This window comes from Staphylococcus sp. HMSC034G07 (assembly GCF_001835975.1).
GTDB classification, from domain to species: Bacteria; Bacillota; Bacilli; order Staphylococcales; family Staphylococcaceae; genus Staphylococcus; species Staphylococcus ureilyticus.
In genome coordinates this window covers 113749-171419 of the sequence record NZ_KV826608.1, presented here as the reverse complement: position 1 = coordinate 171419, position 57671 = coordinate 113749, and the positions used below count along the sequence as shown (strand labels likewise).

Genomic DNA, 57671 nt, shown 5'->3' with positions numbered 1-57671 from the left:
AAATATAGAAGGATATATTCGCAAAGTAGATGACTATGTACAATTGTTTTATTTATATGAATGAAATGGATTAAATAGAATTAGTTTGAAGGATATTGCGGAGTTAAAATAAAAAGGGCATAGTTTAATGCCCATATAAAAATATGTTAAATAGGATTATCAATCATATAATTCAAGATAACTATCCGTAAATTCTTCTGATGAAATTTCTCCATTGTCTCTTTGTTGTTGTAATTCTGCAGCTTTATTCTGAATTTCATCGTACTCTTCACGAGAATATCCTTGATTTTCCATCTCTTCATAATTTGCTTCTTCTTGGTCTTTTTGTTGTTCAGGTGTTAAACAACCACCAACTGTACAATAAGTACCATCTTTTTTATATTCACCAAACATTGCGTCACCAGCAGGTACATTTGATTGCTCTTTATTAGCCACTTGTGAGTTTTGTTGTTGTTCAGATTCAGATTGTTCTGCTTTCTCTTGCGACTGAATAGGTTGTTGTGTCATCTGTTGCTTTTGTGTATTCACTTGTTCTTGTGATTGAACAGGTTGTTCATTAATTTCATTTTGTTTTGTTACTTCATCATTAGAACTATCATTTGATTTGTCTTTGCTATCTTCAGATTGTTTAATATCATTCTTTTCATCATTTGATTTCTTATTACTTGATGATTTTGTTTCCTTACTATCATCTGACTTACTTTCTTCTTTATTGCCACATGCTGCTAATACTAAGAAATTTGCTAATAATAAAAATAAAATCTTTTTCATTTAATGCTCTCCCTTAAAAATAAATTATTAACTTAATTGTACTATACCTAAAAAAATAGTGATAACAAAAGGTTATAGTTAAATTTAATATTTGTGAATATGCTTATGGTTATTTAATAAAGCGAAAAGTATACGTAAATTCATTGCCCGATGTATTACAGAGTAAATGTCAGAAATATATATTAAGTAACTTAATGTATGATGGGATATGTAACGAAAGTTATTAATCTAAAGAAGAATAGCAGATTTAAAAATTGTAATCATTTTAGATAGTGAAAAACAATATGTAAATAATTAATGATAGGACATTATATTTTTTGAATAACATTATTGTTGAATGAAAGTGAAAGAATGTTACAATATACTTTGTTAAATTTTAAAACAGTATAAGGAGTAGTAATGAGGATAGAATGGATTTAATTGGAATTTTTACTATGTTATTGATATTACTTATAGGGATCGTTGTTACTGTTGTATTTTGGCTAGTAATCTTTAAAATATTGCATTGGGCTTTGGGTGATACTGGGTGTATTGTGGTTATGGTAATAATTGGTGGACCAACCATTGGATTAATATTATATGTTATATATAAATATTTTGGATATTAATATTTAATTATGTATTTTATGTTAAAAACATCTCTACTAAGTTATATGTACTAGGAATATAGATAAGAGTTTATTGTGAAATTAAAAGTTTGTTTATTTCAGCATTGGTAACTATAATTTTTTTGAGTGGATGTGATTTTATTAGTCTGGATGATGTGAGGAATTCAAATGAATCCAATGAAGACCATAAAAAGTCGAATGAAAATTATAAAAGTAATTCAAAACATAACAAACAAAATGTCGATGATAAGTCACATGATTAAGGTGGAAAATTAACTATCAATCAAGCGAAAACAATTGCTAATGAAAAGTTATAAACGGAAAATCAAGTATTTTTAATAAGAGTGATTAATACATCACAAAGGCAAAAGTGACGAAAATCACTATTACATAGAAACACCTTTTTATGGTCAAAATGAGGCATCTTAAGCATAAGTAATTGTGGACAAAAATAAAGGAACGACTCTTGAAAATACATAAGAAAAACGTACAATTGGGAAGTCTATAAAAAAAGAGCAACATTCTGAAAATACAACCGAAGAAAAAAGTGCTGAGCCAGCTACTCAAGAACGATTTAAAGAAACAGATTAATAACATTATTAAGTATTTAAGTAATTAACTCTTGCATGCGGGAACGAATACATTAAGAGTGCACAAATTTCTTTTGTTTTTGCAATTTTAATATTTTACACTACAGCATCAAGACAATGTAAACGTTGATATAGCAATAGTTATAAAAATGTATAGTTAATCGCTTTAACGAACTCCCAGCGTCTTCATAGCCGAGCCTTCACCCATTGCGGTTGAGGGCTTTTGTTTTATTAAAAATCTATATGATATGTGCTTGTGCATTATTTTTGAAAGCAATTAAGTTATTGTAAAAATGTATTTCGATTTAGGAATGTATCTAATTTGCAATGCTAAGTAATTAGTTGGATAATTAATTTATAATACTTACACAGGGTGAATATAGATGGACGAAATTTTTGTTTTTAAAATAAAAACGAGCGATGGAAATATGTTTCGTGAGTATGTAGAAAATATTTGGGAAATTAGTGAAGCATTGGCTTTAAAAAGGTTTGAAAAAGCAATTAAGAAACATGAATACTTTTACTTAAAAGACAGTGGTAGATATATCAATGTGAGTAATATTATTTCAATAGACGTAGAACTTTTGAACTAAAAAGATTAAATTATATAAAATAGAATACTTAAATAAGATTATCAATGTGAAATATAAAAAATATTGATATCATGAGTTGTTTTTCATTGGCTTATGCATACAGTTAGACTATAAACTTTCTGTCATAATCAAGTTATAATATCATGAAAATTAGTAATTCAATGTACCTAACTAATTAAAGTGTATATTTGAGAATTTAATATAATAATGTCCAAAAGGAGCTATAAAATTGAAAAAGGTAATAATGTTAATTAGCGTGTATATTGTTGGGAAATTAGCTTCTGCAGTGACAAATTTTGTTAATGATATAAGAAAAGGCAATAAAAGTAGTTTAAACCGAACTCCCAATTTTTTAAAAGAGAAGATGGTTTAGCTGATAAAAACATTCTTTTTTTAGGTTCTTCAATTACATATGGTGCGGCTTCTCATGGGATTTCATTTGTTGAATTTTTAAATATAGAATCTCATATGAACACAACGAAAGAAGCACTTTCGGGTACAAGTTTGGCAGGAACAGAAAAAAATTCATATGTCCAAAGAATAAAAAAAGAAAAGTTAAGTAAAAACAAATTTGATTTGTTGATTTGTCAGTTATCAACGAATGATGGTAGGTTAAATAAATATGTAGGTGAAATAAAAAAAGAATATGATCATAATGCTTTTGATGTAGAAACAACAATTGGCGCAATGGAATATATTATTAGTTACGCTAAATTAACCTTGGATACGCCTATATTATTTTATACTTGTATTAGAAAAGCAGATCCTTATTATGAATTTTTGGTATATAATTTATATAAACTAAAAGAAAAATGGGATATTGAAATTTTAGATGTTTGGGGCAATCAATGGGCAAATGAACAAATAAAATATGATAATACACTTTTTGCTGATGATGCACACCCAACTTTAAAAGGCTATCGCTATATTTATACACCACTTTTTAAAGAAAAGATAAAAATATATTGAGCAAAGAAATATAAAAATGAACTACTTTTTACGAATCAGAAAAGCTAGCAGGTCATTTTGGATTTAATGCAGAAGGATAGGCAAATGAATGCCTATCCTTTTTAATTATCCAGTATTTACTTTTTAGGAAAAATGAACAAAGTAAAAATACTTAAGACAATAGAAATCATAGCAAGATAAACTGGTGCATTTATAATTTGAGAGTAAAAATAACCAGCAATAATTGGTGCTATTAAAGTACCTAAAGAGGTAAAAGTAGAGTTTATTGAACCTGCTAAACCTTGTTTGTTTTGAACTAATTTTGATAGATACACTGTTATAGTAGGGCGTATGATATCAAATCCAATAAATATAATCCAACTTATTAATATGAGGGATATTACAGAATTTAAGAATAACAAGCTAAATAATATGACGATCGAATACATAGAACTAATAGTGATGATCGAAAGTTCACTCAAATACTTTGAAATTTTAGGATATAGAAAATATTGAGTGAAAGCGCCTAGCAAAGATCCACCTATAATCGCGGCAGCTATATTAATAGATGTAAACGCAGCTTTATCGACTAAGTATAATGGATAAAGCTCTTCTATAGCAGCTAGTCCAAATGCTAATAAGAATATAATTATAGAAGGTAATAAATATAGTTTTAAGTCTTTGAATTTTATTTTGAAATTTTTATTTTTTGGTACATCTTCATTTTTAATATGTGGAATACTTAACTTTAAATTTATATACTTATATACAGGGAAAAATTTTTTTACATAAATCGTTTATATGTATATCGTTTTGGCTATATTTAAGCATGTCTAAAATTGAAAGGTGTATTGAAATGGAAAAATTAAATCAAGTCATGCTATATGTAGATGATCAGTCAAAAGCTGTTGATTTTTGGAAAAATACCATGGGGTTTGCAGTTTTATCAGAAGAAGCATTAGCGGAGGGATATAAAGCAGTAGAAATTGCTCCCAATAATGAAGTTGAAACATCTATCTCTATTATGGAAAAAGAATTTATAAAAAAATATAGCCCAGGTGTTAATCTGGGAACACCATCACTGATGTTTAAAGCTTCTAATTTTGATGAGCTTTATACAAAATTAAAAGACATGGGTTTAACTGGACATGATATTATTGAAATGTCAGGAACGCGTGTATTTAATTTTCAAGATGGACAAGGTAATTATTTTGCAGTAAGTGAATAGCATTTAGTATTTCTTAAAATAAATAGCTGTGATCAAAAGGACTGAAATCAAGGCGATGAAATTCGTTGGTTTCAGTCTTTTTTAGTAATTGTAAGCATATTTATTATACCTTATAGGGGTATATGTTATAATCGTTTATGTTAAGAGAATAACGATACACTTTGTAAGGAGGATATAATATGACAAGTTCCAATAATCATGAAGCACATGATAGTCATGAGCATCAGATGCACGAAGGACATCATACACATCATCATGAAGAACATGAAATGCATGAACACCATGGACATCATCATGGTAATTTTAAGCGTAAATTTTTTATATCATTATTATTTGCCATACCAATCATCATTTTATCACCAATGATGGGAATAAAATTACCGTTTCAGTTCTCATTTAATGGTTCTGATTGGATTGTATTAGTACTTGCCACAGTTTTGTTTTTCTATGGTGGCAAACCTTTTTTAACTGGTGCAAAAGATGAACTTGCGTCTAAAAAGCCTGGTATGATGACACTTGTTGCGTTAGGTATTTCTGTAGCATATGTTTATAGTTTATATGCATTTTATATGAATCATTTTAGCAATGTACCAGGACATGTAATGGACTTTTTCTGGGAATTAGCAACATTAATATTAATTATGTTATTAGGACATTGGATAGAAATGAATGCAGTTGGTAATGCAGGCAATGCTTTAAAGAAAATGGCAGAACTTCTACCTAACAAAGCAATAAAAGTCATAGATTCAGAACAAAAAGAAGAAGTTTCTATTTCAGAAATCGAAGTGGATGATATCGTAGAAGTGAAAGCTGGAGAAAGCATACCGGCAGATGGTGTGATTATTCAAGGTAGTACTTCTGTAGATGAATCATTAGTCACAGGAGAATCTAAGCAAGTGGTTAAAAATGTACAAGATGAAGTGATTGGTGGTTCAATAAATGGTTCAGGTACGGTAAATGTCAAAGTAACTGCTACAGGTGAAAATGGCTATTTATCCCAAGTGATGGGGTTAGTCAATCAAGCACAAAATGACAAATCAGACGCTGAATTATTATCAGATAAAGTAGCAGGCTATCTATTTTATTTTGCAGTGAGTATTGGTTTAATATCATTTATCGTGTGGATGATTATCCATAATAATTTAGATTTTGCTTTGGAACGATTAGTGACAGTATTGGTTATTGCTTGTCCGCATGCATTGGGATTAGCAATACCACTTGTTACAGCACGTTCAACTTCTATTGGTGCACATCATGGCTTAATCATAAAAAATAGATCTTCTGTTGAATTAGCTCAGCATATTGACTATATTATGATGGACAAAACAGGGACTTTAACTGAAGGTGATTTTTCAGTTAATCATTATGAAAGCTATACACCTCAAAGTGATAATGAAGCAATCTTATCTTTATTTGCCTCATTGGAAAGTAATTCTAACCATCCACTTGCTTTAGGCATCGTGACGTTTGCAAAAAATAAAGGTATCACAATCAAAAATCCTCAAGAAGTAACAAATATACCAGGTGTTGGTTTACAAGGTATAATAGAAAATCAAAAATATAAAATTACCAATGTTAGTTATTTAGAAAAAAATAATTTGAAATATGATATAGAACAGTTTGAAAAACTTGCTAAACAAGGTAATTCAGTTAGCTTTTTAATTCATAATGAAGCAGTCATAGGAGTGATTGCACAAGGTGATAAAATTAAAAAAAGTTCGAGAAAAATGGTTTCGGATTTATTATCAAGAAATATTACACCAGTGATGTTAACAGGTGATAATAATGAAGTGGCAAATACGGTCGCTAAAGAACTAGGTATTAATGATGTTCATGCTCAACTATTACCTGAAGATAAAGAAAAGATTATTCAAGACTATCAAGCTGAGGGACATAAAGTAATGATGGTTGGTGATGGAATCAATGATGCACCTAGTTTAATTCGAGCGGATATAGGTATGGCTATTGGTGCAGGTACGGATGTTGCTGTTGAATCAGGAGATGTGATTCTTGTTAAAAGTGCACCATCAGACATTATTCATTTCCTTACACTTTCTAAAAATACTATGAGAAAAATGGTTCAAAACTTATGGTGGGGCGCTGGATATAACATTATTGCTGTACCGCTCGCAGCTGGCGTTTTAGCATTTATTGGCTTAATCTTATCACCTGCTGTCGGAGCAATTTTGATGTCTTTAAGTACGGTTATTGTTGCCATTAATGCGATGACATTGAAATTGAAATAGCACTATAAAAATTTTGAATAAATGTGCGAATATAGTGACTTTGATAAAGTGGAACGACACTATCTTTTTAAAGGTAACGTGTTTGTTCCACTTTTTTTTAATTCGTAAACGAAAAATGAATTATGCTAAACTAGTGTTAATTTAAAGAGAGGGGGATGACATGTCGTTAACACTAGAACCAATGACGCAACGAACTTTTGATAAAGTTTATGAAAAGAGCATACATGAATATGCACATGAACATATAAAAAGCGGTGTTTGGGAAACAGAAGGAGCTATTGAAAGGGCACGTTCAGATTTTGAAAAATTACTGCCCCACGGATTAGCTACTGATAATCAATATTTATTTACTGTTGTTTATTTGAATGAAACGATTGGATATTGCTGGCTGCATTTTGCGGAAAATAAAAAGATAAATAAGTGTTTTATTTATGATGTACATATTTTTGACAATTATAGAGGGAAAGGATTAGGTGAGAAAACTATGCTTTGTATCGAAGATTATTGTGAAAAAAATAATATACATCGTATCGGTTTACATGTGTTCGGTCATAATAGGCGGGCAGTGTCCTTGTATCATAAGTTAGGGTTTCAAACTACTAATTATAGAATGGAAAAAGTGATAGAGAATGATGATTAACATAAAACATTAATTTAAAAATAAGAGAATAATCTTGCAACTGGAATTTAAAAATTGGTAATCAAAGAAAATGAAAACCGTAGTATTTTAGAATGAATTAATGATTGATTGATTTTTAATAGAATGGTGATTGACTTTATCCATAGGGGAAACGTGAACTTGAATTGATTCTCAAAGTTTGCCAAAAAGGTTAATCGTTCAACAGCATATCATTTTTTATAAAACAGAAGAAACGTCAATTTCTATTTCATCTCAATAGAAATTGACGTTTATGTACTCATTAAAAGTTAAAAAAGACTAAAATTTTATCAATAGCTCTGATATACGAATGACCAGTATTAGTATATTTAGGACCAGCCAATTAATTGCGCAATTACCAATGTAGCAATAGAAATAAGTCCCCATATAATAAATAGTGGAAAGAAAAACTTGATCCACTTGGTATAAGACACGCCACCAATAGCTAATGCAGCCATGAAATAACCGCTTGTGGGGTAGAATACATGTGTGAAACCATCGCCTAATTGGAAAGCCAAAACGGCTGTTTGGCGAGTAATACCTAGCATATCGGCTAAAGGTGCCATGATAGGCATAGTGACAAGTGCTTGACCACTCCCCGATGAGATGATGAAGTTAATTAATACCTGAACGATATACATACCAATGACTGCGACAGTCGGTGTGGCCCCCTCAATAACAGAACCAAATCCATAGACAATACTATCCATAATTTTACCATCTTCAAGAACTACCACGAAAGAACGGGCAAGCCCAACAATGATAGCGCCCATCAAAACATCTTTAAATCCGTCGTTAAATGATTCGCAAATTTCACGTGTAGTCAACCCGGTAACTAATCCAACGACAATGCCCATAATGATAAATAAGCCGGACATTTCAACCATAAACCAACCTTGTGTAGTCACGCCATAAACAAGTATGACGAAAAAGGTTAATACTATAGCAATACCGATTTTTTGACGTTGAGTGGCAACCAATGGTTTGTGCTTCGTAATATCTTTATATGTCTGTCTTTTTTCTGTGTCTTCTTGATAAACTAAACTGATATTTGGATTTTGTTTTACTTTTTGAGCGTATCTCATTATAAATAATATTGTTACAAAGAGCACAATGATAAAGAGTGTGAGTCGTAAGCCAATACCAGAAAAAACAGGTACACCGGACAATTTTTGAGCCAATCCAGTGTTGATTGGATTTAATACACCAACTGTAAAACCGACTACAGTACCACATAACGCAATTGCAGTAGCCGTTATAGAATCATAGCCTAAGGCAATAATTAACGGAATGATAACTGGTATGTATACAAGCGAAAGTTCAGCTGTACCAATTAAAGTAGCAATAATTGCAAATACAGAGGTCAATACTGGAATGATAAAGATACTATGATTTAAAAATTTACGCGCGAGTTTATCAACACCAATTTCAATAATGCCAGTTCGTCTTAATACCATAAACATACCACCAATAATAAGTGTGAAGAATACGATTTCACCTGCTGCTATGAGTCCTTTAGGAATAATGGATATAAAGTCTATTATATTGACTGGTGTAGCTTTTATGTAATGAAATGAATCTGCATCAACCATTTCTCTGCCTTCAGGTCCTTTAATTCGATTAAACTCTCCGGAAGGAATGAGGTAAGTGGAAATGGTAGCGATGGCACCAAATATAAATAATATGACATAAATATGAGGCATTTCGAACTTTTTTCTGTTTTTATTTGTTGTTTTCCCTTTGTTTTTTAAAAATTTCATTGATACACCCCTTTGAGTTAACATAAATTTTGAACTAATATCATTATTTTATATAAAATAGAATCTTAATATTCTGAAAAATTATTTTAAACTTAATTATAACAAAATTTTTATAAAAGAATTAAATAAATATGATTTTAGTTGAAGAGTGTAGTATGAATTAATGAGAATAAAAAAATCTAGTAAATGAACTTTGCAGATCATTTGCTAGACTTTGTTAGAAATATTGTATCTATTTGATAGTTAAAGACAGTTAAAAGAGCTGTCCTCTTAATAATCATAGGTATATATTACTTTGTTCGGTCAACATTAATACACAATATATTCAAATAACGATGAACATTTTGTGATGTTGTATCCTTTGGTAGAGCGTGGGAAAACGTATGTCCGTTATCCGTTTTAACAGTATAGATTATATCATAGTTACTAATTTTGAAATCAATAATTTTCATAAATATCCCCTTAACAATGGTCATTGTTTTAAAATTATGAAATTGCAAATGAAACTGTGAAATAGGTTGAAGTACAAAACTGACCATTTATATAATTGTACTATACATAAATCTTTTAAGTAATAAAAAGTATAACATATTTATGAAATTAACTTAAATAATACAAATAAAAAACACATTCAAATTTAAGAATATGTTTAATCATTAAGTAAATTTAATATTTCGTCGTACTTTTGTGCACTCAAAGTGCCCAAAGGACTTTGATTAATTTCAAATATTAAAAAATCATCATTTGAATTGAAAGCACTCTTTATATTTTCACAAATGCTATTTTGATCCAAGTCACTTTTTAATAACCACAGTCCTTTATAAATGTACAATGGTTTACCTACAAGATTTAACTTTGATGGTAACTTTTCATATCCATAAGAAATAGAATTTAAATTATAGGATAATATATATTTCGCCATTCATATCGCCCTCCAATATAATCATATCATTAACTAAGATTTAAAGGTTGAAAGATGGTCGAGGTCAATCACCATTTACGAATTTATGGAATATTATAGGCAGATTAAGTTTGTTTTTAATTTGAAAGGGGGACTTTAATAGTATAAATAAATTTATTTTTAATACTATGAGGTGAAGTGAAAATGAATTATATAAAATATGTATTGTCCAAAGATAACACGAAACTTTATACAAAAATAAATGAAGTTGAAAAGGCTAAAGCAAATATTATCATTGTCCACGGATTAGCTGAACATCTTGATCGTTATGATGAAATAACTAGTTATTTGAATGAAAATGAATTCAATGTCATTAGATATGATCAACGCGGACACGGCCGTTCGGAAGGAAAGCAGACATTTTATAGTAATAAGGATGAAATCGTAGAAGATTTATCTGCAGTGATTGATAAAGTTAAAGAAAATTATGAAGGTAAAATTTATTTAATTGGTCATAGTATGGGTGGATATACTGTAACTTTATTCGGTACACAACATCCGAATGAAGTAAGTGGCATCATAACATCAGGAGCTTTAACGAGATATAATAAAAAATTATTTGGTGAAGTAGACAAACAGATAGATATGAATAGTTATTTTGATAACGTGCTTAGTGAAGGACTATGCTCTGATCAAGAAGTTGTTGAAAAATATGCTTTAGATGATTTAAACGCTAAACAAATTTCAATGGGACTAGTATCAACACTCATTGAGGGAATAAAGTATTTAAAAGAAAATGCCTCTAAATTTATTGATTCTACATTAATATTACATGGCAAAGAGGATGGTTTGGTGAGTTATAAAGATTCACTACAATTATTTGATGAAATAGGTTCAGAACACAAATCAATTCATATATATGATGGTTTACAACATGAAATATTTAATGAATCTTCTTTTAATAAGAGTATTTTTAAAGAAATTGTTGATTGGTTGGATAATGAAATGCAGTAATCATAAGTTTTTAAAGTATATTTACAAATTTATAGTTTATTAAGTCCTCAAATATTTCAAAATGTTTGTTTCAGTAATTTGGAAGATTTATAATAAGAAAATAATTAATACAAAATAATAGAAGGAGACAAATATGTTTATTAAAACTTTGCATATGGAATACGAAGAAAGCTTTGAAGAATTTGATGGACGAGTGAACCAATTTTTACATGAAGTGGATGATAAACAACACTGGGAACTCGTATCAGTGACACCTTCTGTTACGAACACTGTGGAAGGCGTAGATTATTTTATTACAATTGTTTATAAAAAGTAATGAATAACACTACAAAAAAGAGCCTGAAAATGTTTCAGGCTCAAACTACATACAGACTCTGAACAGTTAGAAAATGGCTGTCATTGCATGACTTTCATTAACAATAAACATACATTAACTATCTGTGACTTTGCATGTCGACTAGACGATTTAATAAATGATAGTTGTCTAGTTTATCTATAAATAGTGATACATGATAACAATCTAATCAATAATTATATAAATTCAATATTCGTACTAAATTCATATAATTATTGATTAAATGTTTTTTGAGATACGTTGAAATAATCAGCTAGTATTTTAGTGTCATTCTCTGATGGTTCTCTATATCCATGTTCCCAATCCCAAATTTGACATATTCTGTAATTTTTCTCATAACTTTTGTTTAAATTAATCGCTAATTTAGACAAACTTAAATGCTTTTTTTCGCGTAATTCAGTTAAAGCTTCCAAAATTTAAACCTCCCATAATTAAATACATAAGACTTACATTAGTTATTTTAGTACAGATAAAAGGTATGTTCAAATTACTAATAATTTAGTATTCATTGGCATTGTCATTACTAACAACTTTAATATTTTTAATTTAACTATGAATCATTGGTTGAATATTTAAAGTGTCAGGGGACAAGAATTGGGTATAAAAAGAAGACATTAAAAATATTTATAAATAAAGGAGGAAATAAATTGAAAATAATTGCTACGAGTATTTTTGTAGATGATCAAGAAAAGGCAAAACAATTTTATACAGAAAAGCTCGGTTTTGAACTTGTACATGATATGGAGATTGGTGGCGGGTTTAAATGGTTAACTGTAAAAGAAAACAATTCTGACAACCCGGTAGAAATTGTTCTTGAACCTAATGAGAATCCTATAGCAAAAACATATCAAAACGATTTATTTAATGCAGGTATTCCTGTCACAATGTTTGGCGTTTCTAATTTAGAACAAACATATCAGTCACTGTCAGATCTAGATGTGAAATTCCATACAGTACCAAAAGAGGTTGAAGGAATTAAATTAGCAATCATTGATGACACTTGTGGTAACTTAATTCAATTGATTGAGCAATAATTATATATTTACGAATAGTTTCCGTAATTTTTTGTTAAGCACTAAATTTAATTTATGTTGATATAAATTAAACTTGGTGCTTGTTATTTATTACATCAAAGTATTTTATAAAATGTGATTTCAGTATCAATCATTGTTAAAAAAGCATTATATAATATATAAAGACTCAGTTATGATGCCTAACCAAGCAGTAAAATAACGATGATACTTACGATGTAACCCCTTTGTCCATCGTAAACATCATCGTTCAAAATTTGATTATTTATTTTTTCATTTTATCAATATCCTCTGCAACTATTGTTAATAATTCTTCAGTTTCTGCATCGGTCAATTCGTCAGAACCTTTAATTCTAATAACAGAACCTTTATCGGTTTTAACATGGTAAATTGGTTCTTCGTCTTTATAAACTTTCCGTAATACTTTCATCTCATCACCCTTTTTTTCTATAAAACAATTCACTACAATATAAAATAATGCATAAATAGAAACATTACTTTTATAAGACGAATAAATTATTATTTTATAATTGAAATGATTAATACTTTAACTATAGGATAACTTTTTATTAAATTCTTTTCCACTGGTATGATTCAATTAATTTAATTAACTTGTTGAATCTTATTCAAAACAATGCATTTTTAACTGTTAATTATAATTCATGATAATTTTTTGGAAAAATTAGTTTTTTGTGTTTTTATTTTATAAAGAAGGGTATAACTAACCAAGCACAAAAAGTCCTCCAAACTTTAGTGTGGAATATATTTTCGAGATTGACGTCGCTTTTCGAAGCGGCGTTTTTGTTTTATACTGCATATAGTATAACTATTTATAAAAAGGGATGTATATTGTGAGATTATTGAGTATATTGTCATTTTTATGTAGCCTAGCGATAACGATTGTTGTTATATATGGCGTTATAATGATGGCTGGTGATTTAATGGGGCTAACAACGTTTAATAATCAATTATTAATTGTAGGTTTAGCATTTGTATTATTGAGTGGTTTGTTTGGAAAAAGTAAGCCAAGGCTATCAATGTTAGTGCTATTTATTGGATTTATCATTGTGCTTGTTAATTAATAAATAATAAAAGGAGTGAAAAGGAATCCATATTTTAATGATGGTTTCCTATTTTCACTCCTTTTTGTATGCATACATTTATTCAAAAATCACTAAGCTTTAAAAGATTCAACATTGCCTTGGAGTTTTTGATCCATGTCGTTAGCTATTTTTATTAGTGAAAGTTTGTTATCTTTTGAAGTTAATTCATTATCAACAGTAACTTTAATAATTAAGCCTAAATCCGTTTTAATGTGGAAAGTTGTACGGTTATTTTCAGATACGCTTCTTAAAATTTGCATCTTAATCACCCCGTTTTCAAATTAAAAAATTAGCGTTTGGCTAAAATGAGACAGAATTCATGAACTATTTAATGAGAGTGGTGTAAAATGTTAATTATATATTAGTTTAATATATTTAAGAGTAAATGAATAATAATTAGCCTCTGATAAATAGTAATATAATTATTTAATGTATTTAGGTATCATTTTGATGTAGATAAGTTCGCCTAATAATTCACATAATGTTTGCGTAATAATGACAGTAGTTGCAATGGTTACCCAATGGTTTGGTAAACCTAAAGCTAAAGGTAAGACAACAAGTGCATTTCTTGTACTTGAACTAAAAGCTATCGTTCTTTTAGTTTCTTGTGTTACTTTAAATAATTTTCCACATAAAGTACCTATAAAAGGGGATACGATTAAAAAGCAAATATAAATAGGTATTACTGAAAAGACAATATTTAAGTTATAAATAATTTTATTTATTTGTGAACCTACAATTGAAAATAAAACCAGTGCCATGAAAATTTCGGGAAGCCAAGATGTTAACTTTAATATTTGATTTATGCTTTCAGATTTTTCACTGGTATATTGTAATAAAAGTGCTGATAATAAAGGGAAAATTATGAACATTAAAAATGACTTTAAGAATGGCAAAATATCTATTTGTGAAAAAATATCAATGTTTAGAAACAACGTAAAATATAAAGGTAATAATAAAATTTGGCCTATAAACAGCAGTGGTGTAGCAAACAACATGAGTTGTTCATTTCCTTTTCCTAAAGCATTAAAAACGATTACGTAGTCAATACAAGGCGTTAGTAAAACAAGGTACACCCCTATGATGATAGGAACATTTGAAACATCAAACAATTGAATTAAACCAAAAACAAATAATGGTATAGCTATAAAATTTGATGTTAATAATGCCAAAATAGATTTTATATTAAGTAAGTTGTGTTTGATGTTAAAAAATGGAATTTGTGAAAACATACTAAACATAAGGATACACAAGCTAGCAGAAATAATAGTTTCTAATATATTGGCAAAAGCATTGGATATTAAGCCAACGATTATTCCACTAAAAAGTGCAATAAAATAAATATAAATTTGGTGTTTTTCAATTTTGGATTTTATGTATTGCATAATAACCTCTCGTATATTAATTTTTGTTCTTGGATTTGGTACATACACAGTCAGTGATACAGAATAGTTGAAACAAAAAAAGTGGAGAGAAATCATGTATGACATTTGATTTCTAGTCCCACTTCTTATATGAACAGTTAGTTTAGATTTTATTTTTTGTTTTTATCTTGAACGCTCACTTTATTTTCGATTTTATCATCGTTTGTGTTATCAATACTTAAAAGTAATGCACGAATCACTAAAACGCCAGATATAAGTAATAACAGATTTTTTAATAGTTTCATCTTTTCACCTACCTGTATGAATTTATATGTTTGTTTCAAAGTAATTATATTTATATATATCATACACTAATCATCGACTAATTGAATAAAAATACGGTGAAGTGAGCTTCTTTCATGTTTGGTTTGTTTAAAGGTCGAAGATATAAAGTGTTAAATTTTCTTCATCGACAGTTACTTTCAATTCATCACTATTATTTTCAATCGTAGTATTAACAACATTGCCTTGCTCAATCGTAAAATAAATTTGGCTTAAAATGCCCATCGCGTATTCATTAATTGGACTCACAAGAGAAATAGATGTTGTATCTTCTTGAATCATAAAATTTTTTTGACTTTGATTTATTATTTGCCATTTAGGTAAATAAGTTAACTTCATATTTTTCTCTCCTTATGATTGTGCTTTTTTAAGATTTTTCTACAGTAGAATCTTAAATTTTGAATTAATTGAACTCGAAAGGGAATAAGTTTAATAAATATATTGATATGAGGTGATAGCATGATTGTTTTATTATCTATTATATTAGCATTAATTTTTGCTTTTTTAGCAACGATGCCATTTTTATTTATAAATACGAGGTTGCATGAAAATGTCAATCACTCTAAGGAAGAAATACGCCATGAAAAAATCAGAGCGATTAAACGTTTTATATATTTCTTTATATTAATTATTATTCTCTTAATGGTTTTTCATTTTATTACAAACTGAATCGATACGTTCGATACTTAAACATAGGTATAAGCATACCTGATTCGTTTTTTAAATGAGTTAAGGTTTTAGGAAGAAAAATGAACTTTAAATATTATATGAGCGAAAGCTTATACTAAAGCACCACTTATTTAATTTGTTTTAAGTGGTACCTCAAGAAGTTTATAATATCGTTTGGTTTAAGTTAAGCATGTTTGATCGCTACACTTTGCACGTATATTGAAAGTTTTAAAATGAACTAACCGAAAATGATAGTGAAGAGTATACCTACAACACCAAAAATAATTAAAATAACAGTCAGTCCGAGTAAAGATTCTTTTGTTTGTTGTGTACCTTTTAACTTATAGATTATTAAGGAAATAATTCCACAAACTAAAAATATGAGTGAAAGCCAAAATATAATCATGAAATGTAAACTCAAAGTCTTGTCCCTCCTTTGCATTTCATCTTAATTGTACAATTTGATGATTTTATTCAATAACTTAAAAATTAATTGTTTTTAGATTAGTAAGCTAGTTTGAGTCTTATTTTATCATTTATTCATAAGATGCCATAGTATAAGGTATTCTAATGCGTTTAGTTTGAAAAGTGTCTGCGCATTAGAAAAGAATAAGCGTATAGCATTAAAATTTTAGATTTTATTTAGTATAACATTGTATAATAGTAGTGAATCGAATAAGTAAGGAGATAGAAAATAATGAATGAAGTCAATAAAGTGATTTATATTGTTTTAGCAGTGTTTTTAGGAAGTTTTGGAATTCATAAGTTTTATGCTAGAAAAACCGGAATGGGTCTCTTGTTCCTTGTATTTTGTTGGACAGGTATCCCGCAAATTTTAGCTATCATTGGTGCAATTATTACGGTATTCAAACCTGCAGATCAAAATGGTAATGTTTTAGTTTAAAATTATTGTATAAAAAACAGCCTAAGCGAAACAATTTCGCCTAGGTTGTTTTTATATTGTAAAAGAATAATGACTACAATAAAATTTAAGTGAAAAGATATAAAATTTTTATTGCTTTAGTAATGAAACCCATAAACTTTACAATATTTACAATTTTAGTTAAATACTATGGTAACAACAATTAAACTCATCATTTTTAATTTTAAAAATGAACAGTGATAGACAAATAAATATTATTTGTTATGATTATGAAAAGGCTTTAAATAGTAAGACATGTAACGATTAAAATTTAAGTAATCGAGGTAATGCTTATGACATTTTATGATTTTATTATTGACTTTGTTAATGACGACACGCCACTTGGTCAACTTGCCTATTTTATAAATAAAGATAACAATTTCCCTAAACATGCAACTGGTTATCAGGAATTATATGCATACTTTAAAACGAATTATAATTACAATGAAGTAATGACATCTGCAAAAAGGGCATTAAGTTTATATCTGAATAATTTAAGTGTCAATTAAAATAAAGATTCAGTGTTCGTAATACCAATTTCTTATTTTTAAAGCATGTTTAATGTCTTCCGTTCTAAAGTTAATTTCATTATTTCTTATTGAAAAAGGTTCAATAATATTTTGAGCCATCCATGTATTAATAAGTTCTGTAGGTAAACCATCCAATTCCATGTCACTTTTACTTAGAACAAAACATTCCCAATCGAGAGAAATTTTTGAAGGATTAATATATTTGCACTCATGAATCTAATCCATAAAAACACTCCTTAACATTGTAAATCCGACGTTAAGTTTTACCCAAGTACCTATAAAATAAAACGACAATTTTATGTTATTTGTCTACTTATTGATGAAAAAATAATAAATGATTGAAATTTGTTATTATGCAGTGTTTTAAAGCTTATATTTATCATCGTTAATATATAAATATAAGCACAGTACGAAAAACGTATCATCGACTAATTAACTTGGTGAGGCAAATTATTCATCTCGTATACAAATAAAGCACTCATCCAAACTAAAAAATTGGATGAGTGCTTTTTATATTTAAAAGCTAACGATTTTGTTTACTTTACATATATTCTAGTTGCAAGTTGTGAATTACATTTTACCACGGTATAATTCCTAAAATACAAGCAATTAAAATCATGAATAGACTAGAGCCAACTGCCCATTTTATTACAATACGCTGATTTTGACCGTATTCTATATCTAGCATACCTACAAGTAAATAACCAGCAGCATACAATGGACTTAATACATGTAAGGGTTGACCAAGAACTGAAGCTCTGGCCATATCAACTTTAGAAATGCCAAATTGTTGTGCAGATTCAGCTAAAATAGGTAATACACCATAATAGAAAGGATCATTTGCCATAAAGTATGTAAATGGTCCGCTCAGAATTGCAGTGATTAGTGCAAAGTGGTTACCCATAGCATCTGGTATAATTTGTACTAAGGTATTAGCCATTTCGTTAACCATTTTTGTCCCATTCATTACGCCTGTAAATATACCTGAAGCGAAAACAAGACTAATTACAGAAAGTACGTCGCCAGCATGTTTTTTCACAACAGAATTTTGGATACTTAAATTAGGATAGTTTAGTAAAATTGCAAAGCCAAACCATAGCATAAACATAACTGGTATTGGCATTAAGCCGATAACCAGACAGATGATTAATGAAATTGTAAGTATCGCATTTGGAATAAGCATTTTAGGTCTTTTTAATAAAGATTCTTCTTTTGTATCAGTAGGTTTTATATCGTTTAAATCAATATTTGTATTTGATGTGAGATATCTTTTTGAACGTTTTCCAAGTATGTAAGCAACTCCAAAAGCAAATAATATACCAGCAATCATTGCAGGAATGATTGGTACAAAGACTTCCTCAGTAGTTACTTGCAAAGATGAAATCGCACGTGCAGTGGGTCCGCCCCAAGGTAACATGTTCATAACCCCGATAGATAAAAGTGCTAATGTAGATAAAGTATACAGACTCATACCAATTTTTTTATAAAGCGGCATCATTGCAGTTACAGTTATGATAAAAGTAGTGGTACCATCACCATCAAGTGCTACCATTGATGCTAATATTACGGTCCCTATTGCTATTTTTACTGGATCCCCTTTAACGACTTTTATAATTTGATTAATGACTGGTTCAAATAATCCTGCATCTATCATAACGCCAAAATAAAGTATGGCAAAAGTCAGCATAATTCCAGTTGGTGCAACAGTTTCTATGCCATCTAGCATAAACTTACCTAAACCTGAGTAGAAACCACCGATTAAAGCAAAAATGGTTGGTATAACAATTAATGCAGTCAAAGCTGACATTTTACGAGTCATAATTAATACCATAAAGATGATAATCATAATAAAACCGAGAATTGCTAAGTTCATATATTCAATTTTCCCCCTTTGTTTTAATCATTATATACTTTTCAGAAAATTTTTAAAATAAAATTTTTTTCTTTTTTAAAAAATGTATATAGAAAAAACACTTCATAACTAAAATGTATAGTTATGAAGTGTTTTGATAATTAAATATTATAAAAAATATGTATTCATAAAATTAAATGAAAAAGTTTATTACATACGAATTCCAAAATGGATAACTTAATAATGCTAATGAAAATAACGATACCAACATTGCAAATATATTAGCAATACGATCCCCACGTAAACATGCATATAAATTAATGAGTAGTACGCCTAAAATGAATAATAGACCAGCTAATAATTGCATATCTTCTTCTAAAATTTTATTAACAGCTAATAATGGGGTAGTTAATGTAATTAATGACAAGAACAGTGATAATAATGTCGTTGCATATTTCAAATTGTTCAGTCCTCTCTAAGAAATACTTTTATTAATCTAATGTTTTAAATGATAGCTTAATAAAATAATATTTGCTTAACAATTTAATTGCAAGTCATTTTTAAATATGTCATAACATTTATTAAAAAGGTTATTAACAAAAATGCTAAATGATCATAGGTAGTGGAACGTATATTGATTGAATGAGGTGGTTTCAATAACTATGTCATATGTTATTCGAATAATGCCATATCTTCTCCGTTGAAATAATAAATCAACCAGTGTTCGTCAACATAACCCACTTCATATTTCCGAGCAAATTTTTCTATTGCAAGTAATTCAAAATTTAAATTGCTAAAAAAGACTTTGCCACTAATATTATTTGATATAAGTGAAGTCATTAGAATTTCAATTTGTTTTTTTTGACAGATTTGGAATACATATTCCATTAATTGTTTAGCAAGATATTCTCTAGATTCATGGTTTTCGCCCATAACACACATATTCTCAATAACTGCTTTGTGTGCCAAGCTATAACTCTGATTAAATATAAGTGTTACAGCACCTATCAAAACGCTATCTTGAAAGGCTCCAATGACAATTGATTTATTTGAATTGGTAGAAAGTAAATCTTGTAAATTTAGTTCGGCCAAGCAGCGATCATTTTGCAATTTCCATGCAAATACGTCAAGATCTTCATGAATGCCACGTTTTAATAATGTTCTATAGTTGGATATATCATCGATTGATAAGTAACGTATATTTGTCATTGAGTGCCTCCTAAATTTTATAAACCATTTATATAATAGTTTAATTAATTTTAACGCCGTATTAAATTTGATTTTAAGGGAAAAAGTAAAATTGAGCAACACTATATTTAATTTTATTCAAAAACATGGAATCATGTTTATTTCGAAAGCCAAAAAAATATAAAATTATTAAGTGTTTAATTGTATTTTATTTAATTTTTAAATGACGCGAATGGATAGGATAGTTATGGTATAATATGGTGAGTGATATATTATGAGCGGAGGCACGATAAGTGGAATCTTTAATGACTATTATAGTTTCGCTAATTTTGCTTATCTTGATTTCTTTTGCCATATTAATGATTTACATATGGATTAATTATAAAGATGAAGACAATTAAAAAAAGAGGAAATGATCAAAAGACATCACGACATAAGCATAAGCAGTACTAATTTAAAAATAAAAGCCCCCAAAATTCTAATCGAATTTTGGGGGCTTTTATTGTTACTATTCTACTACTTGTACATTTAAATCTACGTCAATATTACCGCGTGTCGCTTTTGAATATGGGCAAAATTCGTGTGCATCTTGTAGATATTTTTCAGCATCTTCTTGTGATAAAACATTTTTAACTTTTGCATCTATTGAAACACTTAATTTAGGGCTTTCTGCATCTGGGTCATCTTCTAAACGTACAGTTAAAGTGACTTCAGGTTCAGCGCCTCTGACTTTGTTTTGTTTAAGAATTAAATCAAATGCACCATTAAAGCATGATGCATAACCTGCTGCAAATAATTGTTCAGGATTAGTACCTTTTTCAGCATCAGCTTGTGCTGGAGGAATGACTGCTACATCAATTGCTTTATCATCTGTTTGCACGTGACCGTTACGACCACCTGTATTCGTTGCTTTTGTTTCATAATTTACTGCCATTATATTACCTCCTAAATTACTTATATAACAACAATACCCTTAAAATTAAATTTAAATCATATAAAAGGTGAATGGATTTTTGTTATTTGTTTAAATGTACGCTTTAAAGATTGTGTAAGTTCTTAAGATTGTTATACAATAATTTTAATGTTGATTGAAAAGGAAGTTTTTAAAATGTCTGAAGTAAAAATTGCGGTAACGATAGAGCCAGAAAATAAAATTTCACAAACTTTTTTACATGAATTAGTAAAATATCAAACTTCTATCGATATAATAGAATTGAGAGTTGATCATTGGGCAACACCAGAGATAAATGATATAGCTAATGTCATTGATAAATTATATGAATTAAATTTAAATAAAAAACTTTTAGTTACGTATCGGACACAATCACAAGGGGGTAAAGGTGATTTGACGTTTGATTCGTACATTAAATTACTTGAAAGCATAATTGAAATAGATCACATAGATATGATTGATGTAGAATTTGAAATTAACCAACAATCTCAATATATATTGAACTTGATTGACCAAGCACACAAAAATAATATTGAAGTTATATTGTCTTATCATGATTTTCAAAAAACACCAGCACTCACACAGCTAAAACATTTATATTTTAAAATGCATCAAATGAATCCAGATTACTTAAAAGTCGCGGTCATGCCTTTAAGTAAAGAAGATGTTTTAAATTTATTATATGCATTATCAGCAACAGTAGATACAGTTCCGCAACAAGTCATTGGCATTGCAATGTCAAAATTAGGCACCATTTCGAGAACTGCACAAGGTTTATTTGGAGGCGCAGTATCATATGGTTGTTTAGATAATCCTAAAGCACCTGGACAGATTCAAGTTGAAACTTTAAGCGCGCAATTAAAGTTATATCAGTAGTTTGAAAATCTTATCGTCCTGTCTTATAATTGAAAATAGTTATCAATAGTGAAAGGGCGATATTAGATGGAACTACAAGATGCAATAGCTCAACGAAGAAGTATAAAGGTCTTTAGAAGAGATATGAATATAGATGACGATGCTTTATATGAAGCGATACAGCGTGCTACAGATGCACCGAATCACGGTTTGAGAGCACCTTGGAGAGTGGTTCATATCGCAAAAGATAGATTGGGAGATATGAGTAAGCAATTAACTGAAATTGCTTTTCCTAATCTAAGAAAAAAACAGGAAGATCACTATAAAGTTGCTACTAATTTAGGTGGTATGCTTGCTTTAATCGTTAAAGAAGATCCAAGACAAAAAGAAAGTTTAGAGAATAATATGGCATTTGGTGCATTTGCGCAAAATCTCATGTTATTACTTTTTGAAGCAGGTATTGGTACATGTTGGAAGTCTCCGGCTTATATATTTAATCCTGAAATACGTAAAATATTTGGTGTGAAAGATGATGAGCGTTTAGTAGGGTTATTATATTTAACAGATTTGGAAGATTTAGAAAGAATGCCACACAGAGAACGCCAGCACAATCAAATCATTGATAAGTTCTAATTTTGAAAAAAGGGAGTGGATCAGAAATCTTTTAATAAAAAGATTTCTGATCCACTCCCTAATAATGTCTATTTTAAAATTTTGATTGTTTAAAAGTTAAAATAAAAGAATTAAAGCAAAAATTACTCAAATGTTTCAGCTAAGAATGATTCAACTTGTTCAGGGGATTTTGCATTTGCTGAATGTAAATGTGCTAATTTCTCCCCATTTTTAAAAACTAATAAACTTGGAATACCCATAACGTCATTTTCAGCCGCTGCATCTTCTAATTCATCGCGGTTTACAGTATACCAATTATAATTGTTGTATTTTTCTACAATTGGGTCAATCCACATGTCCATAGCTTTACAATCTGGGCACCATCCTGCTTCAAATTTAACGATGACTGGTGCGTCGCTTTGTATTGTGCTTTTAAATTGATCATTAGTATTAATAGATTCCATAATTAGACTCCTTTATAAAAGATATTAGTATTGACATTATAACTGACAAATTGCAGTAAATAAAAAAATCAGCTTAATAATTAGAGCGTTTTTGTTATAAGTTTGTTATATTAGTGTTAACTAAGCATAGGAGGTTCTGAAAAATGATAAAATTTTACCAATATCCTAATTGTACAACTTGTAAAAAAGCAGCTAAATTTTTACAAGAATACGGGGTAAGTTTTGAACCCATCGATATTGTGCAACATACACCAACTAAAAATGAGTTTAAAGAAATCATAAATACTACAGGTATAGATATCAATAAACTATTTAATACACATGGTGCAAAATATCGTGAACTAGGCCTTAAAGATAAATTGAAAGACCTTTCTGACGAAGAAAAACTAGATTTATTATCCTCAAATGGTATGTTAGTGAAACGACCACTCGCAGTATTAGGGGATAAAGTAACGGTAGGTTTTAAAGAGGAACAATACAAGGAAACTTGGTTGTAAACACACATGCTTTTACAATTCATTTTTAACAACTTTTGAAAAAACCGTTATATACTTCGGAAAAGTTTTGTGCGATGAATTGTAAAACATGAGAAGTATTGTAAAATCAATTAAATAGTTGATTGTAAGCCTTTCATATGGCATCATGAATATGTAAAAACATTTAGGAGGGGATTCTCGTGGCAGTACCAAGTGAATTAAAATATTCTAAAGAACATGAATGGGTAAAAATTGAAGGAAATACAGTAACAATTGGTATCACTGAGTATGCGCAAAGTGAATTAGGTGATATCGTATTCGTTGAATTGCCTGAAACTGATGACGATATTGATGAAGGTGAATCTTTTGGCAGTGTTGAATCAGTGAAAACAGTTTCAGAACTTTATGCACCTGTTTCAGGAAAAGTTGTAGAAACAAATGATGAACTAGAAGATAGTCCAGAATTCGTTAATGAATCACCATACGAAAAAGCATGGATGGTTAAAGTTGAGTTAAGCGATGAAAGTCAATTAGACGAGTTAATGTCAGCTGACCAATATTCTGAAATGATCGGTGAATAATATGAGATCAAACTCCACGATACGATATATCATGGAGTTTTTATTTTTCTATAACAAAAGATTAAATTTCACTTGAATATATTAATTGATTTTGAAGTGTCAAAAACATTAAAAAGTTCAATGGTGACAAATGGATGGTTCAATTATAAGATTTTAATAAGAAACTATAATAAATGTTTATGTTGATAATGTATGGTGTAGAACTAAATATAAAATTGAATTTACTATCACATTTAGAGGTGACTGTCATGGCGATATTAAACCAAGTTATAATTGTCGAAGGTAAAACAGACAAGAAACGGGTGAAGCAGGTGATTGACCAACCGATTGAAATCATTTGTACAAACGGTACTATGGGAATTGATAAGTTAGATGAGATGATAGAATCGTTATACGACAAGCAAGTTTATGTGCTTGCGGATGCAGATGATGAAGGTGAAAAGATACGTAAATGGTTCAAAAAATATTTAAGTGAAAGTAAACATATTCGCATAGAGAAACAATATGGTGAAGTAGCGAGATGCCCTAAAGCCTATTTGTCAAAAGTGTTAGCAAAACATGGTTTTATAGTGAAAGATGAAGAAAAAGTAGCAAAAGCCAAATTAGATTATATTGCTGAAAGGGTCAGTTTATTAACATGAATGTAAAGAATGAAACGCGTGTTAATGTTTTCGAACACGTAGATAAAGAAAAATATCTAATTTTTGGTTATACGCCAACTTGTGGTACATGTAAAGTGTCAGAACGCATGTTAGATATTGCGAATGAAATTTTAAAATTACCAATTACTAAAATAGATTTAAATTTTCATCCTGATTTTAGTCAACAACATGAGATACAATCGGTACCGATACTTATGCTTATGTCTAAAGGTGAAGAACAAAAAAGAATTTATGCATTTCAATCAGTGCCTTATTTGTTAGAAAATTTAAAATAATTATTGACGAATCTTTAGTACAATGGTAGGATTATGGATAATTAAATAATGTACTCTTATCACGAGAGGTGGAGGGATGTGCCCTATGAAGCCCGGCAACCGTCTGTAATAGAAATGGTGCCAATTCACATAAAGTAGATAAACTTTAGAAGATGAGAGAAGCGACATTGCTTTCTCTATTCTTCAGTGAAAAGAGAAAGCATTTTTTAATTGAATGAGCAATACAAGGAGGAAACGACAATGATTGAATTAAATCAAATCGTTAAGAGATACAAGACGAAAAAACACGATGTGTTAGCAGTAGATCATGTTGATTTAAGTATTCAATCAGGCTCGATTTTTGGTGTGGTTGGTTTTTCGGGTGCAGGTAAAAGTACTTTGATAAGACTTTTAAATAATCTTGAACAACCAACTTCAGGAGATGTCATCATTGATGGAGATACGATTGGGAAATTATCAAAATCAGAATTGAGAAAAAAACGTCAAAAAGTGAGCATGATTTTTCAACATTTTAATCTATTGTGGTCACGTAATGTTTTAAATAATATTACTTTTCCATTAGAAATTGCTGGTGTATCACGCAATGAAGCCAAAAAAAGAGCGATTGAACTGGTGGAATTGGTAGGACTAAAGGGTAGAGAAAACGCCTATCCATCAGAGTTATCGGGTGGACAAAAACAACGTGTAGGTATTGCCCGTGCGTTAGCAAATGAACCTAATGTTTTACTTTGCGATGAAGCTACAAGTGCATTAGACCCGCAAACAACGGATGAAATACTAGAATTATTATTAAAAATTAAAGAAGAAAGAAATTTAACAATAGTTATTATCACACATGAAATGCAGGTCATAAGACGTATTTGTGATGAAGTGGCAGTGATGGAAAATGGTCGCGTCATTGAACAAGGACAAGTGTCAAATGTTTTCGAAAATCCACAGCATGAAGTAACAAAACGCTTTGTGAAAGAGGACTTAAACGATGAGTTTGATGAGTCTATTTCTGAATTAATCGAATTAGATGAAACTGCTTATATCGTACGATTGAATTTTACAGGAAATAATACAACTGAACCATTGGTATCATACATAACAAAGACACATAATATAGATGTTAATATTCTTGAAGCAAATATTAAGCATACTAAAGATGGTGCTCTAGGATTTTTAGTATTACATTTATTAGATGTGAATTCTGAAAAATTCGAAAAGTTCAAAAATGATTTAGCAGCACAACATGTTTCTGTGGAGGTGTTAAAGCATGGGTAGTTCATTCGGCGAGATTCTACAGGAAATGCTAACAATGCCTAATGTAAGTTGGGATGAAGTTTGGTTAGCTACATATGAAACAATTTATATGACATTGATTTCTACAATATTTGCTTTTATTTTTGGTTTGATACTTGGTGTGCTTTTATTCTTATCTGCTAAAAGCCAATCACCAGTAGCTAGAGTGTTTTACAGTGTCGTATCGTTTATTGTGAATTTATTCAGAGCAATACCATTCATTATTTTAATTTTACTACTTATACCATTTACGAGTTTAGTACTTGGAACAATTAGTGGTCCAACAGGTGCTTTACCTGCACTAATTATCAGTGCAGCACCATTCTACGCTAGATTAGTGGAAATTGCTTTTAAAGAAATAGACAAGGGTGTTATAGAAGCGGCTTGGTCAATGGGAGCTACAACATGGACAGTAGTTAAGAAAGTGTTGTTACCTGAAGCTATGCCAGCATTAATATCTGGAATAACTGTAACAGCAATAGCATTAGTAGGCTCTACTGCAGTAGCTGGTGTGATTGGAGCTGGAGGTCTAGGTAACTTAGCATACCTAACTGGCTTCACACGAAACCAAAACGATGTCATATTCGTTTCTACAATTTTAATCTTAATTATTGTTTTTATCATCCAATTTATTGGAGATCAAGTTACTAATAAAATAGATAAACGTTAAGTTAAAGGGGACAATTATATGAAAAAATTATTTAGTTTAGCTTCAATCATCGCTTTAGCATTAGTATTAGCTGCTTGTGGTAATGGCGGCGGAGGTAAAGATAAGACAATTACAGTTGGCGCTTCTCCGGCACCACATGCTGAAATATTAGAAAAAGCAAAACCAATTCTAAAAGATAAAGGTTATGACTTAAAAATTAAAACGATTAACGATTATACAACACCTAACAAATTATTAGATAAAGGTGAGTTAGATGCAAACTTCTTTCAACATACGCCTTATCTAAATACTGAAAAGAAAGACAAAAACTATAAAGTTGAGTCAGCAGGAAATGTACATTTAGAACCTATGGCTGTTTACTCAAAGAAATATAAAAGTTTAAAAGAATTACCAAAAGGTGCTACTGTTTATGTTTCAAACAACCCTGCAGAAGAAGGACGTTTCTTAAAATTCTTCTCTGACGCTGGATTAATTAAAATTAAAAAAGGTGTTAAAACTGAAGATGCTAAATTTGATGACATCGTAGAAAATAAAAAAGATATCAAATTTAATAATAAACAATCGGCAGAATACTTACCTAAGATTTATCAAAAAGAAGATGCTGACGCAGTAATCATCAATTCAAACTTCGCAATTGATCAAAAATTAAGTCCTAAAAATGCTTCAATTGTTTTAGAAAAAGAAAAAGATAATCCATATGCTAACTTGATTGGTGTAAAAGAAGGCCATAAAGACGACAAAAAAATTAAAGCGTTGATGGATGTATTACAGTCTAAAGAAATTAAAGATTACATCAATAAAAAATATGACGGAGCCGTAGTACCAGCAAAATAATAGCAACACAATTAACAAACCCTTTAACTTCAATAGTTGAAGGGTTGTTTTTATTTGAATTTAGTAAAAGGGCAGTGTGTGAAATTATCAATACAACTCGGAAAATTCGTCCAAACAGTTTTTTTGACCTAAATTTATTGGCTCAAGATGATCATATTTTCCTATCAAAAACTATTTGATGCGAGTAACTTATGAAATATTGCTCTATGGACTTAATGGTCTACAAAATGGCTTTTAAGTTGAAGCGGTATTCATTTGTTTTGTTTACAAGGTGATTTTATATAGAAAAAGTGCATATTTGAAAATTAAAGTTTTATAGACTAAAATTAAATTATGTTTGAGTGAATTGCTTTAAAGCACGAAAATATTGAAGGCGTTATTCAATATTATATTATCATTCAAACTGTGACAGGGAGAACTTAAAATTGTGCGTAACTTATATCATGATATAGGTTGCGTCATTATATATAAGCGTTCATCATATATCATTTCGCTGTTGATGTATAAGCATGAATGTAAAATAGCCCGGATATGGTATGGATTTGTAACTAAACTACTTAACTAGTTATTGCAACGAATCATTACCATTCCGGGCTTTTAATATTTTAATATGGGGAGAAATCAAATGTTATTACGTGATTTCAAAGTCAAAATCTTAGTAAGCTACTGATAAATTAATATGATTTCTGCATAGAAGCATTAAAAATCATCACTCGTAATATGTCCTAGTTTATAGCTAATAAAGTAACCTGAAATTATTGTGATAATAGAAATAATCCATGTAGTAACATCGCTTGGTAACCCAGGAAATACTGCATACAGTGATCCTACAACAAAACCAATGATAATGGCATATGTTAAATATGTGTAATGGTTTAAAAGGTACTGAATCAATTTACTAGAAAATAAGAAACCACAAATAATTCCAATACCTACAATCATTAAGATAGGTACAGCGTTAAAATTTAAAGACATAAATTCTGAAATTGAAAACATTACAGTACCATATACACCAAATACTAATAGCATAAAGGACCCTGAAATACCTGGTAGTAACATTGCACTAGAAGCACAAACACCTGCAATAAAATATTTAATAATAAGACCAGTTGATAATTCAAGTGTTTCTCCTGCATGTTTATCACCATCATTTAATAAGGTAATCACTACAATGATTATAATACCAAGTAAAACGAGTAAATAATGAGAAGTTTGAAATGTTTGTTTAACTCTTGCTGTGTTTAATAAATAGGGTATGATGCCTGCTATTAGACCAACAAATAAAAACATCGTTGGCACGGTATGTTCACTTAAAAGATAATTAATTACTTTACTTAATAAACCTATGGCAATGACCATTCCTAACCCAATAGGAATCAGGAATTTTAAGCTTTCCCAAAACTTCTTTGAAAATATTCCACTAATAGAGCGTATAAAATCATCATAAATACCTAGAAGTAAAGCGATAGTTCCTCCGCTTACACCGGGTACTAAATCTGATGTGCCCATTGCAAATCCTTTCCATAGATTTGACCACTTAATTTTTGACATATCATAATCCTTTCTATCTAAAATATATTAAAAATGATAGCACAATTTGTCATAGAACTATATTAAAAACAAAAGTTAAAATGAATAAATGATTATAGAATATGCTTTGTTCATAATGAATAATATAGGGATAAATGAGTTGAGAACATCATATCTTATATTATCAGTTAAAGAATTCTTTAATGCACTAACAAAAATCATTGTATTTTGATAACAATTTTAATTTAGCACTTGAAAAGGTTTATATTCCAACACAACTGCGTTATAATTAGAAGGTGTAACAAGGGCTCAGTCTTTTGACTGTAGATTAAAATTATTATAAACTGGATAGGAAAAACATATCATATAATACGGAGGGAATATGTATGCCATCAACATTAGAAATTAAAGACCTACATGTGTCTATTGAAGATAAAGAAATTCTTAAAGGTGTTAATTTAACAATTAATACAGGAGAAGTACATGCAGTAATGGGACCTAATGGTACAGGTAAATCGACGTTATCATCTGCAATCATGGGACATCCTAGCTATGAGGTAACACAAGGTGAAGTATTATTAGACGGCGTTAACATTTTAGAGTTAGATGTTGATGATCGTGCTAAAGCGGGATTATTCCTTGCTATGCAATATCCATCAGAAATTACTGGTGTAACGAATGCAGACTTTATGCGTTCAGCGATAAACGCTAAACGTGAAGAAGGCGAAGAAATTAACTTAATGCAATTCATTAAAAAGTTAGATAAGGAAATGGACTTTTTAGATATTGATCAAGATATGGCACAACGTTATTTAAATGAAGGATTTTCAGGTGGGGAGAAAAAACGTAATGAAATTCTTCAATTAATGATGTTAGAACCTAAATTTGCTATTTTAGATGAAATAGACTCAGGACTTGATATTGACGCATTAAAAGTAGTTTCAAAAGGCATCAATCAAATGCGCGGAGAAACGTTTGGTTCATTAATCATTACGCACTATCAACGACTATTAAATTATATTACACCTGACCATGTACATGTTATGTACGGTGGTAAAATTGTTACTTCAGGAGGACCTGAATTAGCGAAACGCCTTGAAGAAGAAGGTTATGAATGGGTTAAAGAAGAGTTTAATGCTGCAGAATAAGTCTTAATTCATATGAAAAAATATTATAGATGAAGATTTAGGTTTTGATTTATACCGATGAGTTAAATCATACAATCATCAAATGGGAGGAAAAAAGTATGACGACTGAAACTTTGAACATTTCTGAAGCACAACTTGTTGAATATTCACAAGCCCATAATGAACCTTCTTGGTTAACTGAATTACGTAAAGAAGCGTTGAAATTAACTGAAACTTTAGAAATGCCAAAACCAGATAAAACAAAAATCACGAGATGGGACTTTGATTCATTTAAACAACATGAAACAACAGGTAGCGTATATGAGTCATTAGAAGAATTGCCAAGTGAAGTTAGAGAGATAATTGATGTTGAAAACACTGAAAATTTGGTTATTCAACATAATAATACTTTAGCGTTCACAAAAGTTTCTGATTCAGCTCAAAATGATGGAGTTATCGTTGAAGGCTTATCAGATGCATTAATAAACCATCCAGATTTAGTGAAAAAATATTTTATGAATGAAACTGTTACAGTTGATGAACATAGATTGACTGCACTACATACTGCATTGTTAAATGGTGGCGTATTTGTATATGTTCCAAAAAATGTAGTAGTTGAGCATCCAATTCAATATGTAGTATTGCATGACGATGAAAATGCCAGTTTCTTCAATCATGTCATTATTGCAACTGAGGAAAGTGCTGAAGTGACGTATGTAGAGAACTACTTATCAATCGCCAGTGGAGAAGGCAATCAACTTAACATTGTTTCAGAAGTGAGTGCTGGTGCTAATTCGAAAATCACATACGGTTCAGTAGATTATTTAGATAAAGGTTTCACTGGGCATATTATTCGTCGCGGTGTTACTGAAGCAGATGCCACTATCAACTGGGCGTTAGGTTTAATGAACGAAGGTAGCCAAATCATTGATAATACAACGAATTTAATTGGTGACCGTTCTGAAAGTGAACTCAAATCAGTTGTTGTTGGTACTGGTAGCCAAAAAATTAATTTAACTTCTAAAATTGTTCAATATGGTAAAGAAACAAATGGTTACATCTTAAAACATGGTGTAATGTTAGAAGGTGCGCAAACAGTATTTAATGGTATTGGTTATATTAAACATGGCGGTACGAAATCTATTGCGAACCAAGAATCTCGTGTTCTGATGTTATCTGAGAAAGCACGAGGAGATGCGAACCCTATCTTACTTATCGATGAGGACGATGTAGAGGCTGGTCACGCTGCATCAGTTGGTCGTGTCGATCCTGAACAATTGTATTATTTAATGAGCCGTGGTATTTCACGTCAAGAAGCTGAACGTCTCGTTATTCATGGTTTCTTGGACCCAGTTGTACGTGAATTGCCAATCGAAGATGTTCAACGTAAGTTACGTGAAGTCATCGAATTAAAAGTTAATAAATAATAAACACTGAATACAATTGAATCCGCAGCAAAATAAGATTAAGAGAATGTTATTGAACATGACTATAAAATGCTCAGATTAAATGAAATAATATACGTTAGTTTGTTGTATTTCTTAAATTGCTACGGTTTCTTTATTGATTTTTTAAATTAAGAAAGGTCTGTGGATAATTTGACCCAATCATTAAATGTTAACGAAATATTAAAAGACTTTCCAATTCTCAACCAAAAAGTTAACAATAATCGCCTTGCTTATTTAGATACAACTGCTACTAGTCAAACACCAATACAAGTTATTGATGTTATAGCGGATTATTATAAGCGTTATAACTCTAACGTACATCGTGGTGTACACACACTTGGATCATTAGCAACTGATGGTTATGAAAGCGCACGTGAAACAGTCAGACGTTTTATTAATGCAAAATATTTTGAAGAAATTATCTTCACTCGTGGTACTACAGCATCAATTAATATTGTTGCACATAGTTATGGAGATGCGAATATTTCAGAAGGTGATGAGATTGTAGTCACTGAAATGGAACATCATGCCAATATCGTGCCTTGGCAACAATTGGCTAAGCGTAAGCATGCATCTTTAAAGTTCATTCCAATGACAGATGATGGTGAACTTACAATTGAAAATATAAAAGCAACAATTAATGATAATACAAAAATTGTCGCTATTACACACGTTTCAAATGTATTAGGTACAATTAATGACATTAAGACTATTACTGATATTGCTCATGAACATGGTGCTATCGTAAGCGTAGACGGTGCACAAGCAGCGCCACATATGGATTTAGATATGCAATCACTAGATGTTGATTTTTATAGTTTTAGTGGCCATAAAATGCTAGGACCTACGGGTATCGGAGTATTATATGGTAAACGTGCCTTGCTAGATAAAATGGAGCCAGTCGAGTTTGGCGGAGATATGATTGACTTTGTTGAAAAATATGATGCTTCATGGGCTGATTTACCTACGAAATTTGAAGCGGGTACACCATTAATTGCGCAAGCGATTGGTTTGGCTGAAGCAATCCGTTATATTGAAAACCTAGGTTTTGATGCGATACAAGCACATGAACATGAATTGACGACGTATGCTTATGATAAGATGTCTGAAATTGAAGGTATAGAAATATATGGGCCACCAAAAGACAGACGTGCGGGTGTTATAACGTTCAATATGGCTGATGTTCATGCTCATGATGTAGCGACTGCAGTGGATACTGAAGGTGTTGCAGTTAGAGCAGGCCATCACTGTGCGCAACCATTGATGAAATGGTTGAATCAATCGTCGACTGCACGTGCAAGTTTCTATATTTATAATACTAAAGAAGATATTGATCAATTAGTAGAATCCTTGAAGCAAACGAAGGAGTTTTTCTCATATGAATTTTAATAATTTAAACCAGTTGTATCGTTCAGTCATTATGGATCATTATAAAAACCCTAGAAATAAAGGGCGTTTAGATACTGGTGCAATGACAGTTGATATGAATAATCCAACTTGTGGGGATCGCATTCATCTTACGTTTGATATTGAAGATGGTTTTATCAAAGATGCAAAATTTGATGGAGAAGGTTGTTCAATTTCAATGTCTAGTGCTTCAATGATGACTGAAGCAGTAAAGGGTCACTCTTTAGCTGAAGCAATGCAAATGAGTCAAGAATTCACAAAAATGATGCTTGGTGAAGATTATGAAATCAGTGAAGCAATGGGAGATATTGAAGCGCTGCAAGGCGTTTCTCAATTCCCAGCTAGAATTAAATGTGCTACTTTGGCTTGGAAAGCTTTAGAAAAAGGTACAGTTGAAAAAGAAGGAAATACAGAAGACTAATCCATGTTGATACGTTGACATTGTGTAAATTTCCATTCACACTAGACATAACACCAAGATTAGTTGTAATACGATGTAACTACAAACGAAGTTGTCTTGACGCGAGTCGTTTTAATATATAAAAGGAGTGATTTAAATGGCTAAAAAAGCACCTGATGTGGGTAATTACCAATATGGTTTCCATGATGAAGATGTTTCCATTTTTAGATCAGAACGCGGTTTAACAGAAAATATCGTCCGTGAAATTTCAAATATGAAAGAAGAGCCAGAATGGATGCTTAATTATAGATTGAAAGCATTAAAACAATTCTACAAAATGCCTATGCCTCAATGGGGTGGCGATTTATCAGAATTGAATTTTGATGATATCACTTATTATGTTAAGCCATCTGAACAAACTGAACGTTCATGGGATGAAGTGCCTGAAGAAATCAAACGTACATTTGATAAATTAGGTATCCCTGAAGCTGAACAAAAATACCTTGCCGGTGTTTCAGCCCAATATGAATCCGAAGTTGTTTATCACAATATGGAAAAAGAACTTGAAGAAAAAGGTATCGTCTTTAAAGATACTGATACTGCATTAAAAGAAAATGAAGACCTATTTAAACAATATTTCTCAACAGTTGTGCCAGCTGGAGATAATAAGTTCTCAGCACTTAATTCAGCTGTTTGGTCTGGTGGTTCATTCATTTATATACCGAAAAATATTAAGCTAGATACGCCATTACAAGCGTACTTCCGTATTAATTCTGAAAACATGGGACAATTTGAACGTACACTCATCATTGCAGATGAAGGTGCTTCAGTTAACTATGTAGAAGGTTGTACGGCTCCGGTTTATACAACAAGTTCACTACACTCAGCTGTAGTTGAAATTATCGTCCACAAAGATGCCCATGTGCGTTATACTACAATTCAAAACTGGGCTAATAACGTTTATAACTTAGTTACAAAACGTACATTAGTACATGAGAATGGTAATATGGAATGGGTTGATGGTAACTTAGGTTCTAAATTAACGATGAAATATCCAAACTGTGTACTTATGGGTGAAGGTGCTAAAGGTAGTACGTTATCTATTGCCTTCGCTGGTAAAGGTCAAGTTCAAGATGCTGGTGCAAAAATGATTCATAAAGCACCTAACACTTCATCTACGATTGTATCTAAATCAATTTCTAAAGACGGTGGTAAAGTAATTTATCGCGGTATCGTACACTTTGGTCGTAAAGCTAAAGGTGCACGTTCAAACATTGAATGTGATACTTTAATTTTAGATAATGAATCAACTTCAGATACAATTCCATACAATGAAGTATTTAATGATAATATTTCATTAGAACATGAAGCTAAAGTATCAAAAGTTTCTGAAGAACAATTATTCTATTTAATGAGCCGTGGTATTTCTGAAGAAGAAGCAACAGAAATGATTGTTATGGGCTTCATTGAACCATTTACTAAAGAGCTTCCAATGGAATATGCTGTTGAAATGAATCGTCTTATCAAATTTGAAATGGAAGGTTCAATCGGCTAAAAATTGGTAATCAAAAATTTGGTTTTACAGTAAATGATTAAATATAAAACACGAGTGATACTATTTTGATACCCGTATACTTTTGGGATTCAAATTTGTATCACCTCGTGTTTTTTTATTCGTATTGTTTTGAAAACGTAGTTCTAATAGTTAGAAATGCGTTTATGCATTGTAATATGAGGGAATTGATACATATCGTTTAAAATTTTATAGAATACAAAAAGGAGTTATGCTGATATGATTATTGCTATAATCATACTTTTATTTGCTTCATTCTTCTTTTCTGGTAGTGAAACAGCTTTAACTGCTGCAAATAGGATGAAAATACAAACTGAAGCTGAAAATGGAGATAAAAAATCCGCTAAATTATCAAAACTACTTACAAAACCCAGTGAGTTTATTACTACAATTTTAATTGGAAATAATATTGCGAATATTATTTTACCTACATTGGTGACAGTCTTAGCAGTGGATATTGGCGTGAACGTTGGTATAGCTACTGCAGTGACAACGGTTGCTATCATCATTATTTCTGAAGTAATTCCAAAATCTGTTGCTGCAACTTATCCAGATCGTATGTCTAGATTGGTTTACACGCCAATTGCATTTTTTGTCATAATATTTAAACCAATTACGAAATTGTTAAACTGGTTAACGGATATGATTAATAATTTACTTTCCAAAGGACAAGAAGATCAACAACGGTTATCAAAAGAAGAAATTAGACAGATGGTTACAATTGCAGGTAGCGAAGGTGCATTTAATGAAATGGAACGAAATCGAATCCAAGGTGTTATGGATTTTGAACAATTAAAAATAACCAATATTGATACAACACCGAGGATTAATGTAACCGCGTTTCCGGCTGATATATCTTATGAAGATGCATATGATACTGTCGTGACGAATCCATATACACGTTATCCAGTATATGATGGTGATATCGATCATATTATTGGCATTTTCCATTCAAAATATTTGTTAGCATGGAGTAAAGAAAAGTCAAATGATATTTTACAATATACTTCAGAACCTTTATTTGTGAATGAACATAATAGAGCAGAATGGGTGCTCAGAAAAATGACTGTGTCGCGCAAACATTTAGCGATTGTATTAGATGAATTTGGTGGCACAGATGCCATTGTGTCTCATGAAGACTTGATTGAAGAGATGCTAGGTATGGAAATTGAAGATGAAATGGATGAACAAGAACGAGAAAAATTAGACGCACAAATGCAAGCTTATAATAAAAAATAAAAACTTTAGTAATAAATTTTCAGTGATATTTAGGTTATTGTATTTCAATAAAAGGAGTGTTTTGTATGCACTTTTCATCAAAGGTGACCAAAATGTTGAATATCAAGTTTCCAATCATACAGGCAGGTATGGCCGGTAGTACGACACCGGAATTAGTAGCTTCTGTCAGTAATAGTGGAGGACTTGGTACGATTGGAGCAGGTTATTTTACTCCAGAAAAATTAGATTCTGAGATAACTTATGTGCAAGAATTAACTGACTTACCCTTTGCCGTTAATTTATTTGTTCCAAGTGAACAATTATATATTCCAGAAAATGTAGAACACATGAATGCATGGTTAAAACCTTATAGAAAAGCTTTAAACTTAGAGGAACCTGTGATTGATATTAGTGAAGAACAGCAATTTAACGATGCCATAGATATGGTGATTGAAAAAGGGGTTCCTGTAGTATCATTTACTTTTGGGATCCCAAATCAAAATATTATCAAAAAATTGAAAGCGCGTCAGATTACTGTGGTAGGCACAGCAACCTCTGTTGAAGAAGCGAAAGCCAATGAAAGCGCAGGAATGGATGCGATTATTGCTCAAGGTAGTGAAGCGGGTGGCCATAGAGGTTCTTTCACTGTGACTTCTGGTGAACACACGCCATTGGTTGGTACCATGTCATTGATACCACAAATCGTGGATAATATATCTATTCCAGTTATAGCAGCAGGAGGTATTATGGATGGACGTGGTGTGGTTGCAAGTATGGTGCTAGGTGCTGAGGCTGTACAAATGGGAACAGCATTTTTAACTTCAGAAGAAAGTGGAGCTTCAACATTATATAAAAATGCAATACAGCAAAGCAAAGAAACAGATACTGTTATCACAAAAGCCTTTACGGGAAAACCAGCTAGAGGTATCGATAATGAATTTATACACAAGATGGAAAGTTATGCTGATGATATTCCAGATTATCCTATTCAAAATCAATTGACGAATAGTATTCGTAAAACTGCAGCTGATTTAGGTAAGGAACAATGGACGCATTTATGGAGCGGACAAAGTCCAAGGTTATCCCAACCGAATTCAGCTGCTCAATTGATAGCTGAAATCGTACAAGAAACAGAACGCATACTCAATGATGATTAATCTTTAGATGTTTTAATAAAAGTTGCTATTTAATAAATGATAGCAACTTTTTTGATTTTTGTATCTATTGAATCTTTTAAAAGACCGTTGATTTTCTTAACCTTAACCGTTGATACAATTGAAGAATATAATTTAATCTAGTGAATCTCATAAATCATCTATGGTATCATGTAACTGGTGATACTATGATAAATATTGGATTAACAGGTTGGGGAGACCATGATACTTTGTACGAAGATTTACAGCGTAAATCAGATAAGCTAATTACATATGCAAGTCATTTTCCCATTGTAGAATTAGATGCATCGTATTATGCGATACAACCTGAAAGAAATATTAGGAAATGGATAAGAGAGACGCCTGAGAGGTTTCAATTTATTGTTAAAATTCATCAGGCATTAACACTTCATGCAGATTATCATGATTTTGCTGAATCAAGACAAATACTTTTTGATCAGTTTAAAGCGATGTTAGCGCCATTAAAATCTGAAAAAAAGTTAGCGATGGTATTAGTACAGTTTCCACCTTGGTTTGACTGCACAGTTCAAAACATTAAATATATTCGATATGTACGAGAACAGTTGAAGGATTTTCCTGTCTGTATAGAATTTAGACATCAATCCTGGTTTAATGATAAGTATAAAGAAGAAACATTAGCTTTTTTAACTGAACATGACATGATACATGCGGTATGTGATGAACCACAAGTAGGCCAAGGTTCTATACCATTAGTCAATCGTATTACAAACGAAACAGCATTTGTGCGTTATCATGGTAGAAACGAACATGGATGGACAAAAAAAGACATGACGGATGAAGCTTGGAGAGACGTTAGATATTTGTATGATTATAATAAGCAAGAACTTAATGATTTAGCGCAAAAAGTGAAATTATTAGAACAAAAAGCTAAAAATATTTATGTCGTGTTTAATAATAACTCCGGTGGTCATGCTGCACAAAATGCTAAAACATACCAAACATTATTAGGCATTGATTATGAAGGCTTAGCACCACAACAATTAAAATTATTTTAGGAGCGGTCAGATATGTTAACAATAATCATTTTGATTTTAATTGGTGGTTTATCAGCCATATTGGGTTCACTTGTGGGCATTGGTGGCGGTATTATCATCGTCCCAACTTTAGTTTATTTGGGCGTAGAAAATGATTTACTACATGGCATCACACCTCAGATTGCCATAGGAACATCTTCATTAATATTAATCGTGACAGGACTATCGTCAACATTAGGTTATTTAAAAACGAAACAAGTTGACGTCAAAAATGGTTCCATCTTTTTATTTGGTTTGTTACCAGGCTCTTTGGTTGGATCAATTTTAAGTCGTTTTTTAACTTTAGATTCTTTTAATTTATATTTTGGTATTTTCTTAATATTCGTAGCAATTCTGCTTATGATAAGAAATAATATAAAACCAATGAAAATGTTTAATAAGCCTAAGTATGAGCGTACATATGTAGACGGTTATGGAAAAATACATCATTATAGTGTTCCGCCAATTGTGGCATTTATATCAACGTTATTTATAGGTGTTTTGACGGGATTGTTTGGTATTGGTGGTGGTGCACTTATGACACCGCTAATGTTAATTGTTTTTAGATTTCCACCACATGTCGCAGTTGGTACAAGTATGATGATGATATTCTTTTCCAGCGTGATGAGTTCTATTGGACATATTGCACAAGGACATGTAGCTTGGGTATATTCTATTGTATTAATCATCTCTAGCTATTTGGGTGCGAAAATTGGTGTAAAAGTCAATCAATCCATACAATCAAATACTGTGGTTATGTTATTAAGAACAGTTATGCTTATAATGGGACTATATTTAATTATTAAGTCATTTTTATAAACTAAGAGGAGGGTACCAAGGTGAAATTAACTATTTACCATACAAATGATATTCACAGTCATTTGCATGAGTATGCTCGTATTTCCGAATATTTAGCTCAAGAGAGACCAAAATTAAATCATCCCTCGCTCTATTTAGATATTGGAGACCATGTAGATTTATCTGCTCCTGTTACAGAAGCTACTATGGGAATCAAAAATGTTGAGCTTTTAAATCAAGCACATTGTGATATAGCAACTATTGGTAATAACGAAGGTATGACAATATCACATGATGCATTAAATACACTTTATGACAATGCAGAATTTGATGTAACTTGTGCAAATGTTTTTGACGAACAGGGTGACTTACCTCGAAATATTACATCATCAATCATCAAAGAGATTGAAGGTGTGAGAATCTTATTTGTTGCAGCCACTGCGCCATTCACACCATTTTATAGGGCTTTGGATTGGGTTGTTACGAATCCATTAGAAGCGATTAAAGATGAAATTAGCGCACATCAAGATGCGTATGACTTATTGATTATTATGAGTCATGTGGGTGTGTTTTTTGATGAAAAATTATGCCAAGAAATTCCTGAAATTGATTTAATATTGGGTAGTCATACACACCATTATTTTGAAAATGGTGAAATGAATAATGGTGTGCTAATGGCAGCTGCTGGTAAATATGGTCACTTTTTAGGTGAAGTAACATTAGAGATAGACCAAAAAAAAGTTGTAGATAAACAAGCAGTGATTTATCCAGTAGACACTTTGCCGGAAGTAGAAACACATTTCGAAAAAGAAGGTAAAGCACTGTTAAGCGATCCAGTTATTAATAGACCAGTTGATTTGCAGAGAAGGACAGATGTAATAACAAAGACGTCTTATATGTTAGCTGAAAGTATATTTGAATTTACGAATGCTGACTGCACAATTATTAATGCAGGATTGATTGTAAAAGGTATTTCAGCGGATCAAGTGACGGAATTTGATATACATCAAATGTTACCTCATCCTATTAATGCTGTTCGCATCCGCTTAAACGGTCTAGAATTAAAAAATATAATCATTAAAAGTCAAAAGCAAGAATATCTAAATGAACATGCACAAGGTTTAGGTTTTAGAGGAGATATATTTGGTGGTTATATACTTTATAATTTAGGATTAATCGAATCTGAAGCAAGATATTTTATCAACGGAGAAGAAATTGAAGACGATAAAAGTTATGTGCTAGGTACTGTTGATATGTATACATTTGGTCGTTATTTCCCAACGCTTAAAGAACAATCTATAGATTACTTAATGCCAGAATTTTTAAGAGATATTTATAAAGATAAATTGCTCGAATATTAAAATATTACATTTTACGTTTTAATTTAATCCGATTTTCGTTATAATGATTACAGATTTGAAATCAGGAGGAATTGTACGGTTATGGCTACTAAAAATGAAGAAATTTTACGTAAACCAGATTGGTTGAAAATAAAACTGAATACTAACGAAAACTACACTGGTCTTAAGAAAATGATGCGAGAAAAGAACTTACATACAGTGTGTGAAGAAGCAAAATGTCCAAACATACATGAATGTTGGGGCGAGCGTCGTACTGCGACATTTATGATTTTAGGTGCAGTTTGTACGCGTGCATGTCGTTTCTGCGCGGTTAAAACCGGATTGCCAAATGAGTTAGATTTAGATGAGCCAGAGCGTGTGGCAGAATCTGTTGAATTAATGAATTTAAAACATGTTGTTATAACAGCGGTTGCACGTGATGATTTAAGAGATGCTGGATCAAATGTTTATGCTGAAACAGTCCGTAAAGTACGTGAGCGTAACCCTTATACTTCAATAGAAATATTACCATCTGATATGGGTGGTGACTTCGAAGCTTTAGAAACATTAATGGCTTCAAAACCAGATATTTTAAACCATAATATTGAAACAGTTCGTCGTTTAACACCAAGAGTTCGTGCTAGAGCGACTTATGACCGTACTTTAGAATTCTTAAGACGTTCTAAAGAATTACAACCTGATATACCAACAAAATCTAGTTTAATGGTAGGACTAGGGGAAACTCACGAAGAAATTTATGAAACAATGGATGATTTACGTGCAAATGATGTAGACATCTTGACTATCGGCCAATATTTGCAACCTTCACGTAAACACTTAAAAGTTGAAAAATACTATACACCATTAGAATTTGGTAAATTAAGAAAAGTAGCAATGGATAAAGGTTTCAAACATTGCCAAGCTGGACCACTTGTGAGAAGTTCTTATCATGCAGATGAGCAAGTAAATGAAGCTGCAAAAGAAAGACATCGCTTAGGTGAAGAACAACTTAACATGGATTCTAATAGTTAAAATATAGAAATTGTATTTAAAGACTTAGTTCAATTAGAGCAATTAACGACGCACGTTAACTCACTTTGGGCTAAGTCTTTTATTAGCAATTATAAAAATAGATTACTAACCTTTTTAAGTCAGACACTGTATGGTTAAATTGAGTAATGAAAATTAGATTAGGTGAGTATAATGATAAAAGTTAATAGTTTTTATTTTGAAATTATAGAAGAATATAGAGAATGTTTTGATGAAACATTATTTGCAAATCGTTACGCAGACATTTTAGATAAATATGATTATATTGTAGGAGATTTTGGATATGATCAATTAAGGTTAAAAGGATTCTATAAAGACTCGAATAAAAAGGCTGAATTAAGTAAGCGCTTTTCGACAATTCAAGATTATTTATTAGAATACTGCAATTTTGGATGTCCGTATTTTATTTTAAGAAAAGTTCCTGAAAGTGAGATTAAATCCCGAATTGAAACAGAGGATGAAAATGCAGAAATACCTTTTGAAGAAAATAAATTACAAGATGTCAAAATCCAACCAACAATTCAAGATACTGAGCATTAAGTTGATGTAGATTTAGAGTTAGTTTCATATTATTAATAAGTTAGGCTACGATATTGAACCGAGATTTAAGGTTTAGTATCGTAGCCTTTTTCTATGATTGAAATATGGTGCCTAATGAAAAAGGCTGATTATCGTAGGTGATTCAGCCTTATATCAAGCAGTTATTATTGAATGATTCATGACATTGTGACATATCATGTGCATTAATTTCATTAGCAATATTGGATAAACTAATTGCTAACAAATTGAAGTGATTTTATGCAAGCAATATTATCTTAAACATGTGCGTTTATCGTGGTAATTATTGTATAACTTGATTGAGGTATTCAGTGATTTCATTGCCTTCATTTTCAGTTACACCTAAAATATAAGCAATATAGCCTTCTTCTTCTAAATCATCTGTACCAATAATGCCAAATTTATTTGTTTGCATGTTTAAAACCATTGTTTTTCCAAAATGGCGATCAGTTTGTATGAGCATTAAATCATAACGACTATATTCTCCGACGAAACCTACAAATTGTACCTGTGATGATTCATCGTCGTCATAGAGGTACATATCTATCATAATAAACACCCTTTCATCATTGAGTTATTAAAGTTTTTTATCATTCGAATCATTTAATGAAATAAAAAGTCTTAATTTACAGTATAACCATAAATGAATTCGACTGCAAAGGTGTGGTATGATGAGAATGATAGGGGTGACATAGATGTATTTTGTTAATAAAGAAAAGTTAGATAAAAAAATAAATTACTTACAACAATTGGTAAATGATTATCCGAAATATAGAGATAATCACTATGCATTTGAAAGAATTTCACAAATGTTGATCGAATCATCGGTAGATATTGGTAATATGATTATTGATGGCTTTATTTTAAGAGATCCAGGCAATTATAAAGATGTCATCGATATTTTAGAGTTAGAAAATGTAATCACTAAAGATACTCAAAGTAATATTAACCAAACTGTAGATGTTAGAAAACAATTCGTTCATTATTATGACGAGCTCGATACTACAAAGTTAAAACCACTTTTTGATAAAACACTTGATTATTATCAACAATTTATCGATGAGGTAATACAATTTTTGAATAATGAAAATGTGCCTATAACAGCATTTGGACAAAAAGGAGAGAAGTAAGTTTTGATGAAACAGTACAAAGCATATCTCATTGATTTGGATGGTACGATGTACAAAGGAAATGAAAAAATTGATGGTGCAGCGCAGTTTATTGAATACTTAAACAAGCATCAAATACCTCATTTATTTGTTACGAATAACTCTACCAAAGAACCTACAGAAGTAGCAGAAAAATTAAAAGCGATGGGAGTTGATGCTACAGCAGATGAAGTCGTGACGTCTGCTCTAGCAACTGCAGAATATATTGCTGATGAACAACCAGGCGCTTCAATCTATATGTTAGGTGGCTCAGGTTTAGAAAAAGCGTTAACGCAACATCATTTGAAAATAAAAGATGATGAGTATGTAGATTACGTAGTTATTGGTTTGGATGAAGCTGTAACTTATGAAAAATTAGCAACTGCTACGCTAGGTGTTCGAAACGGTGCAAAATTTATTTCAACTAATAAAGATGTATCCATACCCAAAGAACGTGGATTCTTACCAGGTAATGGCGCGATTACAAGCGTTGTGTCAGTCTCTACTGGTGTTGAACCAGTATTTATTGGTAAACCAGAACCTATTATTATGAATAAAGCCTTGGAAATTTTAGGGTTAGATCGCTCTGAAGTTGCAATGATAGGTGATTTATATGATACAGATATACTTTCTGGAATCAATGTTGATATTGATACAATACATGTTCAAACAGGTGTATCAACTTTAGATGATGTTAATCAAAAAGCAATACCGCCAACATATAGTTTTAAAGATTTAAATGAAGTAATCAAAGAACTCGAAATTTAGGAGTGATTGAATGCAAAAAATCGTAGTTAGTAGAAAAATTCCACAGAAATTTATTAAGCAATTAGAGGACATCGGTGAAGTAGAAGTTTGGGATGCGTCATTGACCCCTATGCCACGAGAAAAGTTTTTAACTGCTTTAAAAGACGCAACTGCTTGTTTTGTGACATTAAGTGAAATAATGGATGAAGAAGTGATTGAAGCTGCACCAAATCTGAAAGTCATAGCAAACATGGCAGTAGGCTATGATAATATAGATATTGATTTGATGCAAAGTAAGGGTATTGTTGTGACGAATACACCAGGTGTTTTAACTGAAACGACAGCAGAATTAGGATTTACCTTAATGCTTGCAGTAGCAAGACGTGTAGTCGAAGCGGAAACATATGTTCAAAACGGTGAATGGCAGAGTTGGGGGCCGTATTTATTTGCTGGTAAAGATTTATATCAAGCTAACGTTGGTATTTATGGTATGGGGGATATTGGAAAAGCATTCGCGAGACGCCTAAAAGGTTTCAATACGAATATAATGTATCATAATAGAACCAGACATAAAGATGATGAAGAAGCACTTGGTGCATTATACGTTTCATTTGAAACATTATTAAAAGAGAGTGATTTTGTCATTTGTACGGCACCATTAACTGCAGAAACACGTGATAAATTTGACGATAAAGCATTTAAAATGATGAAAAAAGATGCGATTTTTATCAATATCGGTAGAGGTGCTGTTGTCGATGAAGAAGCATTAGTGAAGGCGTTGCAAAATGAAGAAATTAAAGCATGTGGTTTAGATGTTTTAAGAGAGGAACCCATAGATATGCAACATCCATTACTCTCAATGAACAATGCAACGATACTTCCACATATTGGTAGTGCATCGGTTATAACAAGAGACCGAATGATACAACTGTGCGTAGATAATATAAAGCTAGTATTAGACGAAAAAGATCCTAAAACGCCCGTTGTATAAATGATTGAAACGAATTTAAGCTGCTTATTACCTGTTTAGCTCGGGTGATTGGCAGCTTATTTTTTAGGAACATTACATTAAATAGCGTAATTTGAACTTACTTAATAAATCGAGGATGCTCACCTCATTTGATAAAAAGGGTCATTAAATTCATGTATATTACTATATCTTGGGTTAGAATAGTTAAAATTAATACACAATAAATTCTTTTAAATGAGTTTATTGTGTGTTTTTTTGAATTTTAAAATAATACTCTATTTATTTATATACTATCTAACAATTTTGTTATATATATGCACAAATATTTAATTGTAATGATGTAGGAAAAATTGTATAATTAATTGGTGAAAAAGTTGAATAACTTATATACAATAAGGTGTAAAATATAAAAAATAATTTAATGAAGATGATTAATGTTGAATTTATATAAATTTTAGAGGTGAAATATGCACAAAAACGATAAAGAACATACTGCTTTACAAAAATTCAAGCCATGGTTATTGACAGTAATGTACCTAGCTATATTAATTGCATTATATTTAATTTATGGTACAGGTGATACACACAATAACTTTATTTACAATGAATTTTAATTAAGGAGACTATCATGAAAGACATCATTCAAACTTTAATAGGACATGGAGAAAACTGTCCAAATCAAGTTGCAGTTAAACATAATGACGAAATTTTGACCTATGAAGCACTAAATCGGTTAGCCAACCAACTTGCAATGATATTAAAAGATGCTAAAACACCATTGATTTTATACGGGCATATGTCCCCGTATATGATTGTAGGAATGGTAGGTAGTATGAAGGCAGGTTGTGGTTATGTTCCCCTAGATACTTCTATCCCTCAAGATCGTATGCTATCAATTATAAATAAAATAGAGCCACAATATATATTTAATACTACTGATGAACAAATAGAAATAGAGCATGTTTCTTTTATTTCAAAAGATTCATTATCAAGTGTAAAACAAGATGACACCACAGTAAGTAATATAAAAGATTCTGATATTGCTTATACTATTTTTACATCAGGTTCTACTGGAGCACCAAAAGGTGTACAAATCAGTTATGAAAGCCTCAATCTTTTTACAAATTGGATGTTAGAACTCAATCAAGTTGGTTCAAATCAACAATGGCTCAATCAAGCGCCTTTTTCATTTGATTTATCTGTCATGTCCATATACCCGTGTTTAATGACTGCTGGAACCTTAAACTTAGTAGATAAAGTAATGATAAATAAACCAAAATTATTAAATCAAATGTTAGAAGAAGCAAAAATAAATGTATGGGTATCTACGCCTTCATTTATGGAAATGTGTCTTATGCTACCACGCTTAACGGAAACATATTATAGTAATTTGAAAGAATTTTTCTTTTGTGGTGAGATTTTGGCACATAAAACAGCAGAACTATTGCTTCAACGGTTCCCATCTGCATACATTTACAATACATATGGCCCTACAGAAGCTACGGTAGCAGTCACAAGTATATTAGTTACAGATGAAGTTTTAAATCAATATAATCCATTACCAGTAGGTATACCTCAACCGGGAACGAAGTTATCGTTAACCGACGAAGGTGAACTTATCATTTCAGGTAAATGCGTAAGTGAAGGGTATGTCAAAGATGACATACGTTCAAAAAAAGTATTTACCAAATTGGATGGTGAGAAATCTTATTATACTGGTGACAAAGCACAATTGATTGATAACCAATGGTTTATTAATGGAAGAATAGATTATCAAATTAAATTAAACGGCTATCGTATGGAATTAGAAGAAATAGAGTTTCAATTGCGAAAGTTAGCAAAAATCAGAGATGCAGTTGTTGTACCAACTTATAAAAATAACAAAGTCATTCATTTAAATGCTGCAGTTATTTTAAGTGATTGCGAAACCCACGAAGACGTTCAAACTTTGACTCATGAAATAAAAACGGAATTAAAACATGTATTGCCCGAATATATGATTCCTAAAAAGTTAATATATATGAAGAAATTACCGCTTACGATGAATGGAAAATTAGATCGTAAAAAGATTGCTGAGGCTATAGAGAAATGATTCCATACGGCGATTTTACATTCTTTCTTATAGCATTTGTTATTTTGTTACCAATTATTATATTAGGATTTATGGGTAAGCAGAGCAAAATTTATAATGGTTTGAGTACAGCAGTCATGATTATATTAATATTTTCATCGAATAAGCATCATCTATTTGGACAAGCTTTTTTGAGTTTAGAACTGATAAATTTTATCCTTTATTTAATTTGGCAAGTGTTGATTATCATATATTACTGGAATTCTCGTGCTAAAAATAATACAACAGCAAAATTTATATCGGTTATTTTTCTCTCTGTTTTGCCACTTATTGTTGTGAAAGTTATGCAAAGTTCGTGGTTTGGAATGGCACAGTTAAAACTACATGAGAGTAAAGTCATAGAATTCATCGGATTTTTAGGCATTTCGTATGTTACTTTTAAAAGTGTTCAACTATTAATGGAAATTAGAGATGGCTCAATCAAAGAGATTAAATTTTGGAAAGTCGTACAGTTTATATCGTTTTTTCCAACCATTTCCTCAGGACCAATTGATCGTTACAAACGTTTTGTGAAAGATGACAATAAAATTCTGAGTGGAAGTGACTATAATGGTTTATTTGTCAAAGCAATACATTACATTATGCTTGGATTTTTATACAAATATATTATTGCTTATTTGATACAAACATTTGCAATTAATCCATTAATGCTCGATTTTTCTGGTGTTATCACAAAATGGTTATATATGTACGCATACAGTTTATATTTATTTTTTGACTTTGCAGGATATTCACTTTTTGCTATTGCGTTTAGCTATATTTATGGTATTCAAACGCCACAAAACTTTAACCAGCCATTTAAAGCTAAAAATATTAAAGATTTTTGGAATAGATGGCATATGTCACTATCATTTTGGTTTAGAGATTGTATTTATATGCGGTCATTATTTTTTATGTCAAAGAAAAAATTACTAAAAAGTCAATTTGCAATGTCGAATATAGCCTTTTTCTTAAACTTTTTAATAATGGGCATATGGCATGGTATAGAACTTTATTACATTTTGTATGGGTTGTATCATGCAGCATTATTTATTGGATATGGCTATTATGAAAAATGGAGAAAAAAACATCGTCCACGTTGGCAGAACCAGTTTACAACTGCTTTGAGTATTGTTGTAACATTTCATTTTGTAACATTTGGTTTTCTGATTTTTTCAGGAAAACTGTTTTAAAATTAGGAGGAATAATAATGGAATTTAAAGAACAAGTATTAGATTTATTAGTTGAAGTAACTGAAAATAATATCGTGAAAGAAAATCCTGACATTGAATTATTTGAAGAAGGTATTATAGATTCATTTCAAACGGTCGGTTTATTATTAGAAATTCAAAACAAATTAGATATTGAGGTTTCAATTATGGATTTTGACAGAGATGAATGGGCAACACCAAATAAGATTGCAGCGGTATTAGAAGAATTAAGATGAAATTAAAACATTTTATACCAATTATCATCAGTTTATGTTTATTTGGGATTTTCTTAATATTACCCTCTAGTTGGTTTAGTGGATTAATCACTCAGAAAACGTTAGATAATCAACGTACTTCACTCTCAGATCAAGTGTTAAAAGGTACGTTAATCCAAGAGCAGATGTTTAAGTCGAATCATTTTTATCCAATTTACGGTTCTAGTGAACTTGGGAAAGATGACCCGTTTAATCCATCTATATTGTTGCGCGATAAAAATATGCATGCTAAGCAACCATTTCTAATTGGCACAGGTGGTTCTACAGATTTAATTAATGCTGTGGAATTAGCCTCACAATATGATCATTTAAAAGGAAAGAAAATGTCACTTATTATATCGCCGCAATGGTTTACAAACCATGGATTAACTAATAAAAATTTTGATGCTCGTATGTCTAAAGCACAGTTGAACCGCTTATTTAAGCAAAAGCATTTAAGCCCAGAACTTAAACAGCGCTATGCCAAACGTTTATTAAGATTTAAAAATGTAGAAAATCGAAACTATTTAGAAAAAGTAGCTAAAGGTAAAATTAGTGACAATGACCAATATGTATCATCATTTAAAATGAATCAATTTGAAAAAATTGAAGCAATAAAGTCGAATTTACCTCTTGCAAATACTGAGTTAGCAGATATTACACCGGTAACTGCACAAGATGACAGTTGGGGGATGCTTCGCAATAAAGCTGAATACTATGGTGCTAAACATTCACAATCAAATATATTTAAAATTAGAGATGAGTATTGGCAATTAATAAAAAAGCATAAGCGTAAAGTGAACAGAGATTATGAATTTAATAGTAATTCTCCAGAATTTAAAGATTTGGAGTTATTGGTAGATACTATGCGAGAGGCTGGTGCTGATATTGAATATATTAGTCTTCCATCAAATGGAAAATGGTACGATCACATAGGTGTAAATAAAGAAAAACGTCAGAAAGTATATAATAAAATTAAGAACACAGTTATTAGTCGTGGCGGGAAAATTTACGACATGACAGATAAAGATTATGAACCTTATGTTATCAGTGATGCCGTCCATATAGGATGGAAAGGTTGGGTTTATATTAGTGAGCACATTGCTCAGCACATGCGCAAATAACTACTTTCAAATTAAGGATGAATGATTTGAATGATGATTAAAATGTTGACTAGGATAGGAAATCGCAACTATGGATTTTCTATCGTGTTTACTGATTTTATTTATCGGTTCTGCCTTTGATTAAAAATGAACAGCGTGCTGATTACGTCAGGAATGACTTGTATAAATTTAAGCAATAAAGTCAAATCACTTCGCTATCATACAATTTACAATTTTATTTCTGGTTTTAATATAAAAATGCACTTTCATGTTTAAATGAAAGTGCATTTTGTTATAAATCAGCTATTTGATGAAAGATTCATAAACGAAGAATTCTATAAAATTTGACGTTTTTGTTGTTTAATTTATTTATAAGTTGATCAACTAGAATACTTGCTCTACTTCTACTACTCCAGGTACTTCTTCATGTAAAGCACGTTCGATGCCTGCTTTTAATGTGATTGTTGAACTTGGGCATGTACCACATGCACCGTGCAATTGAAGTTTAACAATGCCATCTTCTACATCTACTAGCGAACAGTCGCCGCCATCACGTAGTAAGAATGGACGTAGTTTTTCAATTACTTCTGCTACTTGATCAAACATTGTTACGTTTTCAGTTGGCATGGAAATGCCTCCTTTCAAGTATATTATTTCATTTTCTGTCTATCTTTTTATTATAATAGATATATAAAGAAAAATCTATCAATCGAGACAAAAGGGGATAAGTAAAATGAATAAAGTAAGTGTAGTCGTTTATGGTGCAGATGTTGTTTGTGCAAGCTGTGTTAATGCGCCAACAGCGCGTAATACTTTTGATTGGTTGCAACCATTGCTCAAAAGAAAGTATCCAGATATCCAATTTGAGTTTACGTATATTGATATAGAAAAGGATACTGAAAATTTAACTGATCATGATCAACAATATATTGAGCGTATTCAAGATGATGAATTGTTCTATCCGCTTGTAACGATGAATGATGAATACGTTTCAGATGGGTATGTACAATTGAGAGATATCACTCAATTTATGGATGCGCATTAATTTAATTATTTTTAAAAAAGACACGTACCTATACTTTTTACGCATGTTAATAAAGTATAGGAAGACGTGTCTTTATAATTACTGATTAAAATTTATCCATTGTGATATTTGTATAACCATAGCACACCAGATTTTAAGATTGAAGCTAAACGACCCGTAACGGTTCTATCCATGATGTAAGCAAACCCTTTTTTATCACCAAGGGAACCTAAGAAGCCTTGAACTTTGAGTTCTGGCATTTTTTCTGGTAGAGGTTTACCTTGCCATTGTAATTTCATAACATCAGCAATCTGGTCTCCCTGAACTTCAGCAAGTTGTGCACTAGGTGCATGAGGTAAATCTGCACAATCGCCAACTACGTATACATTTTTATAGGTTGGGACTTGATGGTATTGGTTTAGGATGACACGGCCATCTCTGCTAATATCAATTGGTAAATTTCTAACAATTTCTACAGGTTGAATGCCAGCAGTCCATACGATTAAATCCAATGGTTCAGGTACATCGTTATTGAAAATTTTACCAGGTTCCACACGATTAATATCAGAATTTGGAACTACCGTTACATCGTTCTTTTTAAACCAATTTTCTATATAACGACTTAGCTTTTCTGGAAAACGACGTAAAATACGTTCTCCTCGATCATATAAGTATATTTGCAAATCTTTACGGCTTTCGCGAAGTTCGCTCGCTAATTCGATGCCACTTAAACCCGCACCTACAATACCCACTTTTGCTCCATTTGGTAATTCACTGATATGATGAAATGTTTCCCGTGAACTTGATAACGTTTGGATACTGTGTGTGTATTCTGCTGCTCCTGGGACATTATGATATTTGTCCTCGCAACCAAGTCCAATGACTAATTCGTCATAATCTACTTTTGTGTTGCCAACTGAAATAATTTGATCTTCTAAATTAATATCATTGATTTCTCCGTACACAATATTAATACGTTCTGAATCGGGAAAATTCATACGAATATCTTTGTCTGATTTAGTACCAGCAGCTAATTCATAGAATTCTGGTTTTAAACCATGATAAGGCATACGATCAATTAATGTAATAGAATAATTTTCAGGAAGTGCCGATGGTAAAATATGAGACATAATGCGCATATTTCCATATCCGCCACCCAATAGTACTAAATTTTTCATTTATGATACCCCTTTAGTAAAAATATATTGAGCAATTTGATAAAAATACAGTTTATTTTTGTTAATAAATAATATTTTTATCTCTTGTCGTCAATGTAAGTCAATAAATACAATTTGGTTAAATCATATTCGTCTTCATTGAACGAAATACCAATTTCATAATAAGCTTACTTAGATATATTATATGCTTTTTTATATACTTCTACAAATAAACGTAATGAATTGTAATTTGTAAACATAAATCTTTAAAAATACAATATGATTATAACAATATAAAAAATTAATGTGAATGGCATTTTATACGAAAACGTGTTTTGTTTTAATTGAATTGTTACAAAAACAACAAAATGAATGATTAATTCATATAAGCTAGTAAGTGGTCAAAAGTGATGTGATTTTGTTATAATTACTAAACTGATAATTAATTGAGAGGGTGTAATATGAATCCAATAGTTGAGTTCTGCATTTCGAATTTAGCGAAAGGTGGAGATTATGTATATAATCAACTTGAAAATGATCCAGGTGTAGACGTTTTAGAATATGGATGTTTGCAAAATTGTGGCATTTGCTCAAGTGGCTTGTATGCATTAGTAAACGGTGATATTGTTGAAGGAGAATCACCAGACGACTTATTACAAAATATTTATTCACATATAGAAGAAACATGGATTTTTTAGGGAGGTAATTTCAATGGCAGTAGTTGAACTAACAGAAGCGGCAGCATACGAAGTTAAAGATATGATGGAACAGAATGATATGCCAGATGGCTTTTTGAAAATCAAAGTTAATGGTGGCGGTTGCACAGGATTAACGTATGGTATGTCTGCAGAAGCTGAACCTAGTGAAAATGATGAAATATTTGAATTTCACGGTGTCAAAGTGCTAGTTGATAAATATGATATACCAGTATTGGAAGGTACAAAAATTGATTTCAAACAATCGTTAATGGGCGGTGGCTTCCAAATAGACAATCCAAACGCAATTGCATCTTGTGGTTGTGGAAGTTCATTCAGAACTGCAAAAGTTTCTGGTTCACCAGAAGATTGTTAAAAATTTTAAACCGAGTGTTTATGGACTATAGTTCGACTAAATGTGGTTAGAACTATAGTCTTTTATCTGTTTATGTGAAAAAATAAACAATATATGCGTTTCGGCTTGAAAATAAACTATAAAAACTATAAAATTAGTGTTGGATGAAAAATGTCTTTTTTGTGAATTTCTATGTAAATCAGTAAATTATAAAAAGACGATCGCAACAAAAAAATTATGAAAGCTTAGGTGAATGAAATGGCTCAAGAACGTAAAAAAGTTTTAGTTTTAGGCGCTGGTTACGCTGGGTTACAAACTATTACCAAATTACAAAAGCAACTTTCAGCTGATGAAGCTGAAATTACATTAATCAATAAGAATGATTATCACTATGAAGCAACTTGGTTACATGAAGCTTCAGCTGGAACAATTAGTTATGAAGATGTTTTATATCCAGTTGAAAGCGTAATCAATAAGAATAAAGTAAACTTCATTAAAGCAGAAGTTACAAAAATTGATCGCAATGCTAAAAAAGTAGAAACTGATGCAGGAATCTTTGATTTTGATATTTTAGTTGTTGCTTTAGGTTTCGAAAGTGAAACATTTGGTATTAAAGGTATGAAAGATCATGCTTTCCAAATCGAAAATATTTTAACTGCACGTAAATTAGCGCGCCATATTGAAGATAAATTTGCTAACTACGCTGCTTCTAAAAATAAAGATGATAAAGATTTAGCTATTATCGTTGGTGGTGCAGGTTTTACAGGTGTTGAATTCTTAGGTGAATTAACTGACCGTATCCCTGAGTTATGTAACAAATATGGTGTAGATCAAACAAAAGTTAAAATTACTTGTGTAGAAGCTGCTCCAAAAATGTTACCTCAATTCTCTGATGAATTAGTAAACCATGCAGTTAGTTATTTAGAAAGTAAAGGTGTTGAATTTAAAATTGCTACACCGATTGTTGCTGCAAATGAAAAAGGTTTCGTAGTTAAAGTTAATGATGAAGAACAACAATTAGAAGCAAATACAGTTGTATGGGCAGCAGGTGTTCGTGGTAGTAAGTTAATGGAAGAATCATTCGAAGGCGTTAAACGTGGCCGTATCGTTACAAATCAAGATTTAACAATCGATGGTTATAATGATATTTTTGTAATAGGTGATTGTTCTGCATTTATTCCAGCTGGTGAAGAACGCCCATTACCTACAACAGCACAAATTGCTATGCAAGAAGGCGAGCACACTGCTAAGAACATTAAAAATATTTTAGAAGGTCAACCTACTCAAGAGTTTGAATATGTTGATCGTGGTACAGTATGTTCTTTAGGTGCTAACGATGGCGTTGGTGTTGTTTATGGTAAAGATATCCAAGGTAAAAAAGCTGCATTTATGAAAAAAGTAATCGATACACGTGCAGTATTCAAACTTGGTGGTATTGGTTTAGCATTTAAAAAAGGTAAATTTTAATAACTGATAACCAATAGATAAGCATCTATTGACCATAAATATTGAGGCTGAGACATAAATTGTCTCAGCCTCAAATTTTATATATAGTATGATATAATCTATCATTTTTTATAATAATCCGACATTAAAATGATACAATGTGACAGAATAAATTGAAATGAGGGATGTTTGATGAAAACAGTTATAAATAACACTTCTAAGATTGAACAAGAAACAATTATTGTTGGTGTGCCTGAACATTTAAATCAATTAGAGTCGATACGAATTGCTGGAAATGACATAAAAGACTTATTATCCCCTTTAAAAGAACATCATATTTTCAGCACCAATGTTGGAGCGATTTCGAGTACATTTTTTAAAGTAGATGAGAAGGCACATAAACTGATTACTGTGGGCTTAGGAAATATTAAAACATTAGGATATAATGATTATTTAAAAATCTTCGGAAATTTATTTCAAACTTTAAATAGCAAAAGGATAACTAAAGCATCATTGTTGTTTAACACGTTTAAATCTCAAAAAGTAGAAACGGAATTAATAGCAGAAATTCTTGGTAAACAAAGTAAACAATCTATCTATCATTTTGATGGTTATAAAACTAATAAATCAGCGCCTTATCAATTAACAATAGAGATTCACACAGAAGAAGATCACATTGTCGAGTTTATTGAACGAGGAGAGGCTATTGCAACTGCTGTTAATTTAGCACGTGATTATAGTAATATACCACCTAACATATTGACACCAGCTTATTATGCAGAATTGATACAAAATCAATTTAATGACACTAGCGTATCAGTTGATATCAAAGATAATAAAACTTTACAAAAAGAAGGTTTTGGGTTAATTCATGCAGTTGGTAAAGGTTCTAAAAATGGTCCACGCGTAATAACGTTGACTTATAATGGTGGTAAACCAGGAGAAAATCCTATCGCACTCGTAGGTAAAGGCATTACGTATGATTCAGGTGGTTATTCAATCAAATCAAAAACAGGTATGCAGACCATGAAATTTGATATGTGTGGCTCAGCAAATGTAATAGGAATGATCGAAGCTGCTCGTCAATTAGCACTGCCACTAAATATTGTTGGAATTATTGCCGCTGCCGAAAATATGGTGAATGACGAAGCAATGAAACCAGATGATGTTTACACAGCACTTAGCGGAGAATCAGTAGAGGTATTAAATACTGATGCAGAGGGGCGCCTTGTTTTAGGTGACGCTGTATTTTATGCAAATCAATTTCAGCCAAGTATAATATTAGATTTTGCAACGTTAACTGGCGCTGCTGTAGCTGCGTTAGGTGAAGATAAAGCTGCTGTTTTTAATCAAAATGCTGACACTACGTTAAAATCTATTCTACAACAAGCACAAATGATGGATGAAAAAGTCTTTGAATTACCGATTACTGACACAGAACAAGCACTGATAAGAAAAAGTGAAGTGGCTGATTTAGTTAACCATACCAATGGTCAAGGTAAAGCATTGTTTGCGGCAACATTTATCAATCATTTTGCAGGTAATACACCACACTTACATTTTGATATCGCAGGGCCTGCTACTACGAATGAATCAAGTTATAAAGGGCCTGTGGGACCTACAGGTTATCTAATATCAACAATCGTACAATGGTTAAGCGTACTATAGGTGTAACAATATTATCATTAAAAACAAAAACTTCAAGTTAATTTTAGTAGATTAACTTGAAGTTTTTTTAACCTTATATCACAAGGTTGGCAGGTTAATGATTCATATTTTATCTAAATATCAAGATAGGATTGACAATTTGATAAGCAATTGTTATTATAAATCTCGTGATACTTTAGTTCGATAACGTAATAAAGGAGTTGTGCTTTTGTGATAAATGCAGTTGTTATAGCAGTGGTACTGATGATTGTACTCTGTTTATGTAGATTAAATGTTGTTATAAGCTTATTTATCAGTGCACTAGTTGGTGGCTTAATCGCAGGTATGAGCGTCACAGACATTGTATCTGTATTTGGTAAAAATATTGTTGATGGCGCAGAAGTGGCATTGAGCTATGCTTTACTAGGCGGGTTTGCTGCGTTGATTTCTTATAGTGGTATTACTGACTATTTAGTAAATAAAATTATCAATGCTATTCACGCGGAAAACAGTAAAATGTCACGTATTAAAGTTAAAGTGATTATTATCGGTGCACTCTTAATTATGAGTGTAATGAGCCAAAACTTAATACCTGTACATATTGCATTTATCCCAATTGTGATACCACCATTAATAAGTTTGTTCAATGAACTTAATATAGATAGAAGACAAATTGCTATTATCATTGGCTTTGGTTTATGTTGGCCATACGTATTATTGCCATATGGTTTCGGTCAGATTTTCCATCAAATTATTCAAAGCGGATTTTCTAAAGCAGATCATCCAATTGAAATGGGCATGATATGGA

Annotated in this window: 68 protein-coding genes and 1 riboswitch (1 of these 69 running past the window's edge); of the genes, 48 read left to right on the top strand and 20 right to left on the bottom strand. The window is 31.1% G+C overall.

Annotated features, from left to right (window positions below; translation table 11 throughout):
- Positions 1-159: 159 nt before the first annotated feature.
- Positions 160-771, bottom strand: coding sequence for a hypothetical protein (locus HMPREF2586_RS06940; RefSeq protein WP_070812699.1), 612 nt, complete (start codon positions 769-771; stop codon positions 160-162).
- A 1581-nt stretch (positions 772-2352) separates the two neighbouring features.
- Between HMPREF2586_RS06940 and HMPREF2586_RS06930 the strand changes: the two genes are divergently transcribed.
- The 6 genes from HMPREF2586_RS06930 to HMPREF2586_RS06905 all read left to right on the top strand — a co-directional run bounded on the left by HMPREF2586_RS06930 (position 2353) and on the right by HMPREF2586_RS06905 (position 7624).
- Positions 2353-2562 (top strand): hypothetical protein, encoded by a 210-nt coding sequence (locus HMPREF2586_RS06930; RefSeq protein ID WP_064209486.1) that lies wholly within the window; start codon positions 2353-2355, stop codon positions 2560-2562.
- Between the two features lie 229 nt (positions 2563-2791).
- Positions 2792-2935 carry a hypothetical protein gene (locus HMPREF2586_RS12870; RefSeq protein ID WP_157948045.1) on the top strand — a complete coding sequence of 48 codons (144 nt, stop codon included), beginning with the start codon at positions 2792-2794 and terminating at the stop codon, positions 2933-2935.
- Positions 2936-2946: 11 nt separating this feature from the next.
- Positions 2947-3531 (top strand): SGNH/GDSL hydrolase family protein, encoded by a 585-nt coding sequence (locus tag HMPREF2586_RS06925; RefSeq protein WP_141752915.1) that lies wholly within the window; start codon positions 2947-2949, stop codon positions 3529-3531.
- 835 nt (positions 3532-4366) lie between these two features.
- The gene (locus tag HMPREF2586_RS06915) at positions 4367-4738 is read left to right on the top strand and encodes a VOC family protein (protein ID WP_046207467.1); all 372 of its coding nucleotides are present in this window, start codon (positions 4367-4369) and stop codon (positions 4736-4738) included.
- Positions 4739-4917: 179 nt separating this feature from the next.
- Positions 4918-6984, top strand: coding sequence for a heavy metal translocating P-type ATPase (locus HMPREF2586_RS06910; RefSeq protein ID WP_070657822.1), 2067 nt, complete (start codon positions 4918-4920; stop codon positions 6982-6984).
- Positions 6985-7144: 160 nt separating this feature from the next.
- Positions 7145-7624, top strand: a complete 480-nt coding sequence (locus HMPREF2586_RS06905; RefSeq protein WP_070039147.1) for a GNAT family N-acetyltransferase — start codon at positions 7145-7147, stop codon at positions 7622-7624.
- Positions 7625-7971: 347 nt separating this feature from the next.
- On the opposite strand, the gene HMPREF2586_RS06900 is transcribed toward HMPREF2586_RS06905, so the two are convergent.
- Positions 7972-9402 carry a YfcC family protein gene (locus HMPREF2586_RS06900; protein WP_070657819.1) on the bottom strand — a complete coding sequence of 477 codons (1431 nt, stop codon included), beginning with the start codon at positions 9400-9402 and terminating at the stop codon, positions 7972-7974.
- Positions 9403-10051: 649 nt separating this feature from the next.
- Positions 10052-10324 (bottom strand): hypothetical protein, encoded by a 273-nt coding sequence (locus HMPREF2586_RS06895; protein ID WP_046207471.1) that lies wholly within the window; start codon positions 10322-10324, stop codon positions 10052-10054.
- Between the two features lie 183 nt (positions 10325-10507).
- On the opposite strand from HMPREF2586_RS06895, the gene HMPREF2586_RS06890 reads away from it, so the two are divergent.
- Complete coding sequence (locus tag HMPREF2586_RS06890) at positions 10508-11317, top strand: alpha/beta hydrolase (RefSeq protein ID WP_064209479.1); 810 nt, start codon at positions 10508-10510, stop codon at positions 11315-11317.
- A 133-nt stretch (positions 11318-11450) separates the two neighbouring features.
- On the top strand, positions 11451-11633 hold the full coding sequence (locus HMPREF2586_RS06885) for a hypothetical protein (protein WP_064209478.1): 183 nt from the start codon (positions 11451-11453) through the stop codon (positions 11631-11633).
- A 251-nt stretch (positions 11634-11884) separates the two neighbouring features.
- On the opposite strand, the gene HMPREF2586_RS06880 is transcribed toward HMPREF2586_RS06885, so the two are convergent.
- Positions 11885-12085: a helix-turn-helix domain-containing protein gene (locus HMPREF2586_RS06880; RefSeq protein ID WP_046207474.1), complete on the bottom strand. Its 201-nt coding sequence runs from the start codon at positions 12083-12085 to the stop codon at positions 11885-11887.
- 234 nt (positions 12086-12319) lie between these two features.
- Between HMPREF2586_RS06880 and HMPREF2586_RS06875 the strand changes: the two genes are divergently transcribed.
- Positions 12320-12706, top strand: coding sequence for a VOC family protein (locus HMPREF2586_RS06875; protein ID WP_046207475.1), 387 nt, complete (start codon positions 12320-12322; stop codon positions 12704-12706).
- Between the two features lie 262 nt (positions 12707-12968).
- Here HMPREF2586_RS06875 and vraX read toward each other — a convergent pair whose 3' ends face one another.
- Positions 12969-13133: a C1q-binding complement inhibitor VraX gene (vraX, locus tag HMPREF2586_RS12865; RefSeq protein ID WP_164996921.1), complete on the bottom strand. Its 165-nt coding sequence runs from the start codon at positions 13131-13133 to the stop codon at positions 12969-12971.
- Positions 13134-13554: 421 nt separating this feature from the next.
- On the opposite strand from vraX, the gene HMPREF2586_RS06870 reads away from it, so the two are divergent.
- Positions 13555-13785, top strand: coding sequence for a hypothetical protein (locus HMPREF2586_RS06870; protein WP_046207476.1), 231 nt, complete (start codon positions 13555-13557; stop codon positions 13783-13785).
- A gap of 92 nt (positions 13786-13877) precedes the next feature.
- Here HMPREF2586_RS06870 and HMPREF2586_RS06865 read toward each other — a convergent pair whose 3' ends face one another.
- The 4 genes from HMPREF2586_RS06865 to HMPREF2586_RS06855 form a co-directional block, all read right to left on the bottom strand.
- Positions 13878-14066: a hypothetical protein gene (locus HMPREF2586_RS06865; protein ID WP_070657817.1), complete on the bottom strand. Its 189-nt coding sequence runs from the start codon at positions 14064-14066 to the stop codon at positions 13878-13880.
- Positions 14067-14228: 162 nt separating this feature from the next.
- Positions 14229-15191 carry an arsenic resistance protein gene (locus HMPREF2586_RS06860; protein WP_070657815.1) on the bottom strand — a complete coding sequence of 321 codons (963 nt, stop codon included), beginning with the start codon at positions 15189-15191 and terminating at the stop codon, positions 14229-14231.
- A 149-nt stretch (positions 15192-15340) separates the two neighbouring features.
- Entirely contained in the window at positions 15341-15475 is a 135-nt protein-coding gene (locus HMPREF2586_RS12980) for a hypothetical protein (protein ID WP_256277551.1), read from the bottom strand.
- Positions 15476-15602: 127 nt separating this feature from the next.
- Complete coding sequence (locus HMPREF2586_RS06855) at positions 15603-15851, bottom strand: hypothetical protein (RefSeq protein WP_046207479.1); 249 nt, start codon at positions 15849-15851, stop codon at positions 15603-15605.
- A 120-nt stretch (positions 15852-15971) separates the two neighbouring features.
- On the opposite strand from HMPREF2586_RS06855, the gene HMPREF2586_RS06850 reads away from it, so the two are divergent.
- A complete protein-coding gene (locus HMPREF2586_RS06850) occupies positions 15972-16181 on the top strand; it encodes a hypothetical protein (protein WP_046207480.1) in 210 nt (69 codons plus the stop codon).
- Positions 16182-16419: 238 nt separating this feature from the next.
- Here HMPREF2586_RS06850 and tsaT read toward each other — a convergent pair whose 3' ends face one another.
- The gene (tsaT, locus tag HMPREF2586_RS06845) at positions 16420-16602 is read right to left on the bottom strand and encodes a type II toxin-antitoxin system toxin TsaT (RefSeq protein ID WP_064209474.1); all 183 of its coding nucleotides are present in this window, start codon (positions 16600-16602) and stop codon (positions 16420-16422) included.
- Between the two features lie 276 nt (positions 16603-16878).
- On the opposite strand from tsaT, the gene HMPREF2586_RS06840 reads away from it, so the two are divergent.
- Both HMPREF2586_RS06840 and HMPREF2586_RS06835 read left to right on the top strand, forming a co-directional pair.
- The gene (locus HMPREF2586_RS06840) at positions 16879-17085 is read left to right on the top strand and encodes a TM2 domain-containing protein (protein ID WP_019467917.1); all 207 of its coding nucleotides are present in this window, start codon (positions 16879-16881) and stop codon (positions 17083-17085) included.
- A 311-nt stretch (positions 17086-17396) separates the two neighbouring features.
- Positions 17397-17612: a sterile alpha motif-like domain-containing protein gene (locus tag HMPREF2586_RS06835; protein ID WP_046207482.1), complete on the top strand. Its 216-nt coding sequence runs from the start codon at positions 17397-17399 to the stop codon at positions 17610-17612.
- Positions 17613-17621: 9 nt separating this feature from the next.
- Here HMPREF2586_RS06835 and HMPREF2586_RS06830 read toward each other — a convergent pair whose 3' ends face one another.
- The 5 genes from HMPREF2586_RS06830 to HMPREF2586_RS06810 all read right to left on the bottom strand — a co-directional run bounded on the left by HMPREF2586_RS06830 (position 17622) and on the right by HMPREF2586_RS06810 (position 21607).
- A complete protein-coding gene (locus HMPREF2586_RS06830) occupies positions 17622-17849 on the bottom strand; it encodes a hypothetical protein (protein WP_070812698.1) in 228 nt (75 codons plus the stop codon).
- 361 nt (positions 17850-18210) lie between these two features.
- Positions 18211-19506, bottom strand: coding sequence for a CitMHS family transporter (locus HMPREF2586_RS06825; protein WP_070039157.1), 1296 nt, complete (start codon positions 19504-19506; stop codon positions 18211-18213).
- A 172-nt stretch (positions 19507-19678) separates the two neighbouring features.
- Positions 19679-19945 (bottom strand): hypothetical protein, encoded by a 267-nt coding sequence (locus HMPREF2586_RS06820; protein ID WP_070657812.1) that lies wholly within the window; start codon positions 19943-19945, stop codon positions 19679-19681.
- A 212-nt stretch (positions 19946-20157) separates the two neighbouring features.
- Positions 20158-20694, bottom strand: a complete 537-nt coding sequence (locus HMPREF2586_RS06815; RefSeq protein WP_070039160.1) for a GNAT family N-acetyltransferase — start codon at positions 20692-20694, stop codon at positions 20158-20160.
- A 487-nt stretch (positions 20695-21181) separates the two neighbouring features.
- On the bottom strand, positions 21182-21607 hold the full coding sequence (locus HMPREF2586_RS06810) for an organic hydroperoxide resistance protein (protein WP_046207487.1): 426 nt from the start codon (positions 21605-21607) through the stop codon (positions 21182-21184).
- Between the two features lie 174 nt (positions 21608-21781).
- Here HMPREF2586_RS06810 and aroD point away from each other — a divergent pair, with 174 nt between their 5' ends.
- On the top strand, positions 21782-22501 hold the full coding sequence (aroD, locus tag HMPREF2586_RS06805) for a type I 3-dehydroquinate dehydratase (RefSeq protein WP_070657810.1): 720 nt from the start codon (positions 21782-21784) through the stop codon (positions 22499-22501).
- Positions 22502-22567: 66 nt separating this feature from the next.
- Entirely contained in the window at positions 22568-23113 is a 546-nt protein-coding gene (locus tag HMPREF2586_RS06800; protein WP_046207489.1) for a nitroreductase family protein, read from the top strand.
- A 122-nt stretch (positions 23114-23235) separates the two neighbouring features.
- Here the strand turns inward: HMPREF2586_RS06800 and HMPREF2586_RS06795 are convergent, their stop codons facing one another.
- On the bottom strand, positions 23236-23556 hold the full coding sequence (locus HMPREF2586_RS06795) for a thioredoxin family protein (RefSeq protein WP_046207490.1): 321 nt from the start codon (positions 23554-23556) through the stop codon (positions 23236-23238).
- A 143-nt stretch (positions 23557-23699) separates the two neighbouring features.
- On the opposite strand from HMPREF2586_RS06795, the gene HMPREF2586_RS06790 reads away from it, so the two are divergent.
- The 7 genes from HMPREF2586_RS06790 (at position 23700) to HMPREF2586_RS06760 (ending at position 28338) form a co-directional block, all read left to right on the top strand.
- The gene (locus HMPREF2586_RS06790; protein ID WP_046207491.1) at positions 23700-24053 is read left to right on the top strand and encodes an arsenate reductase family protein; all 354 of its coding nucleotides are present in this window, start codon (positions 23700-23702) and stop codon (positions 24051-24053) included.
- Between the two features lie 179 nt (positions 24054-24232).
- Positions 24233-24613 carry a glycine cleavage system protein GcvH gene (gene gcvH / locus HMPREF2586_RS06785; protein WP_046207492.1) on the top strand — a complete coding sequence of 127 codons (381 nt, stop codon included), beginning with the start codon at positions 24233-24235 and terminating at the stop codon, positions 24611-24613.
- A gap of 248 nt (positions 24614-24861) precedes the next feature.
- The gene (locus HMPREF2586_RS06780; RefSeq protein WP_046207493.1) at positions 24862-25254 is read left to right on the top strand and encodes a toprim domain-containing protein; all 393 of its coding nucleotides are present in this window, start codon (positions 24862-24864) and stop codon (positions 25252-25254) included.
- Positions 25251-25550, top strand: coding sequence for a thioredoxin family protein (locus HMPREF2586_RS06775; RefSeq protein ID WP_046207494.1), 300 nt, complete (start codon positions 25251-25253; stop codon positions 25548-25550). The genes HMPREF2586_RS06780 and HMPREF2586_RS06775 overlap by 4 nt, the downstream gene beginning before the upstream one ends.
- Before the next feature lie 53 nt (positions 25551-25603).
- Positions 25604-25709, top strand: a riboswitch (SAM riboswitch).
- 81 nt (positions 25710-25790) lie between these two features.
- Positions 25791-26816: a methionine ABC transporter ATP-binding protein gene (locus tag HMPREF2586_RS06770; protein WP_046207495.1), complete on the top strand. Its 1026-nt coding sequence runs from the start codon at positions 25791-25793 to the stop codon at positions 26814-26816.
- The gene (locus HMPREF2586_RS06765; RefSeq protein ID WP_046207496.1) at positions 26809-27504 is read left to right on the top strand and encodes a methionine ABC transporter permease; all 696 of its coding nucleotides are present in this window, start codon (positions 26809-26811) and stop codon (positions 27502-27504) included. The genes HMPREF2586_RS06770 and HMPREF2586_RS06765 overlap by 8 nt, the downstream gene beginning before the upstream one ends.
- 18 nt (positions 27505-27522) lie before the next feature.
- Positions 27523-28338 (top strand): MetQ/NlpA family ABC transporter substrate-binding protein, encoded by an 816-nt coding sequence (locus tag HMPREF2586_RS06760; RefSeq protein ID WP_070812697.1) that lies wholly within the window; start codon positions 27523-27525, stop codon positions 28336-28338.
- A 699-nt stretch (positions 28339-29037) separates the two neighbouring features.
- On the opposite strand, the gene HMPREF2586_RS06755 is transcribed toward HMPREF2586_RS06760, so the two are convergent.
- On the bottom strand, positions 29038-29889 hold the full coding sequence (locus tag HMPREF2586_RS06755; RefSeq protein WP_070039165.1) for a polyprenyl-phosphate transporter PopT: 852 nt from the start codon (positions 29887-29889) through the stop codon (positions 29038-29040).
- A gap of 365 nt (positions 29890-30254) precedes the next feature.
- Between HMPREF2586_RS06755 and sufC the strand changes: the two genes are divergently transcribed.
- The 12 genes from sufC (at position 30255) to HMPREF2586_RS06695 (ending at position 42978) form a co-directional block, all read left to right on the top strand.
- Positions 30255-31016, top strand: a complete 762-nt coding sequence (gene sufC / locus HMPREF2586_RS06750) for a Fe-S cluster assembly ATPase SufC (protein WP_046207499.1) — start codon at positions 30255-30257, stop codon at positions 31014-31016.
- 98 nt (positions 31017-31114) lie between these two features.
- Positions 31115-32422 carry a Fe-S cluster assembly protein SufD gene (sufD, locus tag HMPREF2586_RS06745; RefSeq protein WP_070657802.1) on the top strand — a complete coding sequence of 436 codons (1308 nt, stop codon included), beginning with the start codon at positions 31115-31117 and terminating at the stop codon, positions 32420-32422.
- A 171-nt stretch (positions 32423-32593) separates the two neighbouring features.
- On the top strand, positions 32594-33832 hold the full coding sequence (locus HMPREF2586_RS06740) for a cysteine desulfurase (protein WP_046207501.1): 1239 nt from the start codon (positions 32594-32596) through the stop codon (positions 33830-33832).
- Entirely contained in the window at positions 33822-34271 is a 450-nt protein-coding gene (sufU, locus tag HMPREF2586_RS06735; protein ID WP_046207502.1) for a Fe-S cluster assembly sulfur transfer protein SufU, read from the top strand. The genes HMPREF2586_RS06740 and sufU overlap by 11 nt, the downstream gene beginning before the upstream one ends.
- A 136-nt stretch (positions 34272-34407) precedes the next feature.
- Entirely contained in the window at positions 34408-35805 is a 1398-nt protein-coding gene (gene sufB / locus HMPREF2586_RS06730; protein WP_046207503.1) for a Fe-S cluster assembly protein SufB, read from the top strand.
- Between the two features lie 237 nt (positions 35806-36042).
- Positions 36043-37062: a hemolysin family protein gene (locus HMPREF2586_RS06725; protein WP_046207504.1), complete on the top strand. Its 1020-nt coding sequence runs from the start codon at positions 36043-36045 to the stop codon at positions 37060-37062.
- A gap of 65 nt (positions 37063-37127) precedes the next feature.
- Positions 37128-38198 (top strand): NAD(P)H-dependent flavin oxidoreductase, encoded by a 1071-nt coding sequence (locus tag HMPREF2586_RS06720; protein WP_070657800.1) that lies wholly within the window; start codon positions 37128-37130, stop codon positions 38196-38198.
- A gap of 185 nt (positions 38199-38383) precedes the next feature.
- Positions 38384-39232, top strand: coding sequence for a DUF72 domain-containing protein (locus HMPREF2586_RS06715; protein ID WP_064209466.1), 849 nt, complete (start codon positions 38384-38386; stop codon positions 39230-39232).
- A 12-nt stretch (positions 39233-39244) separates the two neighbouring features.
- Complete coding sequence (locus HMPREF2586_RS06710) at positions 39245-40069, top strand: sulfite exporter TauE/SafE family protein (RefSeq protein ID WP_046207507.1); 825 nt, start codon at positions 39245-39247, stop codon at positions 40067-40069.
- A 20-nt stretch (positions 40070-40089) separates the two neighbouring features.
- Positions 40090-41409 carry a bifunctional metallophosphatase/5'-nucleotidase gene (locus HMPREF2586_RS06705; protein WP_046207508.1) on the top strand — a complete coding sequence of 440 codons (1320 nt, stop codon included), beginning with the start codon at positions 40090-40092 and terminating at the stop codon, positions 41407-41409.
- A gap of 81 nt (positions 41410-41490) precedes the next feature.
- Entirely contained in the window at positions 41491-42420 is a 930-nt protein-coding gene (gene lipA, locus HMPREF2586_RS06700) for a lipoyl synthase (protein WP_046207509.1), read from the top strand.
- 171 nt (positions 42421-42591) lie between these two features.
- Positions 42592-42978 carry a YutD family protein gene (locus HMPREF2586_RS06695; RefSeq protein WP_064209465.1) on the top strand — a complete coding sequence of 129 codons (387 nt, stop codon included), beginning with the start codon at positions 42592-42594 and terminating at the stop codon, positions 42976-42978.
- A 301-nt stretch (positions 42979-43279) separates the two neighbouring features.
- Here HMPREF2586_RS06695 and HMPREF2586_RS06690 read toward each other — a convergent pair whose 3' ends face one another.
- Complete coding sequence (locus HMPREF2586_RS06690; protein ID WP_046207511.1) at positions 43280-43546, bottom strand: DUF3055 domain-containing protein; 267 nt, start codon at positions 43544-43546, stop codon at positions 43280-43282.
- Positions 43547-43691: 145 nt separating this feature from the next.
- On the opposite strand from HMPREF2586_RS06690, the gene HMPREF2586_RS06685 reads away from it, so the two are divergent.
- From HMPREF2586_RS06685 to dltD, 8 genes are all read left to right on the top strand, one after another.
- On the top strand, positions 43692-44126 hold the full coding sequence (locus HMPREF2586_RS06685) for a DUF86 domain-containing protein (RefSeq protein WP_046207512.1): 435 nt from the start codon (positions 43692-43694) through the stop codon (positions 44124-44126).
- 6 nt (positions 44127-44132) lie between these two features.
- Positions 44133-44912, top strand: a complete 780-nt coding sequence (locus tag HMPREF2586_RS06680) for a TIGR01457 family HAD-type hydrolase (RefSeq protein WP_070657834.1) — start codon at positions 44133-44135, stop codon at positions 44910-44912.
- A 10-nt stretch (positions 44913-44922) separates the two neighbouring features.
- A complete protein-coding gene (locus tag HMPREF2586_RS06675; RefSeq protein ID WP_046207514.1) occupies positions 44923-45882 on the top strand; it encodes a 2-hydroxyacid dehydrogenase in 960 nt (319 codons plus the stop codon).
- Positions 45883-46328: 446 nt separating this feature from the next.
- Positions 46329-46475, top strand: coding sequence for a teichoic acid D-Ala incorporation-associated protein DltX (locus tag HMPREF2586_RS06670; protein WP_070039178.1), 147 nt, complete (start codon positions 46329-46331; stop codon positions 46473-46475).
- A 14-nt stretch (positions 46476-46489) separates the two neighbouring features.
- Positions 46490-47953, top strand: coding sequence for a D-alanine--poly(phosphoribitol) ligase subunit DltA (gene dltA / locus HMPREF2586_RS06665; protein ID WP_070039180.1), 1464 nt, complete (start codon positions 46490-46492; stop codon positions 47951-47953).
- Positions 47950-49164, top strand: coding sequence for a D-alanyl-lipoteichoic acid biosynthesis protein DltB (gene dltB / locus HMPREF2586_RS06660; protein ID WP_070812696.1), 1215 nt, complete (start codon positions 47950-47952; stop codon positions 49162-49164). Before dltA ends, dltB begins: the two co-directional genes overlap by 4 nt.
- Before the next feature lie 17 nt (positions 49165-49181).
- Entirely contained in the window at positions 49182-49418 is a 237-nt protein-coding gene (gene dltC / locus HMPREF2586_RS06655; RefSeq protein WP_046207518.1) for a D-alanine--poly(phosphoribitol) ligase subunit 2, read from the top strand.
- Entirely contained in the window at positions 49415-50560 is a 1146-nt protein-coding gene (gene dltD / locus HMPREF2586_RS06650; protein WP_046207519.1) for a D-alanyl-lipoteichoic acid biosynthesis protein DltD, read from the top strand. The genes dltC and dltD overlap by 4 nt, the downstream gene beginning before the upstream one ends.
- Positions 50561-50923: 363 nt before the next feature.
- On the opposite strand, the gene HMPREF2586_RS06645 is transcribed toward dltD, so the two are convergent.
- Complete coding sequence (locus HMPREF2586_RS06645) at positions 50924-51166, bottom strand: NifU family protein (protein ID WP_019469675.1); 243 nt, start codon at positions 51164-51166, stop codon at positions 50924-50926.
- A 106-nt stretch (positions 51167-51272) separates the two neighbouring features.
- Between HMPREF2586_RS06645 and HMPREF2586_RS06640 the strand changes: the two genes are divergently transcribed.
- Positions 51273-51584: a YuzD family protein gene (locus tag HMPREF2586_RS06640; protein ID WP_064209460.1), complete on the top strand. Its 312-nt coding sequence runs from the start codon at positions 51273-51275 to the stop codon at positions 51582-51584.
- Positions 51585-51676: 92 nt separating this feature from the next.
- Here HMPREF2586_RS06640 and HMPREF2586_RS06635 read toward each other — a convergent pair whose 3' ends face one another.
- Entirely contained in the window at positions 51677-52741 is a 1065-nt protein-coding gene (locus HMPREF2586_RS06635; RefSeq protein WP_064209459.1) for an NAD(P)/FAD-dependent oxidoreductase, read from the bottom strand.
- Between the two features lie 440 nt (positions 52742-53181).
- Here HMPREF2586_RS06635 and HMPREF2586_RS06630 point away from each other — a divergent pair, with 440 nt between their 5' ends.
- From HMPREF2586_RS06630 to HMPREF2586_RS06610, 5 genes are all read left to right on the top strand, one after another.
- A complete protein-coding gene (locus tag HMPREF2586_RS06630; RefSeq protein ID WP_019469672.1) occupies positions 53182-53418 on the top strand; it encodes a YuzB family protein in 237 nt (78 codons plus the stop codon).
- A 13-nt stretch (positions 53419-53431) separates the two neighbouring features.
- Entirely contained in the window at positions 53432-53791 is a 360-nt protein-coding gene (locus tag HMPREF2586_RS06625) for a HesB/IscA family protein (RefSeq protein WP_046207522.1), read from the top strand.
- A gap of 237 nt (positions 53792-54028) precedes the next feature.
- Positions 54029-55237 (top strand): NAD(P)/FAD-dependent oxidoreductase, encoded by a 1209-nt coding sequence (locus HMPREF2586_RS06620; RefSeq protein WP_046207523.1) that lies wholly within the window; start codon positions 54029-54031, stop codon positions 55235-55237.
- A gap of 171 nt (positions 55238-55408) precedes the next feature.
- Entirely contained in the window at positions 55409-56884 is a 1476-nt protein-coding gene (locus tag HMPREF2586_RS06615) for a leucyl aminopeptidase family protein (protein WP_070657798.1), read from the top strand.
- A 210-nt stretch (positions 56885-57094) separates the two neighbouring features.
- Positions 57095-57671, top strand: the 5' end (the start) of a protein-coding gene (locus HMPREF2586_RS06610) for a Na+/H+ antiporter family protein (RefSeq protein ID WP_046207525.1). The gene runs 740 nt beyond the window's last position; 577 of the gene's 1317 nt are visible here — the first part of the coding sequence; it begins with the start codon at positions 57095-57097; the stop codon falls past the right edge of the window.

Coding starts and splice junctions, on each gene's coding strand:
- HMPREF2586_RS06890 (WP_064209479.1), top strand. CDS start 10,508: ATGAATTATATAAAATATGTATTGTCCAAAGATAACACGAAACTTTAT.
- HMPREF2586_RS06765 (WP_046207496.1), top strand. CDS start 26,809: ATGGGTAGTTCATTCGGCGAGATTCTACAGGAAATGCTAACAATGCCT.
- HMPREF2586_RS12980 (WP_256277551.1), bottom strand. CDS start 15,475: ATGAAACTATTAAAAAATCTGTTATTACTTATATCTGGCGTTTTAGTG.
- HMPREF2586_RS06710 (WP_046207507.1), top strand. CDS start 39,245: ATGTTAACAATAATCATTTTGATTTTAATTGGTGGTTTATCAGCCATA.
- HMPREF2586_RS06625 (WP_046207522.1), top strand. CDS start 53,432: ATGGCAGTAGTTGAACTAACAGAAGCGGCAGCATACGAAGTTAAAGAT.
- lipA (WP_046207509.1), top strand. CDS start 41,491: ATGGCTACTAAAAATGAAGAAATTTTACGTAAACCAGATTGGTTGAAA.
- sufB (WP_046207503.1), top strand. CDS start 34,408: ATGGCTAAAAAAGCACCTGATGTGGGTAATTACCAATATGGTTTCCAT.
- dltC (WP_046207518.1), top strand. CDS start 49,182: ATGGAATTTAAAGAACAAGTATTAGATTTATTAGTTGAAGTAACTGAA.
- dltA (WP_070039180.1), top strand. CDS start 46,490: ATGAAAGACATCATTCAAACTTTAATAGGACATGGAGAAAACTGTCCA.
- HMPREF2586_RS06810 (WP_046207487.1), bottom strand. CDS start 21,607: ATGGCAGTAAATTATGAAACAAAAGCAACGAATACAGGTGGTCGTAAC.
- HMPREF2586_RS06855 (WP_046207479.1), bottom strand. CDS start 15,851: ATGAAGTTAACTTATTTACCTAAATGGCAAATAATAAATCAAAGTCAA.
- HMPREF2586_RS06620 (WP_046207523.1), top strand. CDS start 54,029: ATGGCTCAAGAACGTAAAAAAGTTTTAGTTTTAGGCGCTGGTTACGCT.
- HMPREF2586_RS06795 (WP_046207490.1), bottom strand. CDS start 23,556: ATGGAATCTATTAATACTAATGATCAATTTAAAAGCACAATACAAAGC.
- HMPREF2586_RS06685 (WP_046207512.1), top strand. CDS start 43,692: ATGTATTTTGTTAATAAAGAAAAGTTAGATAAAAAAATAAATTACTTA.
- sufC (WP_046207499.1), top strand. CDS start 30,255: ATGCCATCAACATTAGAAATTAAAGACCTACATGTGTCTATTGAAGAT.
- HMPREF2586_RS06770 (WP_046207495.1), top strand. CDS start 25,791: ATGATTGAATTAAATCAAATCGTTAAGAGATACAAGACGAAAAAACAC.
- sufD (WP_070657802.1), top strand. CDS start 31,115: ATGACGACTGAAACTTTGAACATTTCTGAAGCACAACTTGTTGAATAT.
- HMPREF2586_RS06815 (WP_070039160.1), bottom strand. CDS start 20,694: ATGACAAATATACGTTACTTATCAATCGATGATATATCCAACTATAGA.
- HMPREF2586_RS06790 (WP_046207491.1), top strand. CDS start 23,700: ATGATAAAATTTTACCAATATCCTAATTGTACAACTTGTAAAAAAGCA.
- dltD (WP_046207519.1), top strand. CDS start 49,415: ATGAAATTAAAACATTTTATACCAATTATCATCAGTTTATGTTTATTT.
- HMPREF2586_RS06760 (WP_070812697.1), top strand. CDS start 27,523: ATGAAAAAATTATTTAGTTTAGCTTCAATCATCGCTTTAGCATTAGTA.
- HMPREF2586_RS06930 (WP_064209486.1), top strand. CDS start 2,353: ATGGACGAAATTTTTGTTTTTAAAATAAAAACGAGCGATGGAAATATG.
- dltB (WP_070812696.1), top strand. CDS start 47,950: ATGATTCCATACGGCGATTTTACATTCTTTCTTATAGCATTTGTTATT.
- HMPREF2586_RS06695 (WP_064209465.1), top strand. CDS start 42,592: ATGATAAAAGTTAATAGTTTTTATTTTGAAATTATAGAAGAATATAGA.
- HMPREF2586_RS06630 (WP_019469672.1), top strand. CDS start 53,182: ATGAATCCAATAGTTGAGTTCTGCATTTCGAATTTAGCGAAAGGTGGA.
- HMPREF2586_RS06895 (WP_046207471.1), bottom strand. CDS start 10,324: ATGGCGAAATATATATTATCCTATAATTTAAATTCTATTTCTTATGGA.
- HMPREF2586_RS06715 (WP_064209466.1), top strand. CDS start 38,384: ATGATAAATATTGGATTAACAGGTTGGGGAGACCATGATACTTTGTAC.
- HMPREF2586_RS06825 (WP_070039157.1), bottom strand. CDS start 19,506: ATGAACTTAGCAATTCTCGGTTTTATTATGATTATCATCTTTATGGTA.
- HMPREF2586_RS06800 (WP_046207489.1), top strand. CDS start 22,568: ATGGAACTACAAGATGCAATAGCTCAACGAAGAAGTATAAAGGTCTTT.
- HMPREF2586_RS06850 (WP_046207480.1), top strand. CDS start 15,972: ATGATTGTTTTATTATCTATTATATTAGCATTAATTTTTGCTTTTTTA.
- HMPREF2586_RS06865 (WP_070657817.1), bottom strand. CDS start 14,066: ATGCAAATTTTAAGAAGCGTATCTGAAAATAACCGTACAACTTTCCAC.
- HMPREF2586_RS06915 (WP_046207467.1), top strand. CDS start 4,367: ATGGAAAAATTAAATCAAGTCATGCTATATGTAGATGATCAGTCAAAA.
- HMPREF2586_RS06775 (WP_046207494.1), top strand. CDS start 25,251: ATGAATGTAAAGAATGAAACGCGTGTTAATGTTTTCGAACACGTAGAT.
- HMPREF2586_RS06675 (WP_046207514.1), top strand. CDS start 44,923: ATGCAAAAAATCGTAGTTAGTAGAAAAATTCCACAGAAATTTATTAAG.
- HMPREF2586_RS06725 (WP_046207504.1), top strand. CDS start 36,043: ATGATTATTGCTATAATCATACTTTTATTTGCTTCATTCTTCTTTTCT.
- HMPREF2586_RS06690 (WP_046207511.1), bottom strand. CDS start 43,546: ATGATAGATATGTACCTCTATGACGACGATGAATCATCACAGGTACAA.
- vraX (WP_164996921.1), bottom strand. CDS start 13,133: ATGAAAGTATTACGGAAAGTTTATAAAGACGAAGAACCAATTTACCAT.
- HMPREF2586_RS06835 (WP_046207482.1), top strand. CDS start 17,397: ATGACATTTTATGATTTTATTATTGACTTTGTTAATGACGACACGCCA.
- HMPREF2586_RS06840 (WP_019467917.1), top strand. CDS start 16,879: ATGAATGAAGTCAATAAAGTGATTTATATTGTTTTAGCAGTGTTTTTA.
- HMPREF2586_RS06910 (WP_070657822.1), top strand. CDS start 4,918: ATGACAAGTTCCAATAATCATGAAGCACATGATAGTCATGAGCATCAG.
- HMPREF2586_RS06670 (WP_070039178.1), top strand. CDS start 46,329: ATGCACAAAAACGATAAAGAACATACTGCTTTACAAAAATTCAAGCCA.
- HMPREF2586_RS06680 (WP_070657834.1), top strand. CDS start 44,133: ATGAAACAGTACAAAGCATATCTCATTGATTTGGATGGTACGATGTAC.
- HMPREF2586_RS06780 (WP_046207493.1), top strand. CDS start 24,862: ATGGCGATATTAAACCAAGTTATAATTGTCGAAGGTAAAACAGACAAG.
- aroD (WP_070657810.1), top strand. CDS start 21,782: ATGTCTGAAGTAAAAATTGCGGTAACGATAGAGCCAGAAAATAAAATT.
- HMPREF2586_RS06720 (WP_070657800.1), top strand. CDS start 37,128: ATGCACTTTTCATCAAAGGTGACCAAAATGTTGAATATCAAGTTTCCA.
- HMPREF2586_RS06635 (WP_064209459.1), bottom strand. CDS start 52,741: ATGAAAAATTTAGTACTATTGGGTGGCGGATATGGAAATATGCGCATT.
- HMPREF2586_RS06885 (WP_064209478.1), top strand. CDS start 11,451: ATGTTTATTAAAACTTTGCATATGGAATACGAAGAAAGCTTTGAAGAA.
- HMPREF2586_RS06755 (WP_070039165.1), bottom strand. CDS start 29,889: ATGTCAAAAATTAAGTGGTCAAATCTATGGAAAGGATTTGCAATGGGC.
- HMPREF2586_RS06900 (WP_070657819.1), bottom strand. CDS start 9,402: ATGAAATTTTTAAAAAACAAAGGGAAAACAACAAATAAAAACAGAAAA.
- HMPREF2586_RS06645 (WP_019469675.1), bottom strand. CDS start 51,166: ATGCCAACTGAAAACGTAACAATGTTTGATCAAGTAGCAGAAGTAATT.
- HMPREF2586_RS06640 (WP_064209460.1), top strand. CDS start 51,273: ATGAATAAAGTAAGTGTAGTCGTTTATGGTGCAGATGTTGTTTGTGCA.
- HMPREF2586_RS06860 (WP_070657815.1), bottom strand. CDS start 15,191: ATGCAATACATAAAATCCAAAATTGAAAAACACCAAATTTATATTTAT.
- HMPREF2586_RS06905 (WP_070039147.1), top strand. CDS start 7,145: ATGTCGTTAACACTAGAACCAATGACGCAACGAACTTTTGATAAAGTT.
- HMPREF2586_RS06940 (WP_070812699.1), bottom strand. CDS start 771: ATGAAAAAGATTTTATTTTTATTATTAGCAAATTTCTTAGTATTAGCA.
- sufU (WP_046207502.1), top strand. CDS start 33,822: ATGAATTTTAATAATTTAAACCAGTTGTATCGTTCAGTCATTATGGAT.
- HMPREF2586_RS06615 (WP_070657798.1), top strand. CDS start 55,409: ATGAAAACAGTTATAAATAACACTTCTAAGATTGAACAAGAAACAATT.